The organism is Vibrio wakamikoensis (assembly GCF_050337275.1).
Taxonomy (GTDB): domain Bacteria; phylum Pseudomonadota; class Gammaproteobacteria; order Enterobacterales; family Vibrionaceae; genus Vibrio; species Vibrio chaetopteri.
The window spans coordinates 57,672-101,416 of record NZ_JAKJST010000030.1; the positions used below are offsets into that span (position 1 = coordinate 57,672).

Consider the following 43,745-nt stretch of genomic DNA (forward strand, 5'->3'; position numbering starts at 1 on the left):
AGAAGGGTTTTCTTTTCCATGATTTACTGCTTCCGTGAAAATATTGTTGTTACCTCGATACGAGCGACTCATTAGCGATTCAAACGCTTGTTGCGGACACAAACATTGAGTTGTGTAGGGCTCATATAAGGATTTAATTTGGGTGCGATCTATGAAGGTTGTACGCAATCTAACCGACATTATTAATCTATTCTGAGTAAGGTTTCAACAAAAGAAGTGACCTAAACAGGATTGTTATCGGGTGCAAGAAGACATTTTGCTTTTCAGAACCAGTTTGAGCGGGCTGATTTCAGTTTTTGAACTGCAGAGGGTTTGGGTATACTAGGCCAATTGTTTGCAATCAGCGGTGCCAAATGGGTTCACGTACAATCAACAAAGCTTTCGCCTCCGATGGCGCGCTTGGCTCGGTTATTCCGGGTTTTCAGCCTCGTCAATCTCAGCTCGATATGGCGAACGCCGTCGAACAGGCGATTGAACATCAAACCCAGTTGGTGGTTGAAGCAGGAACGGGGACGGGTAAGACATTTGCCTATTTGGTTCCAGCGCTGCTCAGTGGCAAGAAAACCATCATTAGTACTGGCTCGAAGAACCTTCAAGAGCAGTTGTTTCACCGTGATTTACCCTTGATGGTCGAAGCGCTGGGTTTTCATGGACAAGTATCACTGCTGAAAGGTCGCTCTAACTATTTGTGCCTTGATAGACTGAGCCGCCAAATGGTGGAGAGTCATACCACTGAAACTCAGACCGATTTGCTATCACAACTGGTGAAAGTGCGTTCCTGGTCATCGGAAACCAAGTCTGGAGACCTGGGTGAGTGTGACGCTATTGCTGAAGACAGCCCGATTATTCCAACGATCACATCAACCAATGACAATTGCCTAGGTAAAGAGTGTCCAAGCTATGAAGATTGCTTTGTGCTCAAAGCAAGGCGGCGCGCGCTTGATTCTGATGTTGTGGTGGTGAACCACCATCTTTTTATGGCAGATTTAGCCATCAAAGAGACCGGATTTGGCGAGCTTATCCCTGAAGCCGACGTATTTATCTTTGACGAAGCACATCAGATCCCAGACATCGCCAGCCAATATTTCGGTCAGTCCATATCGAGTCGCCAAATTCAGGATTTGTGCAAAGACATCGAGATAGGTTATCGCACCGAAGCGCGTGACATGCGTCAGCTACAAAAAGCGGGAGAACGCCTATCGCAAGCGGCGATGGAGATGCGAATCATCCTAGGTGACACTGGATTTCGAGGCAACTGGCGTGACGCCATTGCATCGCCGAACATCAAGCGAGAAATGGAACGCTTGATGGACGCACTGGAATTTGTCATTGAGGTGCTAAAGCTGGCCTTAGGCCGCAGTCAGCTCCTGGATACCGCGTTCGAACGTGCCAACTTAATCAAAGGGCGCTTAGAGCGTGTTTGTGATGTGACGATTACCGGTTATTCCTATTGGTATGACACCTCTCCGCGACATTTCAGCCTACATATCACGCCGCTGACCGTCGCGGATAAGTTCCATGAGCAGGTCGAAATGAAAGGTGGCGCGTGGATATTCACCTCGGCAACCCTCGCAGTTTCTGATGATTTTGGGCATTTCACGTCGCGTCTCGGCTTAGTACCTAAGCAGCAGTTTTCTCTGCCGAGTCCGTTTGATTATCCAGAGCAAGCAAGGCTCTGTGTGCCGCGTTATTTACCGGAGCCAAACAGTCCGGGACTCGCTAATAAGTTGGTGAGTATGTTGGCGCCCGTGATTGAGCAAAACCAAGGACGATGCTTCTTTTTGTGTACCTCACACAGCATGATGCGTGAGCTGGGGGAGAAGTTTCGTGAAACCTTGTCACTGCCTGTCTTGCTTCAGGGTGAAACCAGCAAGCAAAAAACGCTGGCAGAGTTTATGGAGCTTGGTAACGCACTGCTGGTAGCGACAGGGGCTTTTTGGGAAGGAATAGATGTTAGAGGTGACACCTTGAGCTGTGTTATCATCGACAAATTACCGTTTACCGCACCCGATGATCCCTTGCTTAAAGCTCGGATCGAAGATTGTAAACTGCAAGGTGGCGACCCGTTCCAGCAGGTACAAATACCCGATGCGGTGATTACCCTGAAACAGGGCGTGGGGCGCTTGATTCGCGACCAGAAAGACCGAGGGGCACTCATTATCTGCGATAACCGATTGGTGACGCGCGAGTATGGTGCGACCTTTTTATCCAGTTTGCCGCCGATCCCACGCACTCGTGATCTTGGTGTAATAAAACAGTTTTTAGCTCAGGATATGGCGCCTGAAGCGACAGAAGAACAAATTGAGAAATAAATGACTTACAAAATACTCGCGATCGATACCGCAACCGAAAATTGCTCAGTGGCTTTACTTGTGGGTGACACCACTTACGCACGCAGTGAACTTGCTCCACGTGACCACACTAAAAAAGTACTGCCAATGGTGGATGAGCTGTTGAAAGAAGCCGGTCTGACACTGGCTGAACTGGATGCGTTGGCCTTTGCTCGCGGCCCAGGTAGTTTCACTGGTGTGCGTATCTGTATTGGCATCGCGCAAGGTTTAGGCTTTGGTGCTGATTTGCCAATGATTGGCATTTCGACGCTAAAAGCGATGGCGCAAGGCGCTTATCGTGTTGGCGGCGCAACAACGGTCGCAAGTGCGATTGATGCTCGCATGAACGAGGTGTATTGGGGACGCTTTGAGCGTCTTGAGTCTGGTGATTGGCAGGACGTGGATCAAGAGCAAGTCGTTCCGCCGAGCGTGCTAGCTGAGAACCTAGAGAAAGATGAGCACACTTGGCTAACTGCAGGCACGGGTTGGGAAGCATACGCAGAAACGCTATCAACCTTAGCTATCGACACTGAAGCATTACAGGTTCAGTTCCCAGAAGCGCAAGATATTGCTTATCTTGCTCAGTTTGAACTGGCAAAGGGCAATACTGTTCCAGCAGAAGAAGCCAGCCCAGTGTATCTGCGCGATACCGTAGCTTGGAAAAAGCTGCCGGGCAGAGAGTAATCAAGGAGAGGGCTAGCTAGTAGATCGCTAGCCCGACTAGACTATGGTTTCGATAAACGGCTTACCTTCCATACCCAACTCGCGTAAGACACAAAAAGCCAATGCAAAAAAGGCAGTGTCGAAAGCCTCCACGTCTCAATCTTCGCAATCAACAAACCAATCTACCCAGGTCACCAAAGTCGCTCAAGCGGTGGCGCACTCGGTCAAACACTTATCCGACGCTGACATGGACAAGGCTCAGGTTCAGTATGATCTTCCGGAAGGCCGATCGAAGAAGGCACTGGAAGAGTATATGAATGTCATGAATCGAGCCAAGCGCGAGGAACTCCAACAGTTGCTTGGTGTCGATATCTATATATGATAATAAGAGTTATTTGCTTTAAGGCGAAATTGCTTTAAGACGAAATTGCCTTAGAGCCAACTTGCTTCAATTAGGGTACACCCAGTTATGAAAACACTTCTGAAACTCAGCAGTATTATGGCACTAAGTGCCGTTTTGAGTGCGTGTGGCAGTCTTCCTGACACGTTAGCGACCAACAATGAGAGCGTCGTCGCGACTTATCAAGGTGTCATGGATACCAAAGACAACACCGAAGTCCGCTTAGGCGGTGTTATTGATACGGTAAAAAACCTCGCTGATAGAACGCGCATCGAGGTGGTCAACCTTCCAATCGATAAGTACGGAAAACCTGACATCAGTGAAGAGCCTAATGGCCGCTTTATTGCCTATGTCGACGGCTTCGTCGATCCGATTACTTATGCTCAAGGACGTCTAATCACAGTCGGTGGTCATAAAGAGGGGCTTGAGCGCGGTAAAATTGGCGAGTACGAAGGTGATTTCCCTGTTATCAAAGCGTATGGTAATTACTTGTGGCGTGTTGAAGAGCGCCTAATCATCAACCGAGATTTTGGCGGCTATAACTCTTGTTGGGGCTACTATTGTGACGGCTTCTATTATCATGGCGGACCAAGTACCGGCAGAGTCATCAAAGAGGTGAAGTAGGATTGGACTCTAGTTTCAAAGAACAGTCGCTCAAGATAGATGACAGAACGGTTGCCTACCTTGAACGCTCAACAATAAAAACGGCCGCCAAGACGGTCGTTTTTATTCATGGTTGGATGGATAATGCCGCTAGTTTTCACGCACTCTTTCCGCTTATTGAGCAGTATGCCCCTGATTGGCGAGTCATCGCGATTGATTTACCCGGTCATGGTCACTCGAGCCATAAAAGCGCGCATCACTTTTACAACTTTCACGATTACATTGACGATCTTCACCGCATTTTGGTTAAACTTCACGCGGTTGATGTCTGCCTAGTTGGTCATTCACTTGGTGCATTGATTGCGAGTTGCTATAGTGCAGCCTTTCCAGAAAAAGTGTCCTGTTTAGTTCAAATCGAAGCGCATATCCCACTTTCGGAATCGCCGCAGCTGAGTCCTGAGCGTTTGAGAAAAGGCATAGAAAGCCGAGAGCGCTGGCGAAATAAAACAGCCAAATCCATCCCTTCAAAACAAGATGCGATTGCGATGCGTAAACGCGCGACCAAACTCCCAACCGAAGCGGTACTGCCGATTGTCGAACGAGATCTTCGTCAGTCGGGAGATAAGTGGGTCTGGCGACATGATAGTAAGCTCAAATGCGAGTCAGTCTATCGGATGAGCGAGCCGCAAGCCATGGCGATTATGGAAGCAGTCACCGTGCCGCACCTGATAATACTTGGCCAGCGAGGTTACGCTTATTTGCAGCGCCCTGAGTGTTTGCAGCCGCTTCGTAACGCGCAGATTGAGATGGTAGAGGGTGATCACCATTGCCATTTGGAATCACCTGAGCAGGTATTTGAACTAATACTTGGACGAGTTAACAAAAATTAAACAAGTGTTTGAGTCTTTCGTGCGCTAACTGGTCTGCTGTGTTGTAATAGCAGGAATAATAAAACATTCATAGTCCCATAAAGTGTTAACAATATTTTAAAACAACACTAAGTTCTGCCTATGAAACGAAAGAGTGACCTTACACGCAAGGAGTAGAATTGTGGATAAACCTTGGCTTTCTCGATACCCAAGCGATGTGCCTGAGCAAATCAATCCTGATCAGTACCTCTCTCTAGTCGAAATGTTCGAACAATCGATTCACAAATATGCAGACCAACCTGCGTTCGTGAATATGGGTTCGGTAATGACATTCCGCAAACTGGAAGAGCGTAGCCGAGCGTTTGCAGCGTATCTGCAAAATGAGCTAAAACTGCAAAAAGGCGATCGCGTTGCGATCATGATGCCAAACCTGCTGCAATACCCAATCGCGCTATTTGGTGTGTTACGTGCTGGCCTTATCGCCGTGAATGTGAACCCTCTTTACACGCCGCGTGAGCTTGAGCACCAATTGAATGATGCCGATGCGAAAGCCATCGTTATTGTTTCAAACTTTGCCAATACGCTTGAGCAAGTCGTTGATAAAACGCCGATCAAGCACGTAGTACTGACAAGCCTTGGTCAGATGCTGCCGACCGCGAAGGGTACGATTGTTGATTTCGTGGTTAAGTACGTAAAAGGCATGGTACCTAAGTATGATTTGCCAGGAGCGATTTCATTTAAGAAAGCGCTTAGTAAAGGTCGTCGTTTGCAATACGTGAAGCCGTTTATGACGGGTGACGATATTGCCTTCTTGCAATACACAGGTGGTACCACAGGTGTTGCAAAAGGGGCGATTCTGACACACCGAAACATGATTGCTAACGTGATGCAGGCGAAAGGCATGTACGCGCCAGTGTTGAATGAGGGGCGTGAGCTAGTAGTCACAGCACTGCCGCTATACCACGTGTTCGCACTGACGGTGAACTGCTTACTGTTTGTCGAGATGGGCGGACAAAACCTGCTTATCACCAACCCGCGTGATATTCCAGGCTTCATCAAGGAGCTGCAAAAATACCCATTTACTGCGATTACGGGTGTAAACACCCTGTTTAATGCGTTGATTAATAATGAAGATTTCCATGAGCTGGATTTCCGTGGTCTTCGTTTATCAGTGGGTGGTGGTATGGCAGTCCAGCGAGCGGTTGCAGAGCAGTGGAAAAAGACCACAGGCTGCTTCCTACTGGAAGGTTATGGTCTCACCGAGTGTTCACCATTGGTTGCAGCATACCCGCACGATTTAACGGAATACAATGGCTCTATTGGCCTACCGGTACCATCAACAGAAGTGCGCATTGTCGATGAAGACGGCAACCCAGTGGAGGGTGACGATAAAGGTGAGCTGCAAGTTCGTGGCCCGCAAGTCATGCAAGGCTACTGGCAGCGTGCTGAAGCGACAAAAGAAGTGATCAATCAAGAGGGTTGGTTGTCGACAGGCGATATCGTTGAGTTTGATAACGATGGCTTCTTGCACATTGTTGACCGTAAGAAAGACATGATTTTGGTTTCAGGCTTTAACGTCTATCCAAATGAAATCGAAGATGTCGTGGCGCTTAACGACAAGGTACTTGAAGTGGCGGCTATCGGTGAAGCTAACGAGGCCTCTGGAGAGCTCGTTAAGATCTTCGTGGTCAAGAAGGATAACTCTTTAACCAAAGAAGAGATCATCGAACACTGTCGTCAGCATCTAACGGGTTATAAGATCCCGAAACGTGTTGAATTTAGAGAGGATCTACCCAAGACTAATGTCGGTAAGATTCTACGCCGCGTATTACGCGAAGAAAACGACGCAAAACTGCTCAAGACCTCAGAGAAGACAGTTTAAGTTAACGTTTGATTACAATCAGTGCTAAAATGCCAGCCCGCAAAGCTGGCATTTTTTATGAAGAGAGATTGAGTGGAATACCAAATAGTAACAGAGTTTGCCGAGCTAGAGTCGGTATGCAGCAAGGCTCGTGAATCCGATGTCGTGATGTTGGACACCGAGTTCGTGCGCATTCGTACTTATTACCCAAAGCTGGGTTTGATTCAGCTTTATGATGGTGACCAGCTGTCTCTTATCGACCCACTCACAATCAGTGACTTCACTCCGTTCATTGAGCTTCTTAAAGACACTTCAGTATTGAAGGTGCTGCACGCGTGTGGTGAAGACCTTGAAGTGTTTGCTAACAGTTTCAACTGCATGCCTTACCCTATGGTGGATACGCAGATCATGGCCGCATTCTTGGGGTATGGTCTGTCGACAGGCTTCGCTGCCTTAGTACAAGAGTACCTTGATGTAGAGCTTGATAAGAGTGAGTCTCGTGCTGACTGGGTTGCGCGTCCACTCACCGATAAGCAGCTCGACTATGCGGCGGCCGATGTTTACTATCTATGGCCACTCTACTTTAAGTTGTTTGCAAAAGTGGAAGCTAAGCAATGGTGGGAAGCGGCGCAGCAAGAATCTGAACTGTTGATGCAAAAGCGCGGCAGAACGCCTAACCCTGAGAATGCCTACCTAGATATTAAAGGGGCATGGCAGCTTAAGCGTAAGCAGCTTGCTGTACTAAAGCCGCTGGCGACTTGGCGCTTGAATGAAGCGATAAAGCGTGACTTGGCCTTGAACTTTATCATCAAAGAGCAAGAGCTGTGGACGGTTGCCCGTCATGGCTTAAAAAAGCCAAAGCAGATGGAACAAGAGGGTATCGACCCAAGAGCGATCCGCCGTCACGGTGAGCGTATCGCAGCCATCGTTAAACATGCACAGCAAACACCTGAAGAAGATTTCCCAGAGAAAATCGAACGTCTCATGGACTTCCCTGGCTACAAACAAGTCTTTAAAACACTGAAAGATGAAGTGAAAAAGGCCGCCCAGCACAGCGGTTTAGCGACTGAGTTTTTAGCGTCTAAAAAGCAGCTAAATCAGTATTTATCTTGGGTGTGGAAGCATCAGCGCGATCCTGCCAAGCTGCCGGATGTGATGCAAGGTTGGCGATTGGAGTTGTTTGGTCGTCAGCTTGACCAGGTGATGGACGTTTAATCACCACGGACACAAGTTTAAAGCGCTAGTGATAACAAAAGGCTCGCAACTGCGAGCCTTTTTAATGTTTATTTTTCGTCTTCTGGAAGCTGCACGTTGAGCTCTAGAACCGAAATGTCATCGTCTTTGTGTTCGAACGACAGATCCACCATAGACGGATCAACGTCGACGTACTTAGCGATCACTTTAAGGATGTCTTCTTTTAGTTGTGGCAAGTAAGACGGAGAAGGTGAGCCTTCACTGCGTCTCTCTGCAACAATGATTTGCAAACGTTCTTTCGCTAGGTTTGCTGAGGTCTTCTTCTGTGGGCGGAAAAACTCAAGTAAAGACATAGCTTACCCCCCGAATAGACGTTTGAAGATACCTTTCTTCTGCTCTGTTAAGAAGCGGAAGTCGACTTGCTCACCTAGTAGACGGTCAACGGTGTCTGAGTACGCCATACCGGCATCAGACTCATCATCAAATATGACTGGCACGCCTTTGTTTGAGGCATTCAGTACTGCTTGGCTCTCTGGAATCACGCCAAGCAGTGAAATATGAAGGATCTCTTCCACATCTTCAACCGACAGCATTTCGCCTTGTGTTACCCGAGCAGGGTTGTAGCGAGTCAGTAGCAGATGTTGCTTAACCGGCTCTTTGCCTTTTTCTGCGCGGCGCGACTTAGAATCAAGAATACCAAGAATGCGGTCTGAATCGCGAACCGAAGATACTTCTGGGTTAGTAGTTACAATCGCTTCATCAGCGAAGTACAGCGCCATTAGAGCGCCTTGTTCAATACCCGCAGGTGAATCACAAATCACGAAGTCGAAACCCATTTCATCTAGGTCGTCTAGCACGCGGCGCACGCCTTCTTTGGTCAGAGCGTCTTTGTCACGAGTTTGTGAGGCAGGCAGAATGAAGAGGTTGTCAGTGCGCTTATCTTTAATCAGTGCTTGGTTTAGCGTTGCTTCGCCATTGATGACGTTAACAAAGTCATACACCACACGACGCTCACAACCCATGATTAGGTCGAGGTTACGTAAACCGATGTCGAAGTCGATCACAGCGGTTTTTTTACCTTTGAGCGCAAGACCCGATGCGATAGCCGCGCTCGAAGTTGTCTTACCTACGCCGCCTTTACCCGACGTTACCACAATAATGCGTGCCATTTATTGTTTTCCTTAAAATTCTAAATCGTTAGGATCTCGAAATCGAGTTGGTCGTCGGTCATACCGAACAGCACCTTTTTACCCCAATATTCACGTTCAATCTGATCGCTGAGCCAGTAGTTCCCTGCTATGGAGACGAGCTCAGCTTGTAGGTCGTTGCAGAGAATTTTTGCATCGCGTGAGCCACTCGCCCCGGCGATTGCTCTGCCTCTAAGTGTGCCATGGATGTGAATGGTGCCGTCAGCAATGACTTCGGCGCCCGCACTCACATGGCTTAATATGACAAGGTCACTGTTTTTGGCATAGATCTGTTGACCGGAGCGCACTGGGGTACGAACGATTTTGGTCGGTTCCATTTTAGCAGGCGCTTGAGAGGGCGCTTTACTCGCTGTCATCACTGCAAAACCTGCCTCTGAAGCAAGGTTTTGAATGCGTTTGTCCTGACAGCCTGTGATGCCCACAGCAATCATACCTATCTCTTCGATACCCAGTTTGAGGTCGATGAAACTAAGGTCACCCTCGACTTTGCTCACATTGATCACCACAGGTGCTGAGGCGAAAAAGGTGGGGGCTTGAGAGACTTTTTGTTGTAAAAATTGAACTGCGTTGGAAACATCGTTGTCAGAAAGATGCAACACCGATAAGGTGAAGCTACTGCCTTTCAGATCTGGGGATTGAGACATTGATGATCAAATCCTTGTGCCATTGACATTGCTTTTGATTAGGTTTGCCAATGTAACCGTATCTAGAGGTCACTTGGGAATATTCATGTTATATTTCAACACTAGATACAGCAAGCTATCTTGCTCCTAAATGGATAATTAACTCTCAATTTTCCATAAACTAACTCAATTATTTCTTCGACTTGAGAAGATAGGCAACCACAAGAGATACAACCATGCTTTGTTCAATCTATAAAAGCACTAAAAAAGACGGGGCATACCTGTACATTGCTAAGAAAGACGACTTTACTCCAGTACCAGATGCGCTCATGGAGATGTTTGGTCGACCACAGTTTGTGATGGTCGTGAACCTAGCGGGTCGCACGTTGGCCGTGGTGGACGTGGAGAAAGTGAAAGCCTCAATTAACGAGGAGGGCTTTTTCTTACAATTGCCACCACCGCCAGAAAACTTGCTAGATAAATATAAAGAGCAGAAAGCTCAGCAAAAATAATCCGAATGCTCAGGGGAGGGCACGGTGAAAACGATATTGTCAGTGATACTAGGAGCAAGCCTAGCCACAAGCGCAGCCGCGCAACAAAAGGAATCCTTCGAGGAGTATGTCGCAGGCCTCAAGCAAGAAGCACGTGCCAAAGGGATTTCCGAGCAAATTTTAACAGAAGCCTTTGCTGGGGTTGAATACAAACCCAGAGCGGTAAAAGCCGACCGCAACCAGCCCGAAAAAAAGCTCACCTTGGATGAATACATTCCAAGAGCGGTGCCAGACTGGAAAGTCAAACAAGCGAAAGAGCTGCATGATAAGCACTACGCTGAGCTAAAACGTATTGGCGATGAGTATGGTGTCCAGCCGCGCTTTATTGTGGCGCTTTGGGGTGTGGAAAGTAACTTTGGCCGCTTCACGGGGAATTATCGCGTCATCGATGCACTGTCTACCATGGCTTACGAGGGACGGCGCGAAGCGTTCTTTCGCAGTGAAGCTCTTGCCGCTTTGACTATTCTAGAGCAAGGCCATATTGCACCAGAGGACATGAAAGGGTCTTGGGCTGGGGCGATGGGTCAAAGTCAGTTTATGCCAAGTTCTTTCTTGAACTTTGCTGCCGATGGCAACGGCGATGGTAAGAAGGACATTTGGGACTCGGAAGCAGACGTATTTGCTTCGACTGCGAACTATCTTGCGCAATCTGGCTGGGATGATAAATACACTTGGGGTCGTCAAGTCAAAGTGCCAAAAGGTTTTTCTCCAGAGCTGCAAGGTCGTGAGTCTGAAAAAGGCAAGCTATTGCAAGAGTGGAGCAAGTTAGGTGTTACCAAATACGATGGTCGTCCGTTGCCACAATTGGATGAAGACATCAAAGCGTGGCTCATTATGCCCGATGATGAAAATGGTCGTGTTTACTTGGTATACAACAACTACAACGTACTAATGAAGTGGAATCGTTCGTATTATTTTGCTTTAGCGGTGAGTCACTTGGCTGATCGTATTGCGATGAAGTAGTTGTGGTTGAAGGCGTTCTTTAAGTGTTAGCGCCGACACCATAATCAACAGAAAAGGGCTCAACGTACTCAGGCCGCGTACGTTGAGCCCTTTAATTATCTTAGCCAGTCACTTTTTCCAAGAAACTCGCCAACTCATCCACTGCCTGCTTATTGGCAGATTGAACCGTGACTTCAGTGCCTTTAACTAACTGCAGTGTTTGCAGTTTAAATAAGTTTTTGGCAGTGGCGGTTTTCCCTTTTGATACTATTTCGACATCTTCAGCGTACTGCTTCGCTTGTTTAACAAACTGTGCTGCAGGTCTGGTGTGTAGGCCACTTTCCGCTGTAATTACGGCATTTTTCTTATACATAGCGTTGTCCCCTCGTTAGTCGACGAATATCTCTGACTCTGTTTGTACCTAACGTGAGGTACGAATACTGTGACAAAGAGGCAAAGTTACTAATACAAGAGCAAAGTGTAGGGAAAAATGAGAGGGAGTTAACGTTATATGATTGATTTTTAGAGGGAAATGTCGTGCAACAAGCTGGTGGTAATAGTAAGGGAGCAAGCTCCCTTACTTGATGGATTACTTTTTAGCCGTGTGGAACTGCTCACAGGCAATCATGGTGTTCTCAATCAGGCTTGCTACTGTCATAGGGCCAACACCACCAGGAACCGGAGTGATGAAACTGGCGTTGTCTTTAGCTACGTCGTATTCGACATCACCAACCAAGGTGCCATTTTCTAGACGGTTGATACCCACATCGACCACCACAGCGCCTTTTTTGATCCAGTGGCCAGGAACAAAATTTGGTTTACCAACCGCGACTACCACCACGTCCGCTTGACGCACATGACTCTCTAAGTCTTTAGTGAATCGGTGACAGGTTGTTGTTGTACAACCAGCTAGCAGCAGTTCTAGCGTCATTGGACGACCAACAATATTAGATGCACCCACAATCACCGCGTGCTTACCACGAAGTTGAATGTTGTATCGGTCAAGGAGAGTGATAATGCCTTTTGGCGTGCACGAGCGTAGCTTAGGAATGCGCTGTGCTAGACGGCCTACGTTGTACGGGTGGAAGCCATCGACATCTTTTTCTGGGATGATGCGCTCAAGAACGTGAGTCGTATCGATACCCGCAGGAAGCGGCAGTTGTACCAAGATACCATCAACTTCTGGGTCATTGTTTAGCTCGTCAACTAGGCTCAATAGCTCTTCTTCGGTTGCGCTAGCTGGTAAGTCGTAAGACTTAGAAACAAAGCCTACTTCTTCACACGCGCGGCGTTTGCTACCCACATAAACCTGCGAGGCTGGGTCTTCACCCACTAAAACAACTGCTAACCCCGGCGCTCGAAGTCCTGCGTCCGTTCTCGCTTTAACACGAGCGGCCACTTCTGAGCGTACAGTTTGAGAAATGAGTTTCCCATCAATGTTTTGAGCAGACATAATTTTCCTTGAGAAAGTTAATTGACTGTTATTTTTGTGTGCATTGTCCCAGAAAACTATTTCAAAAGCTACAACGCAAACGTTTGCATCGGTGTGTTTTTCGTCTTTTGCTGATATGTTGACTTTTTTTTGGGCGTTTAAACCGCTCAAAGTAATAAAGCCATTGATTTACCTCTCCTAACTCGTATAATCCTTTCCCTATAGCGCGCCCTTAGCTCAGCTGGATAGAGCACGTCCCTTCTAAGGATGTGGTCGTAGGTTCGAATCCTACAGGGCGTGCCATTCTTTCCCTTCTCTTATACTTTCCGTATATTTATTCTTAGACTTTAAATTAACATAGTGCTTGCTGCTGTGGATTTCGTGTATCTGTCGGTTTTCCCGAGATGTTACTTTACGCTCAAACAAAAAAAGAGCGGCAAGCGTTAAGCTCACCACTCTTATTCAATACCGTTTAAGTCTAAAAGTCTGGTTCTTGTGAGTAGAAGACTAATGAACTAAGTGAGCCCACGTCTTCGGCAAAGCCTTGGTTGATGTGGGCGTCTGATTGTGAAAAGACCTTAACCATTGTTGTAAAGCCATCGGTTGCTGTGATGTGGAGTTGGTGGATATATTCTGTCCCTTCTTCCTCAAGCGCGAGCAGTAACACACCGTCATCATCGACCATCCACTCACCGGCAATATCTACAACGTCGTCTTTGTCACGAATTTCAAAATCGTACCAACCCAGTCTGCTGGCACTATCAGTGTCTGTGAATACAAAGCGCTCGTAGTCGCCATCGCCGTCACCGCTGTATACATCATTTGCTTTGATGAGACGAGCTTCATCGAATTTCGCGTATCGTCCGCCTAGCGTCACACGGCACTCAGTTTCCAGCAGCGTTTCCAGTTCCGTTTTGGTGACGGCATACTCTTGCGTTAGATTAGTTTCAAACTCAGGGTTATCTCGTTGTGTACATTGCGTAGGTGTAAAGTCCTTGCCAAACAAAGAGCTGTAATACTCGGTCTCGTATTGTCCGGTATCATCGTTGTAGTAGTAATCGTAAATGAGCGCTGATACGGTTTTTGCATCTTCTTCGAGTACTGTAATTAGGAAGTAATCATCACTATCACCCCAGTCAAAACGCGTTGCTCCGTCGACAGTAGTGGCCGTGCCTGAGTCACCACCCGCGCCAATATAATGGTACACAAATGTCCCATCACTTTGAGCTTCAAAAGAGCGAACTTGCGATTTGCTATTAACTCGGAAGTAGGTGCTGTCGTCGCTAAATGTGCTTTGGGTTGCACTCGGTGAACATGCAGCGACGGCTGCTCTGTAGTCGGCCTCAGTTGGAGCGACTGCTTCATCCACTGAGCAACTGGTGAGTGTGGTGAGTTCGAGTTGTACGCTATTACCAGAGCCAAGTGGGTCGCCACCTGATGTGTCGTCAGAGCTAGAGTTACAGCCAACCAGAAATAAAGTCATTAACGACGAAGCCAAAAGGCTTTTTTTCGAACGAATAGACATGACAAATTCCTTTGTAAATGTTGTTAGTGTGATGTTTATTTGTAACCAGAAGGTTGTCAGTTAAGTTATAAAACTCTCGATAAAATACCCATCCCCTACACGGGGGGGTAGACGGGACTGGTCAAGAGTGTTGCTATTAAATCTGATTGTGTGTGGCTGCCCGTTTTCACAAAGATCGACTTAATGTGGTCTTTAATTGTGTGTGCAGATCGCTCCAAGATAGTGGCGATTTCGTTTCGATTATAGCCCTTAGCGATAAGCTCGCACACGGCAGTCTCGGTCTCGGTCAGGCCGAATATGGCTTGTAGAAAGTTGGAATTTACGTGTATTGGGTGTTGTCGGTCGTACAGATACACCATGGCGCCTACTTCAAACTCATTGAATAGCGGCTGCTCTTGGTAGGGGGGAGTGTGCTCGATGCCAAATGGCACTAGCAATAGGGTTATGGGTGACTGTTTGTTGGTGAGGTGAGTCACGCGGCAGGCTTGTTTTGAGTCATCGCCGCGCTTTAGTACTTGAAAGAGGTTGGCGATATAATCTCGTTTTACCGAGATGTCTTTAATGGAAAAGCGTGCCTCGGATACGTCTAAATCACTATGTAGCTCACCAAGCTCAATGGCTTTTTGATTGACACAGATTAGCTCGCCTTTACTGTCATAAAGCAGTGCACCATGTGGGAGGTGCGCGACCAATTGCTGCAAATTTGGCTGAGTCTTTTCGAATGCCAGCAAACTGCTGATAGAGGACGAACGCTCTTTGAATATGCGGAATCAACTCGTTGAGAATCAACACATCATCGGTTGAAAAGGCCGTTACGCTCTTATCTCTATGAATACTGAGCATCGCAATCTGGTTTTGGATGCGACCAATGACAGCCGATGACACATCCAGTAGTTGATTGCCATCAAACCATTGTTCCACCAGTTTTTGGCTAGGCGTCAGGCTTTCAGTTGCCGGGCGGCCAATATCGCCGAGTAAAGTATAAAAACGACTGGGAGGCGCGGCATCAATATAGTCGTGAATATAGTTTCCTTGTTCCAAGTTCTTCTCAATGTACTCAATGATGACATCGGTTTTTGGTCCAGCAATCCAGGCACTTTCTACTGCTAGGTTATTGGTATTCTGAATGTGCAGCACGGCATCGGCTAGATTGAACTCGGTCACGAGTAACTCTAAGAAAGGTTGGAACCCCTGTTGGTGGGTGGGTGCTTGATAGAGTAGGTCAATCAAATCACTAAAACGAAACAGTGATTTCGTTTCAATGGTTTCGGTCATCGCTATTGGTCTTTGTTTATTAGGGTTCACCCGAAAAAATAGGCGTCTTATTACAACGTCCCAACCACGAATCTTGCAGGTAACCATCTCAATTAATGGGGTGTTTACGTTCTACTATATTAAGTATGAAGTTCGGTATCGTGCTAGTTTACTGACTGGTTTCACAGTTATAGTTGTGATGATGGTTTCATAATTAGAAAAAATGTGATCTTATGCACCCTTTCTTTGGGCGAGCGATTCGCATTTTTTGACAAAATCTCTGTTTTTTCCTTGGTGACAAAGTGTTATAAAGTAACACTTAATTCCCTCTAGTGACTTGCGCCAAAGTTGATGTTGTAAGTCATATCGATAGAGAAATTTGTATGCCTCACCGTCTCTTGCTGTTTCTGATCGTGCTTGTCTATCCCGTGCATTCTTATGCCCATCCGCATTCATGGATAGGTAACGAATTGAAAGTGAATGGGGAGGGGAGTCAGGTAGACAGCATTACCATGACTTGGACGTTCGATCCATTTTCAAGTGCCTACGCCTTAGATGGCGATTTTTCGGTGTTTGACTATCAGAAAAGCGCGCAACAGGAAGCGCTAAGGCTGATGAGAAATCTATTGAATACTCATTACTTTACGTATTTGTATGCAGGTGGGACACCGCTCAAATTTCGCCTACCTGAAGTCTATTCGCTCAGCCGAAAAGGAAGACGAATGGTGCTCAACTTTACTTTGCCTCTATCACGGCTTGTGGATCTGAATAAAGAAGGCTTGGATATCCAAGTTTTTGATAATACTTACTATATTGACATTTCCTGGAAAAATCACTCAACCATTACTCTAGACGCGGCGTTGAGTTCGGAATGTCGCTTTGACCTAATAACCCCAACACCGTCACAAGATATTGTGGATTATGCGATGTCATTGGGTGTGGGCGATGTAGGTGATGATGATCTCGGTAGTCACTTTAGCCAAAAAGTGAGTCTCTCCTGTGGCAGCTAGTAAAGCGTTTCGCTGGGTAACTATGCGCTGGGTAACTATGCGGGGCGCAATTAAACGTTGGGCAGCTCTAGCGTTGTTTGCTCTGACGGCATTAGCAATAGTCAGCGTTATCAAAGACATCAATGTTATCCGTCATTATTTAGTGACAGTACAAAGAAGCTTGCTTGCCGGTTTATCTGACTATTTTGATCTTATTGATACCGGTGATAAACAGGCTGTAGCACTCACTTGCTTGTTTACTCTAGTTTATGGGTTTGTGCATTCTTTAGGGCCAGGACATGGCAAAAGTGCCGTGGTTTTTCTGGTATCGGCAAAGTCATACCCTAAGTTGAAAATCGTCGGTATTTGTTTGCTGTTAAATGTCATGCAAGGTGTGATGACAGTGGGTGTCGTTATGGTTGCGAACCAGATCTTCTCACTGGGTTATCGTCAGTCGCTAGGCTACGTGTCATCAATTAACCAATTGGTTGGCTTATTGATGATGCTGTTTGGGGGGTATTTACTGCTGAAACTAATAGTGACTTCAATGAGGCGAAAGCTAACAGTTAGCACCGATTTGTCTCCCCCAGAAAATAGGCATACGTCATCTCGAATTGGGCTATTTATGTATGGTCTTAGACCTTGCACAAGTACGTCATTGATCGCACTGTTCACTTTACTATGGTTTGATTGGAGTTTGGCAGCCGCGCTAGTGGTATGCAGTTTCGTTGGAAGCTTTCTAGCATTAACAGGCGTAGTCTTTATCAGTCGACGAATGTTGGACTATTCCTATCAGCGTATGAAGGTGGCAGAGTCAAGTGCTACGGATTATCGGTTTTGGGTCAAGTCAAGTCAGCAAGTCGCGTTGGCTGCATTTTATACTCTGGTGGGTTGGTTGCTTTGGACGACAGGACATCTGCAGGTCTCTCCGATCCTTTAATAATCGAGTAATAAGGGTTAGCAGGCAATACTCTATTGTCTTGCATAATTAGCGGGTTTTGTTCTATTGATAGTCTTAAGCTCTAAAGTAAGTAAAGGTACTTGTTACAAAAATCAAAGTGCGCTCGATTGCGGAAATAGAGCCTTGCAAACGACAAAGTGTGATGCAGACTACAAAAACATCCAGCTTAATATCATTGGTGATCTATCTCTCAGAATTTTCGTGAAGTTACCGGTAACATTTATTGTATTCCCAGAGCTTGCTCTGTGGTGGAAATAAGTCGTTGGGAGTGATTGATATGCATAAGAAAATAATCGTAATGGGTGTCTCTGGTTGTGGTAAGTCCACAATCGGAGAGCTACTGGCTCAAAGTTTAGATATTGAGTTTTTCGATGGTGATGATTTTCACCCTAAGGCGAACGTCGATAAGATGGCTCAAGGTATACCTTTAACCGACGATGATCGTCAGTCTTGGTTGCTAACTTTAAATGAGCTTATCCAGCAGAAAGATAGCTTGGTCATCGCTTGCTCGGCGTTAAAGCCAACATACCGAGAGATGCTCAGGCACAATGCGCCTGACTTAAAGTTTGTCTATCTGCATGCTGACTTTAAGACCATTTGGGATCGAATGTCCAGGCGAGAAGGGCACTACTTCAAAGGGCCAGAAATGTTGCAAAGTCAATTTGATGCTCTTGACGAACCTTCTCGCAACGAAGCCATCTACATGGACATAGCTAACTCACCAACACAAATCGTGCGAGATGTCTGCACTCAACTTGGCGCGTAATGCGCCAAGTGACCCTAGATTGACCAATCACATTCACTTAAGTCACTTCATCTAAGTAAGGATACGGAACATGAAAGATGCGATCTTAAATGTTACCGATAACATTAAAAGGCGAAGCGTGAAAACGCGCAGTAAATATCTAGCAACTATCCAGGCGCAAGCAGACAGAGGTACGGTTCGCGCCTCTCTGTCGTGTGGTAATTTGGCGCATACTGTAGCCGCTTGCCCCAGCAGTCAAAAATCGACCATTTTGGATTTCACTAAAGCCAACATAGGGATTGTGACGGCGTACAACGATATGTTGAGTGCCCATCAACCATATCGAAATTATCCTGCGATAATTCAAAAGGCCGCCAGCGATTTAGGGCACAGTGCGCAGGTGGCGGGTGGCGTTCCTGCGATGTGTGATGGTGTGACTCAAGGTCAAGATGGGATGGACCTATCGTTGTTTTCTCGTGACCTTATCGCGCAAGCGACCGCCATGTCTCTAAGTCACAATACCTTCGATGCAACGCTTCTGCTCGGTGTGTGTGACAAAATTGCACCAGGGCAGCTAATGGGCGCTTTAGCCTTTGGGCATCTGCCTACTGCTTTTGTGCCATCAGGGCCAATGGGCACTGGTATCAGCAATAAGAAGAAAGTAGAAGTCAGACAGAAATACGCAGCCGGTGAAGCAGGGGATAAAGAACTGCTTGATGTTGAGTGTCGCTCATATCATTCTCCGGGCACCTGCACCTTCTATGGTACGGCGAACACCAATCAATTGGTGTTTGAAGCTATGGGACTGATGTTGCCGGGCTGTTCTTTTGTGGCGCCTAACTCTGCGCTTCGTGAGGCGTTAACACAGCAAATCACCCGTGAAATTAGCGCGCAGACCGCGAGCTCTAAACGCTATCGCCCGCTTGCCGAAATCGTCGATGAGAAGTCAGTGGTGAATGGGCTAGTCGCTTTACTTGCTTCTGGTGGCAGCACCAATCACACGATTCATCTGGTTGCTGTCGTGAGAGCTGCGGGCTGGGTAATTACTTGGGATGACATTGATGCACTGTCTAGCGTTGTTCCTTTGCTGGCACAGATGTATCCAAATGGACCAGCAGACATTAACGATTTTCAAAACGCAGGTGGCGTGCCGACGCTGATAAAAACGCTTGCCGAAAGAGGGCTGTTTTATCTCGATGCGACACCCGTATTTGGCACTATGAATGACTATATGTGCTATCCAACGCTAGAGAGCGGAGGGGCATTGGTCTACAAAGCTGCTCCAGATAGTTTGGATGCTGAAGTCATTGCTCGTCCAGGAAAGGTATTCAACCCTCATGGGGGCATTAAGTTACTCGATGGCAATTTGGGTCGCGGCGTCATGAAGGTCAGTGCCGTTGCGCCGAATGACCAGACCATCACTGCTCCTGCCAGAGTATTCGATTCTCAACACGATGTAGAAAGTGCTTATCTCAATGGGGAGTTTACCCATGATGTGGTTGTGGTGCTAAGGCATAACGGCCCAGCGTCAAACGGTATGCCTGAGCTGCACAAGCTAATGCCAATTTTGGGCAATGTGATGAAAGCTGGTCATAAAGTCGCCTTGGTCACGGATGGAAGGTTGTCGGGTGCTTCCGGCAAAGTACCAGCGGTAATTCATGTTACTCCAGAAGCGACGCGAGGCGGCCCATTGGCGCAAATTGAAGACGGTGATGTCATTGAGGTAAACGCACAAGCGGGATTGCTTAACTGCCAACAATCGTTTGAGCATCGTGAGGCGACACTTAGCAGTACAAACCATGCCCAATTAGGTAGTGGACGTGAGCTGTTTCATTTGTTTAGACAACATGTCTCGAGTGCCGAACAAGGTGCTTCAATCTTATATCCTCAATGAAAGGACAACCAATGAATACTTGGACTATATCTGCCAGCGACGGTGTCGATGTATTGAAATCTATTGCTGCTGGAAATTTGAGCACAATTACTGAACTAATCCGCTAAGAGTGTGATCAATAAAACATTCATCTAGAAAAAGGGTTGCGATTGCGACCCTTTGTTGATTTGGTAAACTTGGTTGATTAGCCGAGGTAGACATGTCCAACACAAAAAAACGCCCTACACTTCAAGATATTGCCGATCAGGTCGGTGTGACTAAAATGACGGTTAGCCGTTACTTGCGAGATTCTAAACAGGTTTCCCAAGAGATAGGTAAGAAGATAGCCATTGCAGTGGATGAGCTGGGCTATGTTCAAAACCGTGCGCCCGATTTACTGTCTCGTGCCAAAAGTCGAGCTATTGGTATTTTGGTGCCGTCTCTGACGAACCAAGTATTTGATGAGATGATCCGCGGAATTGAGAGTGTGACCGAGCCTCGAGGCTATCAGTCGATGTTGGCTCACTACGGCTATAGTCCTGAGCAAGAGCAAGCGCGTATAGAAACCTTGTTATCTTACAATGTGGACGGGATTATTTTATCGGAAAGCTATCATACTGAACGAGCTAAAAAGATCCTGCTGGCAAACAACATTCCCACTATCGAAGTGATGGATTCTGTGACACCGCCTATTCACCAAGCGGTTGGGTTTGATAACCAGAAAGCCAGCCGAGTGATGACTGAGCGACTCATCTCTAATGGGCGTAAGAATATCGTTTATCTAGGCGCTGGTGGTGATACGCGTACTCGACTGCGTATTGATGGCTATCGTCAAGCCGTTGAAAAAGCTGGATTGCCATTTTTGCCGTTAGCAGATGCGGTTAACTCTTCGTTTACTGGCGGTGCTGAGTTCTTGCATCGTGCGCTGGAGACTTACCCAAATATCGACGCGGTAATTTGTACCAATGATGATTTAGCAGTTGGAGCGATGTTTGAATGTCAGCGAATGGGTATTAAGGTGCCCGAGCAGATTGCTGTCGCCGGTTTCCATGGGCTAAACGTCTCTCAAGCGGTATCGCCGCGTTTAGCCTCAGTGGTGACTCCTCGTGAAGAGATGGGACGAATCGCGGCGGCTGCGCTGTTAGATCGAATCGATAACCCTCAAGTGGAGTTCCAGAGAGTCATAGAATTAGACTTTGATATTGAAGCGGGTGAGAGCATTTAACCGTCAATAACATTGTGCATCAATCTTAAGCTCTATAGAATGCGCGGGTCTTCATCTTGATAAAGAGAACTCGTGATGTCTTTTTCTAACCTCGGCTTAAGCCAACCTATACTTGATGCGGTAGCGTCGCTTGGCTATCAAAAGCCAACCACGATTCAAACTAAAGCAATTCCGATTGTCCTAAAAGGTGAAAACCTGATTGCAGCGGCACAAACTGGTACCGGTAAAACGGCGAGTTTCGTGCTGCCTATTCTAGAGAAGCTAAGCCAAAGCGAAACCCAGCGAAAGAAGCGTGTTCGCGCGATCATCTTAACGCCGACTCGTGAACTGGCATTGCAGGTAAACCAAAGCATTGAAGCCTACGCGCAGCATCTGCCTGTAAAGTCGATGGCGATGTTTGGTGGTGTGGATTACGCCCCGCAAAAACAAGCGCTGATTGATGGCGTTGATATTGTTGTTGCCACCCCTGGTCGTTTGATTGATTTGTACGGTCAGCGCGCGATTCATTTTGATGAGCTCGAAGTGTTGGTGTTAGATGAAGCCGACAAGATGCTCGATATGGGCTTTATTGAGGCGATCAATAAAATCATCGCACGCGTACCAGAAGATGCGCAAAACTTACTGTTTTCGGCAACGCTGTCTAACCCAGTTCGAGAGTTAGCAAAATCGGCGATCCGCGATCCGGAAGAGATCTCGATTACCAAGCATAGCGCTTCAAAGAGCAACATCAAGCAGTGGATTGTCACGGTCGATAAAGATATGAAATCTTCGCTGCTTAGTCATATGCTGCAAACGAATGACTGGAAACAAGCGCTGATTTTCATTGAGACTAAACACGGCGCTGCTAAGCTAGTGAGCCAGCTTGAAAAGCGTGGCATTGTCGCCGAAGCATTCCACAGTGGTCGTAACCAGAAGGTGCGTCAGCAATTAATTGAGTCGTTCAAGGCTGGTGAAATCCAGTACCTAGTCGCAACGGGTGTTGCCGCGCGTGGTATTGATATTGAAAACCTACCTGTGGTGATCAACTATGACTTACCATACCCTGCTGATGAGTATGTGCATCGCATTGGTCGTACAGGTCGCGCTGAAGCCGCGGGTGAGGCGATATCGCTGGTCTCTAAAGACAATTTCAAGAACCTTTGTATGATTGAGAGCCGTTTAGGCCATTTGCTTGACCGAGTAGAAATTGAAGGTTTTGCACCAAAAAAACCGGTGCCAGTCTCGATTCTGAACTATGTGCCAAAGCACAAACGCGAAGCAAAAGATTGATGAGAAAAATGCCCCTGATTTGAGTCAGGGGCATTTTTTATTCGGCTTTTTCAGTCAACTCTTTCAATCAACTCTTTCAATCAATAGCGTAATGCCATCCACATCGATGACTTTGACTAACGTGCCCGAAGGCAAGGCTTTATCACTGTAGGCAGACCAAGAGGTGTCACCTAATTTGATGCGACATTTACCTCGATTGATGTCTTCTTCGAGTACGGTCGTTTGCCCCAGCAATTGCTTGTCTTTTTGGTTAAGGTCACGTTGCTGATCGGAGTGTTTATCGACCTTATGTTGTTTGCGCCACCAAAGCCAGGTAAGGGCGAGGGAGAACACACCAAAGCTCACCCATTGAAGCTGCCAGCTGATAGGCACAAACGCCAATACAATGCCAACCAGCATCGCTGAGATGCCAAGCCACAACATATACCCAGCCGTGCCAAGCAGCTCGCCACAAAGTAGCAGTAAACCTAGGGCTAACCAGTGCCAATAGTTAACTTGGCTGAGTAATTCAATCACGCTTTGTCCTCATTGCTACTTGCTTTCGATTGGTTGAACATTTCCGCAATACCGGCAACAGAGCCCATTAGGCCGGTCGCTTCAAGCGGTAGCATGATGATCTTACCGTTTTCAGCCTGACCGATAGATTTCAGAGCATCGGTATATCCTTGAGCGATAAAGTAGTTCACGGCCTGCATATCACCTTGGGCAATCGCGGTTGATACCATTTCGGTTGCTTTCGCCTCTGCCTCGGCGGCACGTTCACGTGCTTCTGCTTGAAGTATAGCAGCTTGCTTTTCACCCTCTGCTTTAAGAATGTCGGATTGTTTATGACCCTCTGCTCGCAGGATCTCTGCTTGACGGATACCTTCTGCCTCTAGAATCTCCGCACGTTTATTACGCTCGGCCTTCATCTGCGCGTTCATCGCTGCGGTTAGGTCTGCGGGTGGTTGCACGTCTCGGATTTCAATACGAGTGACTTTCACGCCCCAAGGGTTGGTGGCCTCATCAACGATAGAAAGCAGTTTGGTATTGATGGAGTCACGTTGGCTGAGCATTTCATCCAGTTCCATAGAGCCAAGTACGGTACGCATGTTAGTCAGTGTTAGGTTGCGAATCGCGTGTTCAAGGTCGTTAACTTCATAGGCGGCTTTCGCTGCATCGACCACTTGCACAAAACAAACGGCATCAATAACGACGTTGGCGTTGTCTCGTGAAATCACTTCTTGTGGTGGGATATCTAGAACGCGCTCCATCATGTTTACTTTGTTACCGACACTATCGATAAAAGGAATGATGAGGTTAAGACCCGGTTTGAGTGAGTGGGTGTAGCGTCCAAATCGCTCCACTGTCCAGTTGTTGCCTTGTGGAACGGTTTTTACCCCTGCGACGATAAAGACAACAGCAACGAGAATAAACCCGCCAATAGTGATCATTGCATCAATAGCCATGACAATTTCCCTGTATTAAAAATGTACATATTCTCAATAGTATACAGTTTAGTTGAGACATTTATGTGTAATGAAGTGTATTTTTGCGATGGGTAATTATTAGTTGTATCAGTAGTTTATACGGCAGGTTAACAAGTGTTGCTCATACCAATACGAAAAAAGGGACGCAAAGGTCCCTTTTATGAATCACGGATTGTCTTGCGACTAGTACAGCAAAGAATACAGCTGACGACGGTATTTAGCGGCAATTGGGTTGCCTTGACCGAGTGCCGACAAGATATCCATAAATGACTTTTTCAATTCGCCATCAAGGGCATTTAGGTTGCGACTTAGTGGCGTCCACATAAGCTCAAGTGCCTCTTCATCACGGTTTACTTGGTGATATTGCAGTGCCAGTTCAGCGACGAGCTTGAGGTCTTCTGGGTTTGCTTGTAGCGCTGCTTCAAGTGATTGAATCTCTGGGCTATCCGCCGCTTGTTTGTGCAGCTCAAGTTTCGCAATCAAGCTCTTGTAGAAGTTGTCTTTGTACTCCATTGGGATGGTATTAAGGACAGCTTCTGCTACATCAAACTGATTGGTTTCCAGTAGACATTGCGCAAGAGCGAGTTTGATTTCGCCTTTCTGTTTGTACTCGTCTGATAGGCTGTTGAATAATTCAATCGCGGATTCGTACTCACCCTGCTGAGAAAGCTCTAGTGCTTTGCGTGCATTCAGCTCATCTTCACTTGGTAGGTGCTTAGCCAGCATAGCTTTCACCGCTTCGATAGGCTGAGGGCCGCCTAGGCCGTCAACAGGCTGGCCATTAACAAACAGAGCAATGGTTGGCAGTGCCTGAACACCAAACTGACCAGCGATAGCTTGCTGCTCTTCACAGTTGAGCAGTGCTAGGGAGAAGGCTCCGGCGTATTGCTCAGTCAGCGCTCGCAGTGATGGGATGATTTGCGCGCTTTCTTCACTCATTGGTGCCCAAAAATGGATTAGCACAGGCGCGGTCATTGAGCCTTCTAATACTTGGCGAAAGTTTTGTTCGTTTAACTCCACAATGGTCGCAGGTTGCATTGAGTGTTCCTTGTAGGTGATGTCTATCGTTCTTAGTTCAAGATTGGTATCAATGACCGAAAATTCAAGGTTATGCGCAGAGAAATGGGAAGATTAGATGCCAAAACGCCGCGTCGTAAACGCGGCGTTAATGGATTCCAGAACGGCAGCAAGCAAAGGTGTCTAGAACATTACGAAGTAAGCTAGTGTAACCCCCACAGCTAACCAGTTAAGCTGATTTAGCGTCATTTTCGTTGTAATCCACGTGAATGCTGTGAGTTAGATATTGCTCTGGCATTTTGTCTTTAGGTAATGATACCTGAAGAAGTGATGCTCAGTGTGGTTTCACCACGGTGGTTAATATAACGACTTATTGTGACACTAAAATTACAAGTGATCGTTTTTTATGCAGCCTTTCGCAGAATAGGATCTAACCACTTGCTAGGTAGGATCCGTTTTAGTACAGCGAACACTTTGGTTGGCGTAGTAATACGATAGCGCAGTTTTGGTGACTGAGATTCAAGCGCATGCAGCAAGGGCGGTACGCAAGACTCTGGTGGTAGCACGAATTGGTTACCAGAGGCGTCTGCAGATAGGCGGGTAAGCTGCTGTTCGTATTGCGTTCGATGCGGGCTTGATTCAACGTTAATCCATTGTAAAAACGCATGCTTAGCATTGGCTCTAAATTGGGTTTCGATAGGACCAGGCTCAATCAGTGAAATGTGTATACCGGTTTGGTGTAGCTCTAGGCGCAATGTATCTGTCCAGCCTTCTAGGGCAAACTTGGAGGCGTTGTACGCGCCGCGATATTTCATGGCGGCAAACCCCAGCACTGAGCTGTTTTGTATGATGCGGCCTTCACCTTGCGCACGCATGATTGGGAGAATTTGCTTGGTGAGTTCATGCCAGCCAAAAACGTTGGCTTCAAACTGCGCTCGTAGTGCATCGGTTGGTAGATCTTCCAGTGCACCTGGTTGGCCGTAAGCGCCATTGTTAAACAGGCCATAGAGTCGACCTTCAGTCAGGGCAAGGGTTTTTTGAACGGCCAGTTTAATGCTCTTGGGATCCGCTAGATCAAGCTGTATGCAGGTCAATCCTTCTTGCTGAAGTCGTGTCACATCCGCTTCTTGGCGGCATGATGCGATGACTTGGTATCCTTGTTTTTGAAGTGCATGTGCGGCGACATAACCGATGCCGCTAGAACATCCTGTGATGAGTACTGACTTGGCCATTACTTAACTAACCCTATGATTTGTTTTCAACTACCTTACCGATACTTCATAGGGAGTAGCAAGTATTACCGTGCATTAGTGATGATGTTTTTTAAAGCAGTATCGATATGTGGGAAAGAGAAGTTAAACCCCATTTCGGTGAGCTTCTTGGGCTTGGCTCGAACGCTGTCAAACAGCAGACACGAAGACTCACCCATTGCGAGTTTCAAAGCCCATTTTGGCGTCACCAAGAAATGTGGCCTTCCCAATGTGCTTGCCAGTGTTTTACTGAACGTTGCGTTAGAGACGGCGTGAGGCGCACAGAGGTTGTAAGGACCGACGGCATGATCGGTCTCAAGTAAGAAAACAATCCCACGCACCATATCTAGGAGGTGAATCCACGGCATGTATTGAGAACCATCACCGATAGGACCACCTACCCCCAGTTTGTATGGCAGCATCATTTTTGCCAAGGCGCCGCCACCATCACCGAGTACCACCCCCGTTCTTAGTATGCACACGCGAGTATGATCCGATTGGGCACGCATAGCGATTTCCTCCCAACGATCACACACAGTATGAGCGAAATTGTCTTGGTGTACTTTTAAGCTTTCATCAAAAGGGTGATCTTGTTGATCGCCATAGTAGCCCACCGCCGATCCGCTGATGAAGGTCGAGGGTGGTTTGGTACTGGCATGGATTAACTCAACGATCTTTTCTGTTACCTTCCAGCGACTATCGCAGATGCGCTGTTTTTGAGCTGCACTCCAGCGTTTGTCAGCGATAGGTTCTCCAGCCAAGTTAATGATGGCGTCAAATTCGTTAAGGTCGTTATAAGTATCAAGGGAGTCAATGTAGTCAATGTTGCCAAGGTCGGTGTGATTGAGGATACGTTTAGCTGTGGCAACGTCGCGGGTAAGCAGCGTCACACTGTGAGTCGTGAGGTGCTTGAGTAGCTCACGTCCTATAAAGCCGGTCCCGCCGGTTAATAACAGCTTCATTCTCTCTCCTCTAAAAGTAGCTCTCTGCTACCAGACACGCCTCGTCGCGGGCATTTGGCTTTAAATATAGCAATGAATCAGGGAATTAACTAACCCAACTGCAGCGGATGTTTATATGTAGCACAGCCGCTTTGGTTCACAAAAACGGCACTCTTTTTGTAGCAGCATTGACAGTGCTTCGTATGTCACACTTTCTTACACTTTTCTTTGCCATCATTAGTTTAGTAAAGGCTGAATAAGGGAGGTGCCCATGCAAGGTTTGAAATCACTCCTTGGCGCTATGATAAATAGCTTTAAGGATCTTATGCCCATCGTCCTTGTCGTATTGTTCTTTCAGCTTGTGGTTCTTCAAGAGCCTCTCCCTAATGTCCTCTCGATTCTATTCGGCTTACTGCTGGTTGTGCTTGGCCTGACTTTTTTTGTTTTTGGCCTTGAAATGGGGCTGTTCCCCATTGGGGAGACCATGGCGCAATCTTTCGCCCGCAAAGGGAGTGTATTTTGGCTTATGGTGTTTTCTTTTTGTCTTGGATTTGGCACGACGATAGCGGAGCCCGCGCTAACTGCAGTCTCAGCGGAAGCCGCAGAGGTTGCTGCAGAAGGTGGCATTATTCCTATGACCGAAGACTCAATGCAAAGCTATGCCGATGGGCTGCGTCTTTCAGTGGCGATTTCTGTTGGGCTAGCCATAGTACTTGGCGTGCTGAGGATACTTAAAGGTTGGCCTATTCATGTGTTGATCATTGGCGGTTATGTTGGGGTGGTGGTGTTAACTTGGTTTGCTCCTGAATACATTATCGGTGTTGCCTATGACTCGGGCGGGGTGACGACATCAACCATAACCGTTCCTTTAGTTACCGCGCTTGGGGTTGGCTTGGCTAGCACAATTAAAGGCCGCAATCCTATGCTGGATGGCTTTGGACTCATTGCCTTTGCCTCTTTGTTGCCCATGATGTTTGTGATGGTTTATGGGATGGTGATGGTATGAGTTTTGTTTGGGAGTTTCTACACACGCTACTCATGACCATTCGTGATGTTACGCCGATCATGGTCATTATCTTTGGCTTTCAATTTGCCATTCTCAAAAAGCCTATCGCTAACCCAGTTAGAGTCATGATTGGTTTTGGCTATGTGATTGTTGGTCTGAGCCTATTTTTAGTGGGCCTAGAGCTTGCGTTGTTCCCACTGGGTGAAACCATGGCAATGCAGCTCACTGCGCCAGATTTTCTCAATCAAGTGCGTATTACCTTAGACGGGGCTCTCGAGTGGATAGATTACTACTGGGTTTTCTTGTTCGCGTTTTGTATCGGCTTTAGTACTACCATTGCAGAGCCTTCGCTGCTCGCTGTTGCGATAAAAGCGAACCAAGTGTCTGCAGGGGCGATATCGGTGAATGGCCTTAGAATTGCGGTTGCACTTGGAGTGGCGGTTGGTATTGCTCTAGGTAGCTATCGTATTGTTGTCGGCGATCCTATTCACTATTACATCATTGCCGGCTACATACTGGTGGTGATCCAAACCTATTATGCGCCGAAATTTATTGTCCCACTTGCTTATGACTCTGGTGGGGTGACGACGTCAACGGTCACAGTACCACTGGTGACGGCGTTGGGTCTTGGCCTTGCATCGACAGTACCCGGCAGAAACCCAATGATAGATGGCTTTGGTCTTATCGCTTTTGCGAGTCTATTTCCGATTATCTCTGTGATGGCGTATGCCCAACTTACTCAATATTTAACGGCTCGTTCTTCTGTCAATCCTAGTTCTACAGAGGAGCTGGACGCCGAACATCATCTTACTTCTAAGGAGAAGAACAATGCGCTTTAAACTGATCCTTGCCTTTGTAGAAGATAGCAAGACAGAGCAGGTACTGGACGCAGCTCGTGATGCGGGTGCGACCGGTGCGACAGTAATCAACCATGCCAGAGGAGAAGGCCTCAACAAGAAGCAAACCTTTTTTGGTCTAACGTTAGAGGTGCAAAAAGATGTGGTGCTGTTTGTGGTCGAAGAGCATTTGTCTCGTCATATACTAGAGACGATTAGCCAAGTAGGGGAGTTTGACCAAACATCGGGACAAGGGATTGCAGTGCAAATAGATATAGAAGATGCGGTGGGTGTCGCTCATCAAGTGGAGACATTGACCAAAGTCGTGGAGGACGAACTATGAGTCAACAGAAAAGAGTAAGCGTACGCGATGTGATGGCTAACACTTATGTGGTGGTCGATGGGCTAAAAACGGTGCACGATGGGATTGTGCTGGCGAAAGAGCACCGAGTGAAAGCGCTGGTGGTCGAAAAGCGCAGCGATGACGATGAATTTGGTATTGTGCTAATGAATGATATTGCCAAAAAGGTATTGGCACGTAACCGCTCCCCGCAGCGTACCAATATCTATGAAATCATGACTAAGCCTGCCTTGTGTGTCGATCCGAATATGAATGTGAAGTACTGCGCGCGATTGTTTGAGCGATTTGGGATAAGTAGAGCGCCAGTGATTGAAGACGGGCGTGTAATCGGTATGGTTAGTTACAATAACATTGTTGTGAACGGGATGCTCGGGCTCGATTAGCTCTGCACCGTGTCGGTAAGTTCGATACAATAGCGACAAAGAAAGTGCTGGAGAAAAATCAATGAAACTGTTCTTTGCGTCTGACTTACACGGCAGCCAAGGTGCCACCGAGATAGTGTTGGAGCATTACCGCCGCTCAGGGGCTGAGCATCTGGTTATATTGGGGGATGTCCTCAATCATGGGCCAAGAAACCCTGTGCCAGGCAGTTACAACCCACCGAAGGTTGCTGAGCTTCTCAATGCGTATAAGCAAGAGATTATTGCGGTTCGCGGCAATTGTGACAGTGAAGTGGATCAGATGCTGCTTGAGTTTCCAATGATGAGCGATTACGCCTGGGTGATGTTGCCGACTGGGCAGCGTTTATTTCTAACCCATGGTCACTTGTACAACAGTGATAAGCGTCCGCCGCTCAAGCAAGGCGATGTCATTGCCCATGGTCATACTCATATTCCAGTTGCCGAATGGCAAGGCGAGCAGATCATCTTTAATCCGGGGTCGATTACGTTCCCGCGCAATGAGTTTGCGGCGAGCTTTGGTCTGCTGGAAGATAATAGACTCAGTGTTCAAACCTTTGATGGTGACGTACTGGCCTCTATCGAGTTGTAAGCCGACTCATTACCAAGTGAAACGCCAAACAGCAGGCATAAAAAAACGCAGCGATTAAGCTGCGTTTTTTCTACTTCGAGATAACTAATTACTTAGTTACACGCAGTACAGGCGTTTCGCCAACAGTCACGGCACCAGCAAGCTTATTAAGCTCTTTGATTTCGTCCATGTTAGAGATAACTACAGGCGTTAGCGTTGATTTCGCTTTCTCTTCTAGAAGAGCTAGATCGAATTCAATGATAGTGTCGCCAGCTTTAACAGTTTGGCCTTCTTCAGCGATACGCTTGAAGCCTTCGCCTTTCAGCTCAACTGTGTCGATGCCGAAGTGAACAAATAGCTCGATGCCGTCGTCAGATTCGATTGAGAACGCGTGGTTCGTTTCGAAGATCTTACCGATAGTACCGTTTACAGGAGCTACCATCTTGTCACCAGCTGGCTTGATTGCAATACCGTCACCAACGATTTTCTCAGCGAATACTACGTCTGGCACATCTTCGATGTTTACGATTTCACCAGATAGAGGTGCGATAATTTCGATTGCACCAGTGTCAGCGCTGTCGTCAGATACTAGCTTCTTCAGTTTGTCAAACAGACCCATGTCGTGCTCCTAAAGGTTTGATTTTAATCTAGTCAATTATATTAGCAGTTTGTCTTTTCTGCGATAAATTTTTCGACGTGCGCTTCAATTTCTGCTGCAGTCGCCATTTGTAGCGCTTCATCAGCCATTGCTTTAACTTCAGAGAAGTTAGCGTTGCGGATTACTTTCTTAACCTGAGGAATTGAAATACCGCTCATACTAAACTCGTCTAGGCCCATGCCTAGTAGAAGTAGAGTCGCACGCTCGTCGCCAGCAAGCTCACCACACATACCTGTCCACTTACCTTCTTTGTGAGAAGCGTCGATCACTTGCTTGATTACTGTTAGTACAGCAGGTGATAGTGGGTTATATAGGTGAGAAATCAGCTCATTACCACGGTCTACAGCTAGAGTATACTGAGTTAGGTCGTTTGTACCAATACTAAAGAATGAAACTTCTTTCGCAAGGTGGTGAGCGATTGCTGCAGCAGCAGGAGTTTCAACCATTACACCGATTTCGATGTTTTCGTCGAATGCTAGACCTTCAGCGCGAAGTTCTGCTTTGTACTCTTCGATTGCTGCTTTCAGCTCACGGATTTCTTCAACAGAAATGATCATCGGGAACATGATGCGTAGCTTACCGTGTGCAGATGCACGTAGGATACCACGTAGCTGGTCACGAAGGATTTCACGACGATCCAAGCTGATACGCACTGCACGCCAGCCAAGGAACGGGTTCATTTCTTGAGGTAGGTCTAGGTATGGTAGATCTTTATCACCACCGATATCCATAGTACGGATGATTACCGCGTGACCGTGCATTGCTTCCGCAACTTCTTTGTAAGCTTGGTACTGTTCTTCTTCAGTAGGAAGAGCAGTGCGATCCATGAATAGGAATTCTGTACGATACAGACCAACACCTTCACCGCCGTTACGGTTGATGCCATCACAGTCTTTCACTGTACCGATGTTACCGCAAACTTCTACACGGTGACCATCTAGAGTCTCTGCTGGTAGGTCTTTAAGTTTTGCTAGTTCCTCTTTTTCTGCAAGGAACCCTTCACGTACCGCTTTAGCTTCGTCAATCTCAGCTTGAGTTGGGTTAACAATGATCTTGTTGTTCATTGCATCAAGAACCAACATGTCGCCGTTGTTCACTTTTTTGGTGATGTCGTTAGTACCAACAATCGCAGGAAGTTCTAGTGAACGTGCCATGATAGAAGTGTGCGAAGTACGACCGCCAATGTCACATGCAAAACCAAGAACGTAGTCTAGGTTGATTTGCGCAGTTTCAGATGGCGTTAGGTCGTAAGCCACTAGGATAACTTCTTCATCGATGTCGCCGAGCGAAACGATATTGATACCTAGTGCATTCTTAACGAAACGAGTACCGATATCACGGATATCCGTTGCACGTTCTTTAAGGTATTCGTCATCTAGAGATTCTAGTGCAGTCGCTTGCTCTTCGATTACTGTGTGAATCGCATTGTCTGCAGATAGTTTGTCTTTCTTGATGAGTGCTAGGATTTCTTCTTCTAGCTCTTCATCTTCAAGAAGCATGATATGGCCTTCGAAGATAGCCTCTTTCTCTTCACCAAAAGTTTCAAGCGCTTTTTGCTTAACAACTTCTAGCTGTTGAGCTGATTTGTTGCGTGCGTCAAAGAAACGCGCAACTTCTGCTTCAACTTGGTCATCTGAAATAGTAGACGTGTTTAGAACAATTTCGTCTTCTTGAAGTAGTAGTGCTTTACCGATAGCAATACCAGGAGATGCTAGGATGCCTGAAATCATAGCTTTACCTTTATATGGTCTAGTGTATCAAAGATTGGATGGTTTTTAGCCACTTATAATATGTAGCTGATAGCCCGAGCCATTTCCAATAAAGCCATTCTGTTTTCACAAAATGGCTTTAAGGAGAACTGGGTTCTTAGTGAAGCTCAGGGATTAGAGCTACTAGGTGGTCAACTGCTTGTTGAGCTTGTGGGCCTTCAGCAGCGATAGTAATAGTAGTGCCTTTAACTAGACCAAGAGTTTGTAGTTTGAATAGGCTTTTCGCGCTAGCGCTTTTGCCGTTAGTAGTCACAGTGATGTCAGCGTCAAATGCTTTTGCTTCTTTAACGAACTGAGCAGCCGGACGAGTGTGAAGGCCGTTTTCTGCTGTGATTTCTACTTGCTTCTCGTACATTTTTTATACCCCAATTGATTTATTTTATGTTTAGTTTCTAGACCAAACAAAGCTTATCGTTAAATGTTATGCCCAGCTATAGTGCAAAGGTCGTAACTGTTAAGAATTGTGTCGGACTAGAATTGTAGGACATGATTGCAGTCTTCGCCGTATGCATGTCCTACGAAATTCGGTATTCAGCCTATTTATTTTTAAGCTTAAAATAAAACTGTCCTGATATTACCAAAGGCTGACAGAGATTCAACAAAAAAGCCCCTTAAAGGGGCTTTTTTCGTGTAAAAATTGATTTGGCTACATATTACTGCTGAATCTCTTTATCAGTAAATATACCTGCGAACAATGCTGAACTTAGGTAACGCTCACCTGAACTTGGTAGTACGGTTACGATTGTTTTTCCTTTAAATTCAGGGAGTTCTGCTAGTTTGTTGGCTGCTACAACCGCTGCGCCAGAAGAAATGCCAGCAAGGATACCTTCTTCTTCCATTAGGCGACGTGCCATTTCGATAGCTTCTTCTGAGGTTACCTGCTCAACACGGTCTAGAAGCTCAAGATCCAAGTTTTCTGGGATAAAGCCTGCACCGATGCCTTGGATTTTGTGCGGTGCTGGTTGGATTTCTTCACCTGCTAGTGCTTGAGTGATAACTGGTGACTCTGCTGGCTCTACAGCAACAGAAACGATAGCTTTACCTTTCTCACCTTTAATGTAACGGCTAGTACCTGTGATAGTACCACCAGTACCAACACCTGCTACGAAGACGTCCACTTCACCGTCGGTTGCGTCCCAGATTTCAGGGCCTGTTGTTTTCTCGTGGATTGCAGGGTTTGCTGGGTTGTTGAATTGTTGAAGCAGTAGGTACTTTTCTGGGTTAGAAGCAACAATTTCTTCCGCTTTAGCAATCGCACCTTTCATGCCTTTTGCCGCTTCCGTTAGCTCTAGGTTTGCGCCTAGTGCTTTTAGAAGTTTACGACGCTCAAGACTCATAGACTCAGGCATCGTTAGTGTTAGTTTGTAGCCACGAGCTGCTGCAACGAAGGCAAGTGCGATACCTGTGTTACCACTGGTTGGCTCAACAAGCTCTACGCCCGCTTTTAGACGACCGTCTTTTTCTGCTTCCCAGATCATGTTGGCACCAATACGGCACTTAACGCTGAAGCTAGGGTTACGCGCTTCTACTTTTGCAAGAACGTTGCCGTTGCTTACTTTGTTTAGGCGAACTAGAGGGGTATTACCAATCGTCAGGGAGTTATCTTCGTAAATCTTGCTCATTCTATGTTCCTTCATTCAACCGTGGTGGTTATTGATTACCTGATAAGAATATGACTTTGTTTGGCAACGTAAAAGAACCAAATAGTTATATATTATGGAAGAAAGTTTATCGGCAGGCGTTTGAAGTGCTGTAGGAATGGTGGAAAGTCCCTTAGTGGCTAAGCGCTAGCGCGGAAAGCCACTAAGGACTGAGATTACGATTTACGACGTAAAACGCCAAAACCAAGACACAGAGCTACCCAGATATAAAGTGGCCAGCTGCCAACTTCACGGTACCAGGTTGTACCATCCGTTGGGGTGACGTCTGTACGGAGAACCGCTGTTTCAAACTGTGGAACCTCGGCAATAATGTCACCTTTATGATCAGTGACTGCCGTTACACCATTGTTGGTTGAGCGGATCAATGGCAAACCGAGCTCCAATGCGCGCATACGGGCAATTTCCATGTGTTGCAAAGGACCGATTGAGCGACCAAACCAAGCATCATTGGATAGAGTGAGCAGATAGTCAGTGTCGTCGGTAACGTTTTGTCTAACTTGCTCCCCAAAGATGATCTCGTAACATAAAGCGGGCGCGAGATGCATACCATTAGCCACAATGTTTGGTTGTACATAAGCACCGCGACTGAATGACGACATCGGCAAGTTAAAGAACGGTGCGATGGGTCTTAGAATGTCGCCAAAAGGTACAAACTCCCCAAACGGTAGTAAGTGGTGCTTGTGGTAACGCTCATCCAGATCCATTTCGTAGTCACCGTAAGGCGTTTGGCCGACCACTAAGATACTGTTGTAGTATTCGCCAGAATCCGTTCTGTTGATAACGCCAGTGATCACCGCAGAGTTGTTCATCTTGGCGGCGGAATCTAAGTTGCTTAAAAATGAAGGCAGCTCGAATTCCATTGCAGGGATTGCCGCTTCTGGCCAGATGATAATATCCGCATCCCAATTTTCTCGAGTGAGATCCGTGTATTTCATGATGGTTGGCCAGCGATGATTTGGAAGCCACTTTTGTGCTTGGTCGACATTACCTTGAATCAGCGCCACGGACTTGGTTCTTTGATGAGCAGGCGTGACCCATTCATAGTTTCGAAGGCCAAATCCGGTTGCTAAAACCACCATAGGTATGAGTAGTAGTTGCCACAGCTTTGAAGTCGCTAGATAAGCAAGACTACCCGCCATGATGATCGAAAGCAGTGTGATAAGCTCGACACCACCGATAGGCGCAAAGCTGCCAAGAGGAGAATCAATTTGACTGTATCCCAGCCACAGCCATGGGAACCCTGTCATCACCCAACCGCGTGCCCAGTCAAATACAAGCCATAATGCTGGCGCCGCAATAAAATAGCGGGTTTTGTTTTCTGATGGGAAAAAGCGATTGAGTGACCATGCAAAGAGCGCAGAATAGATGGAAAGGTAGCCGACAAGCAGCGCCATTAGAAATAGGCTCGCTATCTTTGGCATGCCACCGAAGGTATCAATGCTGACGTGAACCCAACTGATCCCAGTAGCAAACTGACCAAGCCCCCATGCGTAACCTGTCCAAAGCGCGCTTTTTCTGCTTTGGCCACGGATAAGTAGCATAAGAAGGAAAGGGCTGACAATGGCAAGAGGCCAAAGCTGATATGGCGCAAAGGCGAGCGTTGTGCTTGCGCCAACAAAAGCGGCCCCAATGGGCCGCAGTAGTCGAAGACTTTTCTTCATTTATGATTTTCTCACTTATTCGGTGAGCTTAAGGTTGAAGTAGGTGTTTACTCTTCAACGCTTGAAGCAGTTTCTTGGTCCGGGATAGTCACTTGGACTTGAACCACACGACGGTTATCCGCCGCTGTCACCTTAAAGTTGTAATTTTCTATTTCAACCACTTCACCGCGAATCGGTAAGTGACCAAATGCAGTCATGACTAAGCCACCGACGGTATCCACTTCTTCATCACTAAAGCTAGAGCCAAACGTGTCGTTAAACTCTTCAATGGTGGTGAGCGCTTTCACAGCGAACGTGTGCTTACTCAGTTTTCTGATATCTAGCTCATCGTCGTCATCGAACTCATCTTCGATTTCACCAACGATTTCTTCAAGAATATCTTCGATGGTCACCAGACCCGATACTCCGCCGAATTCGTCAACAACAATGGCCATGTGATAACGCTCTTCACGGAACTCTTTCAGTAGGCGGTCTACACGCTTACTTTCAGGAACCACTACAGCAGGGCGGATCACTTCTTCAATATCAAATGGGGCGCTGTCAGAGCCCAAGTAACGGAGGAGGTCCTTAGCTAAGAGGATGCCTTCTACATGGTCTTTATCTTCACTGATGACTGGGTAGCGTGAGTGCTGTGCATCGGTCATTAGTGCGATCAGTTTATCGAGGTTATCGGAACGCTCGATAGTGACCATTTGCGAACGTGGCAACATAATGTCGCGTACTCGCATTTCAGAAATTTCCATAACACCCTCAAGCATATCGCGGGTGTCGTGGTCAATTAGGTCGTTTTCTTCAGAGTCGCGGATAACATCCACTAGCTCTTGGCGATCTTTTGGCTCACCTTGAAAAATTTGACCTAGGCGCTCTAAGAAGGACTTCCTACTCGGACCTTCAGATTTTTTACTTTTTCCCTCTGGCTGAGAGGGAGAAGACTCTTCGTTCATGACTTCTCAATTCAGAATGCTATCAGATGTGTGATAGCGCACATGTGCAGGGGCGAGATTAGCCTCTACTCCTTTTCTGCAAGATATGGGTCTTCAAAGCCCATTTCAAGCATAATTTCAGTTTCCAAAGCTTCCATTTCTTCGGCTTCTTCATCTTCAATATGATCATAACCTAGCAGATGAAGACTGCCATGTACAACCATATGTGCCCAGTGTGCGTTCAAGGGCTTTGACTGCTCAATTGCCTCTTTTTCCACCACTTGGCGGCAGATAATCATATCGCCAAGGAGGTTTATCTCTACGCCTGGAGGCGCTTCGAATGGGAATGAAAGCACGTTAGTCGGCTTGTCTTTGCCACGATACTCGTGATTGAGTTGGTGGCTTTCTTGCTCGTCAACGATTCGGATGGTTAGTTCCGCTTCTTTTTGAAACGGAATAATGGTTTTATCTAACCAGCGCTGAAGCTCATCAGCGCTTGGCAGGCCTTGTTCTGATTCAACAGCAAGTTGTAAATCCAGTTCAATACTCATTATTTACTTTCCGAAGGTGTGCTTGTCGCCGCGGCTTTGTCGAGTAACGCTTGTGCTGCTTCTCGCTCTTCACGACGTTTGCGCTCTATCTCTTTGCGAGCTTTTGAATCTTCCGCTTCCCACTTTTCGTAAGCGTTCACGATACGAGCGACAACAGGGTGGCGCACTACGTCGTCTGATTGGAAGAAATTAAAGCTGATTTCATCGACTTCGTTAAGCACTTCGATAGCATGACGAAGACCAGACTTCGCGCCGCGTGGCAAGTCAATCTGAGTCACGTCACCGGTGATGACTGCGCGCGAGTTAAAGCCAATACGGGTTAAGAACATCTTCATTTGTTCAACCGTTGTGTTCTGGCTCTCGTCGAGAATAATAAACGCATCGTTTAAAGTACGACCGCGCATGTAAGCAAGCGGTGCAACTTCAATTACGTTTCGCTCAATCAGTTTTTCAACACGCTCAAAGCCAAGCATCTCGAACAGTGCGTCATAAAGTGGACGCAAATATGGGTCGACTTTTTGGCTAAGGTCTCCAGGTAGGAATCCCAGTTTCTCACCGGCTTCAACCGCAGGTCGAGTTAATAGAATACGGCGGATCTCTTGGCGCTCCAGTGCATCAACAGCGGCGGCAACAGCAAGGTATGTCTTACCTGTACCGGCAGGGCCAATGCCAAAGCTGATGTCATGAGTGACCATGTTTACCAAGTATTGTGCTTGATTTGGTGTACGTGGTTTGATGATGCCTTTTTTGGTCTTAACAAAGACTTCTTTACCATGAGCAATTTCCGACTCGGTATTTTGCTCAAGTACGCCGGACTCTTTGACTGCTAAGTGAATCTGTTCAGGTTCAATATCTGGGATCTGACCACGAACAGGTGCAGTGTCTACGTACAGTGATTTAATGATGTCGAGTGCTGCAGCACTAGTATGTGGCTTACCAACGATAGTGAAGTAGTTGCTTCTGTGGTTTATTTCGACACCTAAACGGCGTTCTAAGTGTTTGATGTTGTCATCGAAAGGACCGCACAAGCTGGACAGACGGCGGTTGTCTGAAGGTTCTAGATTGATTTCTAGAGTTACGATTTGATTACTCAATGTTGCCTCGCATGTTGCCCTTTAAGGGCGATGAACGGAGCCCGATTTTGACCGGACTCCACATTTTTTCCCATATCACTCCAAAATAGCACAATGGAGCGCTTTGGGTATAGGCATTAAGGCGTAAAGGTAGCCACACCTAGCTCATCTTCGCGTTTGGTTTTCGCCATCATTTGCATTGGTGAAATCACAGAGCGAAGATCCATATCTTTCTCAGTTCTTACGAGCTCACCACGAAGAGAGTTCGCAAACACATCGGTAATTTTCACATCAACAAATTGGCCGATTAGCTCTGCGCCACCTTCGAAGTTTACAACACGGTTGTTTTCAGTACGTGCTCGTAGTTCCATTAGATTTTTCTTTGATGGACCTTCAACAAGAACGCGTTGCTCAGTGTCTAGCATTAGACGAGAGTAGCGCATCGCTTGTGTGTTAACGGTTTGCTGTAACTCGTACAAACGGTCTTTCTTAGTTTGCTCAGGCAAATCACATGGGTAGTCAGCTGCCGGCGTACCAGGACGTGGTGAGAAGATGAAGCTAAAGCTCATATCGAAATCAACGTCTTTGATAAGCTTCATCGTGTCTTGGAAGTCTTTGTCTGTCTCACCAGGGAAGCCAACGATAAAGTCAGAGCTGATTTGAATATCAGGACGTGCTTTACGTAGCTTACGAATAATTGACTTGTACTCAATTGCCGTATGAGGACGCTTCATCATCGTTAGGATGCGGTCTGAACCACTTTGTACAGGAAGATGCAGGAAACTTACAAGCTCAGGCGTGTCTTCGTATACTGCGATGATGTCATCGGTAAACTCTAGCGGGTGGCTAGTTGTGAATCGAATACGGTCAATGCCATCGATTGACGCGACTAGGCGCAGCAGTTCCGCGAATGAACAGATGTCGCCATCGTGCATTGGGCCGCGGTAAGCGTTAACGTTTTGACCTAGAAGGTTCACTTCACGTACGCCTTGCTCTGCAAGCTGTGCGATTTCGTATAAAACATCATCCATTGGACGGCTAACTTCTTCGCCACGTGTGTATGGTACTACACAGTAAGTACAGTATTTTGAGCAGCCTTCCATAATAGAAACGAACGCAGTTGCACCTTCAGCGCGAGGCTCAGGTAGACGGTCGAATTTCTCGATCTCTGGGAACGAGATATCCATAACAGGTACTTCGTCGTTTTGCGATTGTTTGATCATTTCAGGTAGGCGGTGCAGAGTTTGCGGGCCAAAGATCACGTCTACGTATGGTGCTCGCTCGCGGATGTGGTCACCTTCTTGAGTCGCTACACAGCCACCAACACCGATCACAACGCCTTCTTTCTTATCTTTTAGCGTTTTCCAACGACCAAGTTGGTGGAAAACTTTCTCTTGCGCTTTTTCACGGATCGAACAAGTGTTCAACAGTAGTACGTCTGCTTCCTCTGGCACTTCAGTTAGCTCGTAGCCATTTGCAGCATTAAGCAGATCGGCCATTTTTGATGAATCGTATTCGTTCATCTGGCAACCCCAGGTTTTAATTAGCAGTTTCTTACTCATCACTATCGCTCGTCAGTTATGTAAATCTTATGCTGAACTATTGTTCAAATTATAGCCGCCATCTCGGCGGTAAGCGGCGTATTGTACTGCTTTAAAAACCGCCTGACTAGGGGTAGGGGAAAATCTCTTTGAGAGCTTATATTTCAATTGGTGCACGTCGAAATTAGCCCTCACAAAAGCAAGGATTTTGACGGGAAAAAACTCGCGCTTTAGCAAGTCGCTACGTACAATGAGAACACATTGATTTTAAGACAGTATTAGCACTATGGAACAGTATGAAATAGTCGTCGTGGGCGGTGGAATGGTGGGAGCAGCTTTGGCTCTTGGCCTTGCGACGCAGGGGCGTTCAGTTGCCGTTATTGAGAAGTTCACACCGAAGCCATTTGAACAAGCCCAGCCTATGGATTTACGTGTGTCTGCTATTTCACATCGTTCTGTTGATCTTCTGCAATCTTTAAACGCCTGGGGAGCGATTCAAGGTACCCGAGTCTGTCCGTATGCAAGGCTTGAAACATGGGAGGCAGACAATTGTCGAATTCGATTTAATGCCGACGAACTCGCACTCCCGCAGTTGGGTTATATCGTCGAGAATCGCATGATTCAATTAGGTCTTTGGACCCAGTTCGCTCGGTTTGAAAACTTAAAAGTCATCGAAGGTGATGGTGTTGAAAGCTTAGAGCTTGCTCCAAATGACTCCAGTATCACGCTTGAATCGGGTAGGGTGCTTAAGGCACGTTTGGTCGTGGGCGCCGATGGTGCTAACTCGAGAGTGAGACAATCGGCGGGCATTGGTATTACCGCCTGGGACTATCGCCAGGAATGTATGCTAATCAATGTTGAAACTGAGCTGCCACAACAAGATATTACCTGGCAATGGTTTACACCAAGTGGTCCTCGTTCGTTTTTGCCCCTGTGTGGTAATCAAGGCTCGCTGGTTTGGTATGATGCTCCTAAGCGTATTCGACAGTTGAAGAATATGAATCCCGCTCAGCTAGAGTTGGAGATCGCCACTTATTTTCCGGCGGAACTTGGGAAAGTGAAAGTGCTACAGCATGGTTCATTTCCACTGACCCGTCGTCATGCTCAAAGTTACCACAAGCAGGGTTGTGTTATCGTTGGTGACGCTGCACACACGATTAATCCTCTAGCGGGACAAGGGGTCAACTTAGGCTTTAAAGATGTAGAAACACTGCTCGAATGTTTTGAGTCTAAAGGGATGACACAACAGGCGCTGGTTCAATATGAGCGTTTACGTCGCCCAGACAACCTACTTATGCAAACTGGCATGGATGTGTTCTACAAAGGCTTTAGTAATACGCTGCCGCCTTTGATGTTTGCACGTAACGCCATACTTAAGTTGGCGGAGCACTCTGGGCCAATTAAACAACAAGTGTTGAAATACGCCATTGGCTTAAAGTAATCAACTAAGCACTGATCACTAAGCATGTCGGGGCAATAACGTCAGGTAGGCTTGAATGCCAATTGGGCTTACCTGTCTGAGAGTCGAGTTCGAATATTGAAACGTTATTTGAATGCTGATTGGCCGCGAGCAACCATTTGCCATCCGGCGTGATACTGATATCTCTTGGAAATGTCCCGTGCGTCTCTACATAGCCTTGGTATACAGGATGCTCGGGCTCACTAACATCAAACCAACTTATCACTGAATCACCACGACTGGTTAAATACACAAAACGTTCATCGGCTGAGAGTTTAATGGCCGCTGCCGCTTCGTGGCATGAATGCTCTGGAAATGCGGTGATAGTAGTGACTATTTGCCACTGTTGTTTTGTTCGGGCAATCACTGTCAGAGACTCGTCGAGTTCACACAATACAAAACCGAATAGACCATCTTGGGTAAAGCTGACATGTCTTGGTCCGCTTCCTGGTGGTAATTCCAAACGTTGAGACTGTTGAATTTGTTTGCCTTCACAGTGGTAGAAGGTAAGCAAATCGATACCAAGATCGACCGTGACCAATTGAGTCGTGTTAGGAATAAACATCACTTGATGTCCATGGGGGGATAGTTGGCGAGTAGCGTGAGGACCTTGGCCATAGTTGGATAGCTTGGCTATCCGTTGCCCTATCTTTCCTGTTGGCTCCAAAGCAAACAGTTCGAAGTCTCCAGTTCCGTAGTGGGCAACGGCGACTCTATCAAGAGTATCGGAAATTGCGACATGACAGGGCGCATCCCCGTCTAGCATCACTTTTTGAGAATATTGCTCATTGCCTGCAAGAAAGTGCAAAGCAGCCCCTTCCGCTTGAAAAACCTCAGAGACCACATAGAGGCCATATTGAGAATAGGCGAGGTAAGAGGGGTTAACGATATCAGTTTTGAAGGAGGATAAACTTGCGACACCGTTTGTTCCGAATTTGACTTGAGAAAAGCCAAAGTGGCCTTGTTGTGAATATTGACCAATATATACGTTAGCCTGCATATCGCTGTGAACCACTTCAATAAATAACTATATGGAACAAGGATCTGTGTGACGATGCAATTTGGATAGGGCCAATGGGGAAATCTGTGATGAGTGTTGCGAAAGATAATACGAGTTAGTTACTTTTAGCGGGGTATTGAGTGTTCACTCATTCTATCAAAGAGTAAGCGACAAAAGCATAGAAAGAAAAAAGGCTCGTCAAATGACGAGCCTTCTTAATGATGGTGCGGAAGGAGAGACTTGAACTCTCACACCTTGCGGCGCCAGAACCTAAATCTGGTGCGTCTACCAATTCCGCCACTTCCGCAACGCTCTTATTTCTAAGAGAAAGTTATAGTTAAGAGAGTAATTGGTAAAACTCAATCTCAACGTTGTCTGGTAAGTATAACTTACAATATAAATGGTGGCTACGACGGGATTCGAACCTGTGACCCCATCATTATGAGTGATGTGCTCTAACCAGCTGAGCTACGTAGCCACTCTGAGTTCTTTCGAACTTCTTTGTCTTTCAAAGAAAGATGGTGCGGAAGGAGAGACTTGAACTCTCACACCTTGCGGCGCCAGAACCTAAATCTGGTGCGTCTACCAATTCCGCCACTTCCGCATCAATTTTGTAGTCATAGTCGACGATTGGTGAATCAACTAGACGTTGTAATAGTGGCTGGGCTACCTGGATTCGAACCAGGGAATGCCGGCATCAAAAGCCGGTGCCTTACCGCTTGGCGATAGCCCAACAGATTGTTTCAGATGTCAATCACATCACTCTATGTTTCAAGAGAAATAATGGTGCGGAAGGAGAGACTTGAACTCTCACACCTTGCGGCGCCAGAACCTAAATCTGGTGCGTCTACCAATTCCGCCACTTCCGCATCAATTTTGTAGTCTTAGCTGACGATTGGTGAATCAACTAGACGTTGTATTAGTGGCTGGGCTACCTGGATTCGAACCAGGGAATGCCGGCATCAAAAGCCGGTGCCTTACCGCTTGGCGATAGCCCAACAGATTGTTTCAGATGTCAATCACATCACTCTATATTTCAAGAGAAATAATGGTGCGGAAGGAGAGACTTGAACTCTCACACCT

At 46.7% G+C, this 43,745-nt stretch carries 45 protein-coding genes and 7 tRNA genes (1 of these 52 only partly in view); 22 read left to right on the forward strand and 30 right to left on the reverse strand.

Translation table 11 applies throughout. The features are described 5' to 3' along the window. A protein-coding gene (purU, locus tag L4C42_RS17975) for a formyltetrahydrofolate deformylase (RefSeq protein WP_042500926.1) crosses the window boundary here: on the reverse strand, window positions 1–20 show its 5' portion. Its footprint begins 814 nt before the window's first position; only the first 20 of its 834 coding nucleotides appear in the window; the start codon lies at window positions 18–20; its stop codon lies off the left edge, out of view. Window positions 21–353: 333 nt separating this feature from the next. On the opposite strand from purU, the gene yoaA reads away from it, so the two are divergent. The 7 genes from yoaA (at window position 354) to rnd (ending at window position 7,941) form a co-directional block, all read left to right on the forward strand. Continuing rightward, window positions 354–2,312: a DNA repair helicase YoaA gene (gene yoaA / locus L4C42_RS17980; protein WP_418641687.1), complete on the forward strand. Its 1,959-nt coding sequence runs from the start codon at window positions 354–356 to the stop codon at window positions 2,310–2,312. Continuing rightward, on the forward strand, window positions 2,313–3,014 hold the full coding sequence (gene tsaB, locus L4C42_RS17985; protein WP_429761538.1) for a tRNA (adenosine(37)-N6)-threonylcarbamoyltransferase complex dimerization subunit type 1 TsaB: 702 nt from the start codon (window positions 2,313–2,315) through the stop codon (window positions 3,012–3,014). Between the two features lie 43 nt (window positions 3,015–3,057). Then, a complete protein-coding gene (locus L4C42_RS17990) occupies window positions 3,058–3,375 on the forward strand; it encodes a chromosome partitioning protein ParA (protein WP_353498042.1) in 318 nt (105 codons plus the stop codon). Between the two features lie 87 nt (window positions 3,376–3,462). Next, a complete protein-coding gene (locus L4C42_RS17995) occupies window positions 3,463–4,017 on the forward strand; it encodes a Slp family lipoprotein (RefSeq protein WP_418641686.1) in 555 nt (184 codons plus the stop codon). Between the two features lie 2 nt (window positions 4,018–4,019). After that, window positions 4,020–4,886: an alpha/beta fold hydrolase gene (locus L4C42_RS18000; protein ID WP_418641685.1), complete on the forward strand. Its 867-nt coding sequence runs from the start codon at window positions 4,020–4,022 to the stop codon at window positions 4,884–4,886. Window positions 4,887–5,046: 160 nt separating this feature from the next. Further along, on the forward strand, window positions 5,047–6,747 hold the full coding sequence (fadD, locus tag L4C42_RS18005) for a long-chain-fatty-acid--CoA ligase FadD (RefSeq protein ID WP_429761541.1): 1,701 nt from the start codon (window positions 5,047–5,049) through the stop codon (window positions 6,745–6,747). Between the two features lie 72 nt (window positions 6,748–6,819). After that, the gene (gene rnd / locus L4C42_RS18010; protein WP_353498045.1) at window positions 6,820–7,941 is read left to right on the forward strand and encodes a ribonuclease D; all 1,122 of its coding nucleotides are present in this window, start codon (window positions 6,820–6,822) and stop codon (window positions 7,939–7,941) included. Between the two features lie 68 nt (window positions 7,942–8,009). On the opposite strand, the gene minE is transcribed toward rnd, so the two are convergent. The 3 genes from minE to minC are packed head-to-tail and all read right to left on the reverse strand — an operon-like array spanning window position 8,010 to window position 9,772. After that, window positions 8,010–8,273 (reverse strand): cell division topological specificity factor MinE, encoded by a 264-nt coding sequence (minE, locus tag L4C42_RS18015; protein ID WP_042476441.1) that lies wholly within the window; start codon window positions 8,271–8,273, stop codon window positions 8,010–8,012. Window positions 8,274–8,276: 3 nt separating this feature from the next. After that, window positions 8,277–9,089, reverse strand: coding sequence for a septum site-determining protein MinD (gene minD / locus L4C42_RS18020; RefSeq protein ID WP_353498047.1), 813 nt, complete (start codon window positions 9,087–9,089; stop codon window positions 8,277–8,279). Window positions 9,090–9,109: 20 nt separating this feature from the next. Then, complete coding sequence (minC, locus tag L4C42_RS18025) at window positions 9,110–9,772, reverse strand: septum site-determining protein MinC (RefSeq protein WP_353498048.1); 663 nt, start codon at window positions 9,770–9,772, stop codon at window positions 9,110–9,112. 215 nt (window positions 9,773–9,987) lie between these two features. Between minC and L4C42_RS18030 the strand changes: the two genes are divergently transcribed. Then, window positions 9,988–10,263 (forward strand): YcgL domain-containing protein, encoded by a 276-nt coding sequence (locus L4C42_RS18030; RefSeq protein WP_353498049.1) that lies wholly within the window; start codon window positions 9,988–9,990, stop codon window positions 10,261–10,263. A gap of 24 nt (window positions 10,264–10,287) precedes the next feature. Beyond that, window positions 10,288–11,265, forward strand: a complete 978-nt coding sequence (locus tag L4C42_RS18035) for a lytic murein transglycosylase (protein ID WP_353498050.1) — start codon at window positions 10,288–10,290, stop codon at window positions 11,263–11,265. Between the two features lie 100 nt (window positions 11,266–11,365). On the opposite strand, the gene L4C42_RS18040 is transcribed toward L4C42_RS18035, so the two are convergent. Both L4C42_RS18040 and folD read right to left on the reverse strand, forming a co-directional pair. Further along, a complete protein-coding gene (locus L4C42_RS18040) occupies window positions 11,366–11,617 on the reverse strand; it encodes an HPr family phosphocarrier protein (protein ID WP_112461249.1) in 252 nt (83 codons plus the stop codon). 216 nt (window positions 11,618–11,833) lie between these two features. Beyond that, window positions 11,834–12,697 (reverse strand): bifunctional methylenetetrahydrofolate dehydrogenase/methenyltetrahydrofolate cyclohydrolase FolD, encoded by an 864-nt coding sequence (gene folD / locus L4C42_RS18045; protein WP_042501001.1) that lies wholly within the window; start codon window positions 12,695–12,697, stop codon window positions 11,834–11,836. A gap of 205 nt (window positions 12,698–12,902) precedes the next feature. On the opposite strand from folD, the gene L4C42_RS18050 reads away from it, so the two are divergent. Beyond that, window positions 12,903–12,979: transfer RNA gene (locus L4C42_RS18050), tRNA-Arg, on the forward strand. A 175-nt stretch (window positions 12,980–13,154) separates the two neighbouring features. Here the strand turns inward: L4C42_RS18050 and L4C42_RS18055 are convergent. From L4C42_RS18055 to L4C42_RS18065, 3 genes are all read right to left on the reverse strand, one after another. Then, window positions 13,155–14,201, reverse strand: coding sequence for a hypothetical protein (locus tag L4C42_RS18055; protein WP_429761545.1), 1,047 nt, complete (start codon window positions 14,199–14,201; stop codon window positions 13,155–13,157). 95 nt (window positions 14,202–14,296) lie between these two features. Further along, window positions 14,297–14,902: a helix-turn-helix transcriptional regulator gene (locus L4C42_RS18060; protein ID WP_353498052.1), complete on the reverse strand. Its 606-nt coding sequence runs from the start codon at window positions 14,900–14,902 to the stop codon at window positions 14,297–14,299. Then, the gene (locus L4C42_RS18065) at window positions 14,856–15,476 is read right to left on the reverse strand and encodes a hypothetical protein (RefSeq protein ID WP_353498053.1); all 621 of its coding nucleotides are present in this window, start codon (window positions 15,474–15,476) and stop codon (window positions 14,856–14,858) included. Before L4C42_RS18065 ends, L4C42_RS18060 begins: the two co-directional genes overlap by 47 nt. 362 nt (window positions 15,477–15,838) lie before the next feature. Between L4C42_RS18065 and L4C42_RS18070 the strand changes: the two genes are divergently transcribed. The 6 genes from L4C42_RS18070 to L4C42_RS18095 all read left to right on the forward strand — a co-directional run bounded on the left by L4C42_RS18070 (window position 15,839) and on the right by L4C42_RS18095 (window position 22,517). After that, a complete protein-coding gene (locus tag L4C42_RS18070) occupies window positions 15,839–16,465 on the forward strand; it encodes a DUF1007 family protein (protein ID WP_353498055.1) in 627 nt (208 codons plus the stop codon). Next, window positions 16,455–17,384 carry a hypothetical protein gene (locus L4C42_RS18075; protein ID WP_353498056.1) on the forward strand — a complete coding sequence of 310 codons (930 nt, stop codon included), beginning with the start codon at window positions 16,455–16,457 and terminating at the stop codon, window positions 17,382–17,384. The genes L4C42_RS18070 and L4C42_RS18075 overlap by 11 nt, the downstream gene beginning before the upstream one ends. Window positions 17,385–17,682: 298 nt before the next feature. Next, window positions 17,683–18,171, forward strand: coding sequence for a gluconokinase (locus L4C42_RS18080; protein ID WP_429761548.1), 489 nt, complete (start codon window positions 17,683–17,685; stop codon window positions 18,169–18,171). 70 nt (window positions 18,172–18,241) lie between these two features. Then, window positions 18,242–20,044 carry a phosphogluconate dehydratase gene (edd, locus tag L4C42_RS18085; RefSeq protein WP_429761550.1) on the forward strand — a complete coding sequence of 601 codons (1,803 nt, stop codon included), beginning with the start codon at window positions 18,242–18,244 and terminating at the stop codon, window positions 20,042–20,044. Window positions 20,045–20,243: 199 nt separating this feature from the next. Continuing rightward, entirely contained in the window at window positions 20,244–21,248 is a 1,005-nt protein-coding gene (locus L4C42_RS18090) for a substrate-binding domain-containing protein (RefSeq protein ID WP_418641679.1), read from the forward strand. 75 nt (window positions 21,249–21,323) lie between these two features. Further along, window positions 21,324–22,517 (forward strand): DEAD/DEAH box helicase, encoded by a 1,194-nt coding sequence (locus L4C42_RS18095; RefSeq protein ID WP_429761552.1) that lies wholly within the window; start codon window positions 21,324–21,326, stop codon window positions 22,515–22,517. A gap of 63 nt (window positions 22,518–22,580) precedes the next feature. Here the strand turns inward: L4C42_RS18095 and L4C42_RS18100 are convergent, their stop codons facing one another. The 5 genes from L4C42_RS18100 to L4C42_RS18120 all read right to left on the reverse strand — a co-directional run bounded on the left by L4C42_RS18100 (window position 22,581) and on the right by L4C42_RS18120 (window position 27,215). After that, entirely contained in the window at window positions 22,581–23,033 is a 453-nt protein-coding gene (locus L4C42_RS18100) for an NfeD family protein (protein WP_418641677.1), read from the reverse strand. After that, window positions 23,030–23,965 carry an SPFH domain-containing protein gene (locus L4C42_RS18105; protein ID WP_429761555.1) on the reverse strand — a complete coding sequence of 312 codons (936 nt, stop codon included), beginning with the start codon at window positions 23,963–23,965 and terminating at the stop codon, window positions 23,030–23,032. The genes L4C42_RS18100 and L4C42_RS18105 overlap by 4 nt, the downstream gene beginning before the upstream one ends. A 204-nt stretch (window positions 23,966–24,169) precedes the next feature. Then, window positions 24,170–25,024 carry a co-chaperone YbbN gene (locus tag L4C42_RS18110; protein ID WP_353498063.1) on the reverse strand — a complete coding sequence of 285 codons (855 nt, stop codon included), beginning with the start codon at window positions 25,022–25,024 and terminating at the stop codon, window positions 24,170–24,172. Window positions 25,025–25,407: 383 nt separating this feature from the next. After that, window positions 25,408–26,235, reverse strand: coding sequence for an SDR family oxidoreductase (locus L4C42_RS18115; protein WP_429761556.1), 828 nt, complete (start codon window positions 26,233–26,235; stop codon window positions 25,408–25,410). A gap of 65 nt (window positions 26,236–26,300) precedes the next feature. After that, a complete protein-coding gene (locus L4C42_RS18120; protein WP_429761557.1) occupies window positions 26,301–27,215 on the reverse strand; it encodes a TIGR01777 family oxidoreductase in 915 nt (304 codons plus the stop codon). Between the two features lie 250 nt (window positions 27,216–27,465). On the opposite strand from L4C42_RS18120, the gene L4C42_RS18125 reads away from it, so the two are divergent. The 5 genes from L4C42_RS18125 (at window position 27,466) to yfcE (ending at window position 30,387) form a co-directional block, all read left to right on the forward strand. Further along, complete coding sequence (locus L4C42_RS18125; RefSeq protein ID WP_418641675.1) at window positions 27,466–28,200, forward strand: DUF1538 family protein; 735 nt, start codon at window positions 27,466–27,468, stop codon at window positions 28,198–28,200. Further along, on the forward strand, window positions 28,197–29,039 hold the full coding sequence (locus L4C42_RS18130; RefSeq protein ID WP_429761558.1) for a DUF1538 domain-containing protein: 843 nt from the start codon (window positions 28,197–28,199) through the stop codon (window positions 29,037–29,039). The genes L4C42_RS18125 and L4C42_RS18130 overlap by 4 nt, the downstream gene beginning before the upstream one ends. Then, entirely contained in the window at window positions 29,029–29,379 is a 351-nt protein-coding gene (locus L4C42_RS18135) for a P-II family nitrogen regulator (protein ID WP_353498068.1), read from the forward strand. The genes L4C42_RS18130 and L4C42_RS18135 overlap by 11 nt, the downstream gene beginning before the upstream one ends. Next, window positions 29,376–29,780 carry a CBS domain-containing protein gene (locus L4C42_RS18140; RefSeq protein ID WP_353498069.1) on the forward strand — a complete coding sequence of 135 codons (405 nt, stop codon included), beginning with the start codon at window positions 29,376–29,378 and terminating at the stop codon, window positions 29,778–29,780. The genes L4C42_RS18135 and L4C42_RS18140 overlap by 4 nt, the downstream gene beginning before the upstream one ends. 61 nt (window positions 29,781–29,841) lie before the next feature. Then, complete coding sequence (yfcE, locus tag L4C42_RS18145; RefSeq protein WP_429761559.1) at window positions 29,842–30,387, forward strand: phosphodiesterase; 546 nt, start codon at window positions 29,842–29,844, stop codon at window positions 30,385–30,387. Window positions 30,388–30,475: 88 nt separating this feature from the next. On the opposite strand, the gene crr is transcribed toward yfcE, so the two are convergent. The 9 genes from crr to miaB all read right to left on the reverse strand — a co-directional run bounded on the left by crr (window position 30,476) and on the right by miaB (window position 40,224). Next, on the reverse strand, window positions 30,476–30,985 hold the full coding sequence (crr, locus tag L4C42_RS18150; protein WP_042476521.1) for a PTS glucose transporter subunit IIA: 510 nt from the start codon (window positions 30,983–30,985) through the stop codon (window positions 30,476–30,478). 41 nt (window positions 30,986–31,026) lie between these two features. Then, window positions 31,027–32,754, reverse strand: coding sequence for a phosphoenolpyruvate-protein phosphotransferase PtsI (gene ptsI / locus L4C42_RS18155; RefSeq protein ID WP_429761560.1), 1,728 nt, complete (start codon window positions 32,752–32,754; stop codon window positions 31,027–31,029). A 136-nt stretch (window positions 32,755–32,890) separates the two neighbouring features. Then, entirely contained in the window at window positions 32,891–33,148 is a 258-nt protein-coding gene (locus L4C42_RS18160; protein WP_042476528.1) for an HPr family phosphocarrier protein, read from the reverse strand. Window positions 33,149–33,446: 298 nt separating this feature from the next. Beyond that, window positions 33,447–34,415, reverse strand: coding sequence for a cysteine synthase A (gene cysK, locus L4C42_RS18165; protein WP_429761561.1), 969 nt, complete (start codon window positions 34,413–34,415; stop codon window positions 33,447–33,449). A 194-nt stretch (window positions 34,416–34,609) separates the two neighbouring features. Then, window positions 34,610–36,115, reverse strand: a complete 1,506-nt coding sequence (gene lnt / locus L4C42_RS18170) for an apolipoprotein N-acyltransferase (RefSeq protein WP_429761562.1) — start codon at window positions 36,113–36,115, stop codon at window positions 34,610–34,612. 47 nt (window positions 36,116–36,162) lie between these two features. Then, the gene (gene corC / locus L4C42_RS18175) at window positions 36,163–37,059 is read right to left on the reverse strand and encodes a CNNM family magnesium/cobalt transport protein CorC (RefSeq protein ID WP_429761563.1); all 897 of its coding nucleotides are present in this window, start codon (window positions 37,057–37,059) and stop codon (window positions 36,163–36,165) included. A 65-nt stretch (window positions 37,060–37,124) separates the two neighbouring features. Further along, window positions 37,125–37,589 (reverse strand): rRNA maturation RNase YbeY, encoded by a 465-nt coding sequence (ybeY, locus tag L4C42_RS18180; protein WP_429761564.1) that lies wholly within the window; start codon window positions 37,587–37,589, stop codon window positions 37,125–37,127. Further along, window positions 37,589–38,683 (reverse strand): PhoH family protein, encoded by a 1,095-nt coding sequence (locus L4C42_RS18185; RefSeq protein WP_429761565.1) that lies wholly within the window; start codon window positions 38,681–38,683, stop codon window positions 37,589–37,591. The genes ybeY and L4C42_RS18185 overlap by 1 nt, the downstream gene beginning before the upstream one ends. A gap of 116 nt (window positions 38,684–38,799) precedes the next feature. After that, entirely contained in the window at window positions 38,800–40,224 is a 1,425-nt protein-coding gene (miaB, locus tag L4C42_RS18190) for a tRNA (N6-isopentenyl adenosine(37)-C2)-methylthiotransferase MiaB (protein ID WP_418641670.1), read from the reverse strand. A gap of 265 nt (window positions 40,225–40,489) precedes the next feature. Here miaB and L4C42_RS18195 point away from each other — a divergent pair, with 265 nt between their 5' ends. Then, on the forward strand, window positions 40,490–41,644 hold the full coding sequence (locus tag L4C42_RS18195; protein WP_429761566.1) for a 2-octaprenyl-3-methyl-6-methoxy-1,4-benzoquinol hydroxylase: 1,155 nt from the start codon (window positions 40,490–40,492) through the stop codon (window positions 41,642–41,644). A gap of 4 nt (window positions 41,645–41,648) precedes the next feature. Here the strand turns inward: L4C42_RS18195 and L4C42_RS18200 are convergent, their stop codons facing one another. The 7 genes from L4C42_RS18200 to L4C42_RS18230 form a co-directional block, all read right to left on the reverse strand. Continuing rightward, window positions 41,649–42,662, reverse strand: a complete 1,014-nt coding sequence (locus tag L4C42_RS18200; RefSeq protein ID WP_429761567.1) for a lactonase family protein — start codon at window positions 42,660–42,662, stop codon at window positions 41,649–41,651. Between the two features lie 222 nt (window positions 42,663–42,884). Next, window positions 42,885–42,969, reverse strand: a tRNA-Leu gene (locus L4C42_RS18205). 94 nt (window positions 42,970–43,063) lie between these two features. After that, window positions 43,064–43,140: transfer RNA gene (locus L4C42_RS18210), tRNA-Met, on the reverse strand. A 41-nt stretch (window positions 43,141–43,181) separates the two neighbouring features. Further along, window positions 43,182–43,266, reverse strand: a tRNA-Leu gene (locus L4C42_RS18215). 54 nt (window positions 43,267–43,320) lie between these two features. Further along, window positions 43,321–43,395, reverse strand: a tRNA-Gln gene (locus L4C42_RS18220). A gap of 51 nt (window positions 43,396–43,446) precedes the next feature. Next, window positions 43,447–43,531, reverse strand: a tRNA-Leu gene (locus L4C42_RS18225). Between the two features lie 54 nt (window positions 43,532–43,585). After that, window positions 43,586–43,660 (reverse strand) — tRNA-Gln (locus L4C42_RS18230). Window positions 43,661–43,745 lie beyond the last annotated feature (85 nt).

What these genes read in the sequence shown, in the direction of transcription:
- yoaA (WP_418641687.1), top strand. Translation starts at nt 354, where the DNA reads ATGGGTTCACGTACAATCAACAAAGCTTTCGCCTCCGATGGCGCGCTT.
- tsaB (WP_429761538.1), top strand. Translation starts at nt 2,313, where the DNA reads ATGACTTACAAAATACTCGCGATCGATACCGCAACCGAAAATTGCTCA.
- L4C42_RS17990 (WP_353498042.1), top strand. Translation starts at nt 3,058, where the DNA reads ATGGTTTCGATAAACGGCTTACCTTCCATACCCAACTCGCGTAAGACA.
- L4C42_RS17995 (WP_418641686.1), top strand. Translation starts at nt 3,463, where the DNA reads ATGAAAACACTTCTGAAACTCAGCAGTATTATGGCACTAAGTGCCGTT.
- minE (WP_042476441.1), bottom strand. Translation starts at nt 8,273, where the DNA reads ATGTCTTTACTTGAGTTTTTCCGCCCACAGAAGAAGACCTCAGCAAAC.
- minD (WP_353498047.1), bottom strand. Translation starts at nt 9,089, where the DNA reads ATGGCACGCATTATTGTGGTAACGTCGGGTAAAGGCGGCGTAGGTAAG.
- minC (WP_353498048.1), bottom strand. Translation starts at nt 9,772, where the DNA reads ATGTCTCAATCCCCAGATCTGAAAGGCAGTAGCTTCACCTTATCGGTG.
- L4C42_RS18030 (WP_353498049.1), top strand. Translation starts at nt 9,988, where the DNA reads ATGCTTTGTTCAATCTATAAAAGCACTAAAAAAGACGGGGCATACCTG.
- L4C42_RS18040 (WP_112461249.1), bottom strand. Translation starts at nt 11,617, where the DNA reads ATGTATAAGAAAAATGCCGTAATTACAGCGGAAAGTGGCCTACACACC.
- folD (WP_042501001.1), bottom strand. Translation starts at nt 12,697, where the DNA reads ATGTCTGCTCAAAACATTGATGGGAAACTCATTTCTCAAACTGTACGC.
- L4C42_RS18055 (WP_429761545.1), bottom strand. Translation starts at nt 14,201, where the DNA reads ATGTCTATTCGTTCGAAAAAAAGCCTTTTGGCTTCGTCGTTAATGACT.
- L4C42_RS18065 (WP_353498053.1), bottom strand. Translation starts at nt 15,476, where the DNA reads ATGACCGAAACCATTGAAACGAAATCACTGTTTCGTTTTAGTGATTTG.
- L4C42_RS18070 (WP_353498055.1), top strand. Translation starts at nt 15,839, where the DNA reads ATGCCTCACCGTCTCTTGCTGTTTCTGATCGTGCTTGTCTATCCCGTG.
- L4C42_RS18080 (WP_429761548.1), top strand. Translation starts at nt 17,683, where the DNA reads ATGCATAAGAAAATAATCGTAATGGGTGTCTCTGGTTGTGGTAAGTCC.
- edd (WP_429761550.1), top strand. Translation starts at nt 18,242, where the DNA reads ATGAAAGATGCGATCTTAAATGTTACCGATAACATTAAAAGGCGAAGC.
- L4C42_RS18090 (WP_418641679.1), top strand. Translation starts at nt 20,244, where the DNA reads ATGTCCAACACAAAAAAACGCCCTACACTTCAAGATATTGCCGATCAG.
- L4C42_RS18095 (WP_429761552.1), top strand. Translation starts at nt 21,324, where the DNA reads ATGTCTTTTTCTAACCTCGGCTTAAGCCAACCTATACTTGATGCGGTA.
- L4C42_RS18105 (WP_429761555.1), bottom strand. Translation starts at nt 23,965, where the DNA reads ATGGCTATTGATGCAATGATCACTATTGGCGGGTTTATTCTCGTTGCT.
- L4C42_RS18110 (WP_353498063.1), bottom strand. Translation starts at nt 25,024, where the DNA reads ATGCAACCTGCGACCATTGTGGAGTTAAACGAACAAAACTTTCGCCAA.
- L4C42_RS18115 (WP_429761556.1), bottom strand. Translation starts at nt 26,235, where the DNA reads ATGGCCAAGTCAGTACTCATCACAGGATGTTCTAGCGGCATCGGTTAT.
- L4C42_RS18120 (WP_429761557.1), bottom strand. Translation starts at nt 27,215, where the DNA reads ATGAAGCTGTTATTAACCGGCGGGACCGGCTTTATAGGACGTGAGCTA.
- L4C42_RS18125 (WP_418641675.1), top strand. Translation starts at nt 27,466, where the DNA reads ATGCAAGGTTTGAAATCACTCCTTGGCGCTATGATAAATAGCTTTAAG.
- L4C42_RS18130 (WP_429761558.1), top strand. Translation starts at nt 28,197, where the DNA reads ATGAGTTTTGTTTGGGAGTTTCTACACACGCTACTCATGACCATTCGT.
- L4C42_RS18135 (WP_353498068.1), top strand. Translation starts at nt 29,029, where the DNA reads ATGCGCTTTAAACTGATCCTTGCCTTTGTAGAAGATAGCAAGACAGAG.
- L4C42_RS18140 (WP_353498069.1), top strand. Translation starts at nt 29,376, where the DNA reads ATGAGTCAACAGAAAAGAGTAAGCGTACGCGATGTGATGGCTAACACT.
- yfcE (WP_429761559.1), top strand. Translation starts at nt 29,842, where the DNA reads ATGAAACTGTTCTTTGCGTCTGACTTACACGGCAGCCAAGGTGCCACC.
- crr (WP_042476521.1), bottom strand. Translation starts at nt 30,985, where the DNA reads ATGGGTCTGTTTGACAAACTGAAGAAGCTAGTATCTGACGACAGCGCT.
- ptsI (WP_429761560.1), bottom strand. Translation starts at nt 32,754, where the DNA reads ATGATTTCAGGCATCCTAGCATCTCCTGGTATTGCTATCGGTAAAGCA.
- L4C42_RS18160 (WP_042476528.1), bottom strand. Translation starts at nt 33,148, where the DNA reads ATGTACGAGAAGCAAGTAGAAATCACAGCAGAAAACGGCCTTCACACT.
- cysK (WP_429761561.1), bottom strand. Translation starts at nt 34,415, where the DNA reads ATGAGCAAGATTTACGAAGATAACTCCCTGACGATTGGTAATACCCCT.
- lnt (WP_429761562.1), bottom strand. Translation starts at nt 36,115, where the DNA reads ATGAAGAAAAGTCTTCGACTACTGCGGCCCATTGGGGCCGCTTTTGTT.
- corC (WP_429761563.1), bottom strand. Translation starts at nt 37,059, where the DNA reads ATGAACGAAGAGTCTTCTCCCTCTCAGCCAGAGGGAAAAAGTAAAAAA.
- ybeY (WP_429761564.1), bottom strand. Translation starts at nt 37,589, where the DNA reads ATGAGTATTGAACTGGATTTACAACTTGCTGTTGAATCAGAACAAGGC.
- miaB (WP_418641670.1), bottom strand. Translation starts at nt 40,224, where the DNA reads ATGAGTAAGAAACTGCTAATTAAAACCTGGGGTTGCCAGATGAACGAA.
- L4C42_RS18195 (WP_429761566.1), top strand. Translation starts at nt 40,490, where the DNA reads ATGGAACAGTATGAAATAGTCGTCGTGGGCGGTGGAATGGTGGGAGCA.
- L4C42_RS18200 (WP_429761567.1), bottom strand. Translation starts at nt 42,662, where the DNA reads ATGCAGGCTAACGTATATATTGGTCAATATTCACAACAAGGCCACTTT.